Annotated in this window: 52 protein-coding genes and 2 rRNA genes (1 of these 54 cut by a window edge); 38 read left to right on the forward strand and 16 right to left on the reverse strand. The window is 74.6% G+C overall.

Annotated features, from left to right (window positions below; all coding sequences use genetic code 11):
* Both IE287_RS15045 and rrf read left to right on the forward strand, forming a co-directional pair.
* Positions 1-72, forward strand: a 23S ribosomal RNA gene (locus tag IE287_RS15045); the annotation flags it as partial.
* 106 nt (positions 73-178) lie between these two features.
* Positions 179-295, forward strand: a 5S ribosomal RNA gene (gene rrf / locus IE287_RS15050).
* A 6-nt stretch (positions 296-301) separates the two neighbouring features.
* Here rrf and IE287_RS38195 read toward each other — a convergent pair.
* Complete coding sequence (locus IE287_RS38195; protein ID WP_194690236.1) at positions 302-1,105, reverse strand: hypothetical protein; 804 nt, start codon at positions 1,103-1,105, stop codon at positions 302-304.
* Here IE287_RS38195 and IE287_RS38200 point away from each other — a divergent pair.
* Entirely contained in the window at positions 1,095-1,763 is a 669-nt protein-coding gene (locus IE287_RS38200; RefSeq protein ID WP_194690237.1) for a hypothetical protein, read from the forward strand. The two genes, IE287_RS38195 and IE287_RS38200, sit on opposite strands and share 11 nt — an antisense overlap.
* The gene (locus IE287_RS38205; RefSeq protein ID WP_194690235.1) at positions 1,700-2,494 is read left to right on the forward strand and encodes a tetratricopeptide repeat protein; all 795 of its coding nucleotides are present in this window, start codon (positions 1,700-1,702) and stop codon (positions 2,492-2,494) included. Before IE287_RS38200 ends, IE287_RS38205 begins: the two co-directional genes overlap by 64 nt.
* Positions 2,495-2,556: 62 nt before the next feature.
* Here the strand turns inward: IE287_RS38205 and IE287_RS15060 are convergent, their stop codons facing one another.
* Positions 2,557-3,849, reverse strand: coding sequence for a DUF1015 family protein (locus IE287_RS15060; protein WP_189849554.1), 1,293 nt, complete (start codon positions 3,847-3,849; stop codon positions 2,557-2,559).
* Between the two features lie 84 nt (positions 3,850-3,933).
* Here IE287_RS15060 and IE287_RS15065 point away from each other — a divergent pair, with 84 nt between their 5' ends.
* The 4 genes from IE287_RS15065 (at position 3,934) to IE287_RS15080 (ending at position 8,112) form a co-directional block, all read left to right on the forward strand.
* A complete protein-coding gene (locus tag IE287_RS15065; RefSeq protein ID WP_189849555.1) occupies positions 3,934-5,004 on the forward strand; it encodes an HAD hydrolase-like protein in 1,071 nt (356 codons plus the stop codon).
* A gap of 83 nt (positions 5,005-5,087) precedes the next feature.
* Complete coding sequence (locus tag IE287_RS15070; RefSeq protein ID WP_189849556.1) at positions 5,088-6,143, forward strand: FecCD family ABC transporter permease; 1,056 nt, start codon at positions 5,088-5,090, stop codon at positions 6,141-6,143.
* Positions 6,140-7,174 (forward strand): FecCD family ABC transporter permease, encoded by a 1,035-nt coding sequence (locus tag IE287_RS15075; protein WP_189849557.1) that lies wholly within the window; start codon positions 6,140-6,142, stop codon positions 7,172-7,174. The genes IE287_RS15070 and IE287_RS15075 overlap by 4 nt, the downstream gene beginning before the upstream one ends.
* A gap of 80 nt (positions 7,175-7,254) precedes the next feature.
* On the forward strand, positions 7,255-8,112 hold the full coding sequence (locus IE287_RS15080) for an ABC transporter ATP-binding protein (protein WP_189849558.1): 858 nt from the start codon (positions 7,255-7,257) through the stop codon (positions 8,110-8,112).
* A 48-nt stretch (positions 8,113-8,160) separates the two neighbouring features.
* Here IE287_RS15080 and IE287_RS15085 read toward each other — a convergent pair whose 3' ends face one another.
* Positions 8,161-8,508, reverse strand: a complete 348-nt coding sequence (locus tag IE287_RS15085; protein WP_189849559.1) for an SCP2 sterol-binding domain-containing protein — start codon at positions 8,506-8,508, stop codon at positions 8,161-8,163.
* 42 nt (positions 8,509-8,550) lie between these two features.
* Here IE287_RS15085 and IE287_RS15090 point away from each other — a divergent pair, with 42 nt between their 5' ends.
* The 5 genes from IE287_RS15090 (at position 8,551) to IE287_RS15110 (ending at position 13,800) form a co-directional block, all read left to right on the forward strand.
* Positions 8,551-8,850: a hypothetical protein gene (locus IE287_RS15090; protein ID WP_189849560.1), complete on the forward strand. Its 300-nt coding sequence runs from the start codon at positions 8,551-8,553 to the stop codon at positions 8,848-8,850.
* Between the two features lie 7 nt (positions 8,851-8,857).
* Positions 8,858-9,673: a TlyA family RNA methyltransferase gene (locus IE287_RS15095; RefSeq protein WP_189849561.1), complete on the forward strand. Its 816-nt coding sequence runs from the start codon at positions 8,858-8,860 to the stop codon at positions 9,671-9,673.
* Positions 9,670-10,578, forward strand: a complete 909-nt coding sequence (locus IE287_RS15100) for an NAD kinase (protein ID WP_189849562.1) — start codon at positions 9,670-9,672, stop codon at positions 10,576-10,578. The genes IE287_RS15095 and IE287_RS15100 overlap by 4 nt, the downstream gene beginning before the upstream one ends.
* A gap of 47 nt (positions 10,579-10,625) precedes the next feature.
* Positions 10,626-12,368 carry a DNA repair protein RecN gene (recN, locus tag IE287_RS15105; RefSeq protein WP_189849563.1) on the forward strand — a complete coding sequence of 581 codons (1,743 nt, stop codon included), beginning with the start codon at positions 10,626-10,628 and terminating at the stop codon, positions 12,366-12,368.
* Between the two features lie 343 nt (positions 12,369-12,711).
* Positions 12,712-13,800 (forward strand): glycosyltransferase family 4 protein, encoded by a 1,089-nt coding sequence (locus IE287_RS15110; protein WP_189849564.1) that lies wholly within the window; start codon positions 12,712-12,714, stop codon positions 13,798-13,800.
* A gap of 12 nt (positions 13,801-13,812) precedes the next feature.
* Here the strand turns inward: IE287_RS15110 and IE287_RS15115 are convergent, their stop codons facing one another.
* Positions 13,813-15,435 (reverse strand): PucR family transcriptional regulator, encoded by a 1,623-nt coding sequence (locus tag IE287_RS15115; RefSeq protein ID WP_189849565.1) that lies wholly within the window; start codon positions 15,433-15,435, stop codon positions 13,813-13,815.
* A gap of 159 nt (positions 15,436-15,594) precedes the next feature.
* Here IE287_RS15115 and IE287_RS15120 point away from each other — a divergent pair, with 159 nt between their 5' ends.
* Complete coding sequence (locus IE287_RS15120) at positions 15,595-17,124, forward strand: APC family permease (RefSeq protein WP_189849566.1); 1,530 nt, start codon at positions 15,595-15,597, stop codon at positions 17,122-17,124.
* A gap of 41 nt (positions 17,125-17,165) precedes the next feature.
* Complete coding sequence (locus IE287_RS15125; RefSeq protein WP_189849567.1) at positions 17,166-18,797, forward strand: flavin monoamine oxidase family protein; 1,632 nt, start codon at positions 17,166-17,168, stop codon at positions 18,795-18,797.
* A 3-nt stretch (positions 18,798-18,800) separates the two neighbouring features.
* Here the strand turns inward: IE287_RS15125 and IE287_RS15130 are convergent, their stop codons facing one another.
* On the reverse strand, positions 18,801-20,189 hold the full coding sequence (locus tag IE287_RS15130; RefSeq protein WP_189849568.1) for an FAD-binding oxidoreductase: 1,389 nt from the start codon (positions 20,187-20,189) through the stop codon (positions 18,801-18,803).
* 69 nt (positions 20,190-20,258) lie between these two features.
* Positions 20,259-22,061, reverse strand: coding sequence for a glycoside hydrolase family 15 protein (locus IE287_RS15135; RefSeq protein WP_189849569.1), 1,803 nt, complete (start codon positions 22,059-22,061; stop codon positions 20,259-20,261).
* Positions 22,062-22,693: 632 nt separating this feature from the next.
* On the opposite strand from IE287_RS15135, the gene pyrG reads away from it, so the two are divergent.
* From pyrG to IE287_RS15200, 13 genes are all read left to right on the forward strand, one after another.
* Positions 22,694-24,343 (forward strand): CTP synthase, encoded by a 1,650-nt coding sequence (gene pyrG / locus IE287_RS15140; protein WP_189849570.1) that lies wholly within the window; start codon positions 22,694-22,696, stop codon positions 24,341-24,343.
* A gap of 81 nt (positions 24,344-24,424) precedes the next feature.
* The gene (locus IE287_RS15145; RefSeq protein ID WP_189849571.1) at positions 24,425-25,051 is read left to right on the forward strand and encodes an NUDIX domain-containing protein; all 627 of its coding nucleotides are present in this window, start codon (positions 24,425-24,427) and stop codon (positions 25,049-25,051) included.
* A gap of 288 nt (positions 25,052-25,339) precedes the next feature.
* Positions 25,340-27,325 (forward strand): tetratricopeptide repeat protein, encoded by a 1,986-nt coding sequence (locus tag IE287_RS15150; RefSeq protein WP_229883506.1) that lies wholly within the window; start codon positions 25,340-25,342, stop codon positions 27,323-27,325.
* A gap of 146 nt (positions 27,326-27,471) precedes the next feature.
* On the forward strand, positions 27,472-28,587 hold the full coding sequence (gene ald, locus IE287_RS15155; protein WP_189849573.1) for an alanine dehydrogenase: 1,116 nt from the start codon (positions 27,472-27,474) through the stop codon (positions 28,585-28,587).
* A gap of 452 nt (positions 28,588-29,039) precedes the next feature.
* Positions 29,040-30,083, forward strand: coding sequence for a ParA family protein (locus IE287_RS15160; RefSeq protein ID WP_226651714.1), 1,044 nt, complete (start codon positions 29,040-29,042; stop codon positions 30,081-30,083).
* Positions 30,068-30,574, forward strand: coding sequence for a hypothetical protein (locus tag IE287_RS15165; RefSeq protein ID WP_189849574.1), 507 nt, complete (start codon positions 30,068-30,070; stop codon positions 30,572-30,574). Before IE287_RS15160 ends, IE287_RS15165 begins: the two co-directional genes overlap by 16 nt.
* A gap of 417 nt (positions 30,575-30,991) precedes the next feature.
* Positions 30,992-31,765, forward strand: a complete 774-nt coding sequence (locus IE287_RS15170; protein ID WP_373307851.1) for a segregation and condensation protein A — start codon at positions 30,992-30,994, stop codon at positions 31,763-31,765.
* Positions 31,762-32,364: an SMC-Scp complex subunit ScpB gene (gene scpB / locus IE287_RS15175; RefSeq protein WP_189849576.1), complete on the forward strand. Its 603-nt coding sequence runs from the start codon at positions 31,762-31,764 to the stop codon at positions 32,362-32,364. The genes IE287_RS15170 and scpB overlap by 4 nt, the downstream gene beginning before the upstream one ends.
* On the forward strand, positions 32,364-33,491 hold the full coding sequence (locus IE287_RS15180; RefSeq protein WP_189849577.1) for a pseudouridine synthase: 1,128 nt from the start codon (positions 32,364-32,366) through the stop codon (positions 33,489-33,491). Before scpB ends, IE287_RS15180 begins: the two co-directional genes overlap by 1 nt.
* A 371-nt stretch (positions 33,492-33,862) precedes the next feature.
* Positions 33,863-34,939 (forward strand): AAA family ATPase, encoded by a 1,077-nt coding sequence (locus tag IE287_RS15185; protein WP_189849578.1) that lies wholly within the window; start codon positions 33,863-33,865, stop codon positions 34,937-34,939.
* Positions 34,936-35,664 (forward strand): NUDIX hydrolase, encoded by a 729-nt coding sequence (locus IE287_RS15190; protein WP_189849579.1) that lies wholly within the window; start codon positions 34,936-34,938, stop codon positions 35,662-35,664. Before IE287_RS15185 ends, IE287_RS15190 begins: the two co-directional genes overlap by 4 nt.
* Positions 35,661-36,662 (forward strand): ADP-ribosylglycohydrolase family protein, encoded by a 1,002-nt coding sequence (locus IE287_RS15195; RefSeq protein ID WP_189849580.1) that lies wholly within the window; start codon positions 35,661-35,663, stop codon positions 36,660-36,662. Before IE287_RS15190 ends, IE287_RS15195 begins: the two co-directional genes overlap by 4 nt.
* Positions 36,663-36,687: 25 nt before the next feature.
* Complete coding sequence (locus tag IE287_RS15200; protein ID WP_189849581.1) at positions 36,688-37,458, forward strand: nucleotidyltransferase domain-containing protein; 771 nt, start codon at positions 36,688-36,690, stop codon at positions 37,456-37,458.
* On the opposite strand, the gene IE287_RS15205 is transcribed toward IE287_RS15200, so the two are convergent.
* Genes IE287_RS15205 through IE287_RS15215 form a run of 3 tightly spaced genes read right to left on the reverse strand, consistent with a single transcriptional unit; the run spans position 37,375 to position 39,029 of the window.
* Complete coding sequence (locus tag IE287_RS15205; protein ID WP_189849838.1) at positions 37,375-38,127, reverse strand: nucleotidyltransferase domain-containing protein; 753 nt, start codon at positions 38,125-38,127, stop codon at positions 37,375-37,377. The two genes, IE287_RS15200 and IE287_RS15205, sit on opposite strands and share 84 nt — an antisense overlap.
* Positions 38,128-38,143: 16 nt before the next feature.
* Positions 38,144-38,629, reverse strand: coding sequence for a Rieske (2Fe-2S) protein (locus IE287_RS15210; RefSeq protein ID WP_189849582.1), 486 nt, complete (start codon positions 38,627-38,629; stop codon positions 38,144-38,146).
* A gap of 55 nt (positions 38,630-38,684) precedes the next feature.
* A complete protein-coding gene (locus IE287_RS15215; RefSeq protein ID WP_189849583.1) occupies positions 38,685-39,029 on the reverse strand; it encodes a DUF952 domain-containing protein in 345 nt (114 codons plus the stop codon).
* Between the two features lie 113 nt (positions 39,030-39,142).
* On the opposite strand from IE287_RS15215, the gene IE287_RS15220 reads away from it, so the two are divergent.
* The 5 genes from IE287_RS15220 to der all read left to right on the forward strand — a co-directional run bounded on the left by IE287_RS15220 (position 39,143) and on the right by der (position 43,981).
* Complete coding sequence (locus IE287_RS15220) at positions 39,143-39,595, forward strand: YidB family protein (protein WP_189849584.1); 453 nt, start codon at positions 39,143-39,145, stop codon at positions 39,593-39,595.
* A gap of 153 nt (positions 39,596-39,748) precedes the next feature.
* Positions 39,749-40,837: a prephenate dehydrogenase gene (locus tag IE287_RS15225; protein ID WP_189849585.1), complete on the forward strand. Its 1,089-nt coding sequence runs from the start codon at positions 39,749-39,751 to the stop codon at positions 40,835-40,837.
* Positions 40,838-41,139: 302 nt separating this feature from the next.
* Positions 41,140-41,814 carry a (d)CMP kinase gene (cmk, locus tag IE287_RS15230; RefSeq protein WP_189849586.1) on the forward strand — a complete coding sequence of 225 codons (675 nt, stop codon included), beginning with the start codon at positions 41,140-41,142 and terminating at the stop codon, positions 41,812-41,814.
* A 53-nt stretch (positions 41,815-41,867) separates the two neighbouring features.
* Entirely contained in the window at positions 41,868-42,455 is a 588-nt protein-coding gene (locus IE287_RS15235; protein WP_189849839.1) for a lysophospholipid acyltransferase family protein, read from the forward strand.
* A gap of 77 nt (positions 42,456-42,532) precedes the next feature.
* Entirely contained in the window at positions 42,533-43,981 is a 1,449-nt protein-coding gene (der, locus tag IE287_RS15240; RefSeq protein WP_189849587.1) for a ribosome biogenesis GTPase Der, read from the forward strand.
* A gap of 79 nt (positions 43,982-44,060) precedes the next feature.
* Here the strand turns inward: der and IE287_RS15245 are convergent, their stop codons facing one another.
* Both IE287_RS15245 and IE287_RS15250 read right to left on the reverse strand, forming a co-directional pair.
* Positions 44,061-44,339, reverse strand: a complete 279-nt coding sequence (locus tag IE287_RS15245) for a hypothetical protein (protein WP_308436868.1) — start codon at positions 44,337-44,339, stop codon at positions 44,061-44,063.
* A gap of 179 nt (positions 44,340-44,518) precedes the next feature.
* Positions 44,519-45,301: a DUF8842 C-terminal domain-containing protein gene (locus tag IE287_RS15250; RefSeq protein ID WP_189849589.1), complete on the reverse strand. Its 783-nt coding sequence runs from the start codon at positions 45,299-45,301 to the stop codon at positions 44,519-44,521.
* A gap of 238 nt (positions 45,302-45,539) precedes the next feature.
* Between IE287_RS15250 and IE287_RS15255 the strand changes: the two genes are divergently transcribed.
* Positions 45,540-46,280 carry a LysM peptidoglycan-binding domain-containing protein gene (locus IE287_RS15255; protein WP_189849590.1) on the forward strand — a complete coding sequence of 247 codons (741 nt, stop codon included), beginning with the start codon at positions 45,540-45,542 and terminating at the stop codon, positions 46,278-46,280.
* 4 nt (positions 46,281-46,284) lie between these two features.
* Here the strand turns inward: IE287_RS15255 and IE287_RS15260 are convergent, their stop codons facing one another.
* From IE287_RS15260 to IE287_RS15270, 3 genes are read right to left on the reverse strand one after another with little or no spacing between them, the layout of a single operon-like run.
* The gene (locus tag IE287_RS15260) at positions 46,285-46,932 is read right to left on the reverse strand and encodes an ATP-binding cassette domain-containing protein (protein WP_189849591.1); all 648 of its coding nucleotides are present in this window, start codon (positions 46,930-46,932) and stop codon (positions 46,285-46,287) included.
* Positions 46,929-49,520 carry an ABC transporter permease subunit gene (locus tag IE287_RS15265; protein WP_189849592.1) on the reverse strand — a complete coding sequence of 864 codons (2,592 nt, stop codon included), beginning with the start codon at positions 49,518-49,520 and terminating at the stop codon, positions 46,929-46,931. The genes IE287_RS15260 and IE287_RS15265 overlap by 4 nt, the downstream gene beginning before the upstream one ends.
* Positions 49,508-49,975: a hypothetical protein gene (locus tag IE287_RS15270; RefSeq protein WP_189849593.1), complete on the reverse strand. Its 468-nt coding sequence runs from the start codon at positions 49,973-49,975 to the stop codon at positions 49,508-49,510. Before IE287_RS15270 ends, IE287_RS15265 begins: the two co-directional genes overlap by 13 nt.
* Positions 49,976-50,112: 137 nt before the next feature.
* On the opposite strand from IE287_RS15270, the gene IE287_RS15275 reads away from it, so the two are divergent.
* The 3 genes from IE287_RS15275 to IE287_RS15285 all read left to right on the forward strand — a co-directional run bounded on the left by IE287_RS15275 (position 50,113) and on the right by IE287_RS15285 (position 53,267).
* Positions 50,113-50,622, forward strand: a complete 510-nt coding sequence (locus IE287_RS15275) for an MTB12 C-terminal domain-containing protein (RefSeq protein ID WP_229883507.1) — start codon at positions 50,113-50,115, stop codon at positions 50,620-50,622.
* Positions 50,600-51,919: an ABC transporter substrate-binding protein gene (locus IE287_RS15280; protein ID WP_189849594.1), complete on the forward strand. Its 1,320-nt coding sequence runs from the start codon at positions 50,600-50,602 to the stop codon at positions 51,917-51,919. Before IE287_RS15275 ends, IE287_RS15280 begins: the two co-directional genes overlap by 23 nt.
* Before the next feature lie 64 nt (positions 51,920-51,983).
* Positions 51,984-53,267 carry a glycosyltransferase gene (locus tag IE287_RS15285; RefSeq protein WP_189849595.1) on the forward strand — a complete coding sequence of 428 codons (1,284 nt, stop codon included), beginning with the start codon at positions 51,984-51,986 and terminating at the stop codon, positions 53,265-53,267.
* A 61-nt stretch (positions 53,268-53,328) separates the two neighbouring features.
* On the opposite strand, the gene ctaD is transcribed toward IE287_RS15285, so the two are convergent.
* On the reverse strand, positions 53,329-55,035 hold the full coding sequence (gene ctaD, locus IE287_RS15290; protein WP_189849596.1) for an aa3-type cytochrome oxidase subunit I: 1,707 nt from the start codon (positions 55,033-55,035) through the stop codon (positions 53,329-53,331).
* 294 nt (positions 55,036-55,329) lie between these two features.
* Between ctaD and IE287_RS15295 the strand changes: the two genes are divergently transcribed.
* The gene (locus tag IE287_RS15295; RefSeq protein ID WP_189849597.1) at positions 55,330-55,545 is read left to right on the forward strand and encodes an I78 family peptidase inhibitor; all 216 of its coding nucleotides are present in this window, start codon (positions 55,330-55,332) and stop codon (positions 55,543-55,545) included.
* Positions 55,546-55,611: 66 nt separating this feature from the next.
* On the opposite strand, the gene IE287_RS15300 is transcribed toward IE287_RS15295, so the two are convergent.
* On the reverse strand, positions 55,612-56,431 hold the 3' portion of the coding sequence (locus tag IE287_RS15300) for a phosphatase PAP2 family protein (RefSeq protein ID WP_189849598.1). 80 nt of this gene lie beyond the right edge of the window; 820 of the gene's 900 nt are visible here — the last part of the coding sequence; its start codon lies off the right edge, out of view; the stop codon is at positions 55,612-55,614.

Consider the following 56,431-nt stretch of genomic DNA (forward strand, 5'->3'; position numbering starts at 1 on the left):
TTGATAGGCCGGATGTGGAAGCCCAGTAATGGGTGGAGCTGACCGGTACTAATAGGCCGAGGGCTTGTCCTCAGTTGCTCGCGTCCACTGTGTTAGTTCTGAAGCAACGAACAGTTGCTGGTTTCTTGAGCTAGAACACAACTACAGAGTGTGCTTGTTCGCTCGAAACCGATAGGGTTTCGGTGGTCATAGCGTTAGGGAAACGCCCGGTTACATTCCGAACCCGGAAGCTAAGCCTTTCAGCGCCGATGGTACTGCAGGGGGGACCCTGTGGGAGAGTAGGACACCGCCGAACAATTCTTCAGGACCCCTGGTCCCAGCGTTCACGCTGGGACCAGGGGTCCTTTTGTTTTTTGCTCGACTTTTTCCGAGGCGCGGCCGGGTGCCGGCTGCGCGAGAATGACTGCAGTACCCGAAGACAGGAGTCACACCGATGTCCACCAACTCTCCCGACGACCGTCCGGAGCGCGAGCCGCGTCGCAGGGACGGTGCCGGTGGCGACCGGGGCGGCTTCCGTGGGCCGCGCCGTGACGACAACCGGGGTGGCGGTGGCTACCGTCGCGACGACAACCGCGGAGGCGGCGGCTACCGCCGTGACGACCGCGGAGGCGACAGCCGTGGTGGCGACCAGCGGGGCGGCGGCGGTGGCTTCCGCCGTGACGACCGTGGTGGCGACAACCGCGGTGGCGGCTTCCGTCGGGACGACAACCGTGGTGGCGGCGGTGGCTTCCGCCGCGACGACCGTGGTGGCGACCAGCGGGGCGGTGGCTTCCGCCGTGACGACCGTGGTGGCGACCAGCGTGGTGGCGGTTTCCGTCGGGACGACCGGCGTGACGAGCGTCCGTCGTCGTTCCGTCGTGACGACCGTCCCTCCTTCCCGCGCGACGACCGCGGCGGCGACAACCGCGGCGGTGGCTTCCGCCGCGACGACCGCGGCGGCGACCGCCGTGACGACCAGCGCGGTGGCGGCTTCCGTCGTGATGACAACCGTGGTGGCGGCGGTGGCTTCCGCCGTGACGACCGCGGTGGCGACCAGCGTGGTGGCGGTTTCCGTCGGGACGACCGGCGTGACGAGCGTCCGTCGTCGTTCCGCCGTGACGACCATCCCTCCTTCCCGCGCGACGACCGCCGCGACGACCGCCGCGACGACCGCCGTGACGACCAGCGCGGTGGCGGCTTCCGTCGGGACGACAACCGTGGTGGCGGCGGTGGCTTCCGCCGTGACGACCGGGGCGGCGACAACCGCGGTGGCGGTTTCCGCCGCGACGACCGTGGTGGCGACCAGCGTGGCGGCGGTTTCCGTCGTGACGATCGCGGTGGCGACCAGCGTGGCGGCGGTTTCCGTCGGGACGACCGGCGTGACGAGCGTCCCTCGTCGTTCCGTCGTGACGACCGTCCCTCCTTCCCGCGCGACGACCGCCGCGACGACCGCGGCGGCGACCGCCGTGACGACCAGCGTGGTGGCGGTTTCCGTCGGGACGACCGGCGTGACGAGCGTCCGTCGTCGTTCCGCCGCGACGACAACCGGGGCGGCGGCGGTGGCTTCCGCCGCGACGACAGCCGCGGCGGAGGCTACCGGGGTCGTGACGACCGGGGTGGCGACCGCGGTGGGTACCGGGGCCGTGACGACCGGGGCGGCTACGGGCGCCGTGACGACCGCGGGGACCGCGAGCGGAGCGACCGCGCGCCCATCAAGCGCCTGCCGATCCCGCCGGAGGTCACCGGTGAGGAGATCGACCCCGATGTGCGCCAGGAGCTGCTGAGCCTGCCCAAGGGCCTGGCCGACGACGTGGCCCGCAACCTGGTCATGGTCGCGCAGCTGATCGACGAGGACCCGGAGAAGGCCTACGGCTACTCCCGGGTCGCGCTGCGGCTCGCCTCGCGCGTCGCCGCCGTCCGCGAGGCCGCCGGCTTCGCCGCGTACGCCAACCAGAAGTACTCCGAGGCGCTGGCCGAGTTCCGTGCCGCCCGCCGGATGAGCGGTGGCGTCGACCTGTGGCCCGTCATGGCCGACTGCGAGCGCGGCCTCGGCCGGCCCGAGCGGGCGCTGGCCATGGCCGGCGAGCCCGAGGTGCAGAAGCTCGACAAGGCCGGACAGGTCGAGATGCGGCTCGTCGCCGCCGGCGCCCGCCGGGACATGGGGCAGCTCGACGCCGCCATCGTGACCCTGCAGAGCCCCGAGCTGGCGTCCAGCGCCAACCACCCGTGGACCGCGCGCCTGCGGTACGCCTACGCCGACGCCCTCCTCGCCGCCGGGCGGGAGCAGGAGGCGCGCGAGTGGTTCGCCAAGGCCCTGGAGGCCGACAAGGACGGCGCCACCGACGCCTCCGACCGCCTCGCCGAGCTCGACGGGGTCGAGTTCGTCGACGCCTTCGACGAGTCGGACGAGGCCGCGGAGGCCGCGGAGGCCGCCGAGGCGAACGAGGCCGACCTCGACGACGATGACGAGGACGACATCGACGACGAAGAAGACGAGGACGACGACCGGGTCTGAGGTCGCGTGACGTGAGAAGAGGGCGGCACCCGGGAGGTGCCGCCCTCTTTCCGTCTCCGCCGTCAGTCGAGGGCGAGGCTGCGCAGGACCAGGCCCGTCGCCGGCTTGGGGCCGAACGAGGTGGACTTGCGGGGCATCGTGACGCCCTGGCGGGCCAGGTCGCGGACGACCTCCTCGCGCACCGGGTGCATCAGGACCGCCGTGCCGCCGCGGCGCTCCGCCTGGGCCACGGCCGCCGGCGTGTCGTGGATGTAGGCGATGTCCTCGGGGGCGTCCGGGACGTGCCACACGTGCTCCAGGAGCGTGGAGTGGAGGACCGTCGCGTCCAGGGTCCGCCAGGCCTCCGGGCGGTCCGCGCGGACCGTGCGGGCCAGCAGGGCCGGGTCCGGGCGGTCCAGGAGGTGGAAGGCGCCGTCGCCGGCGAGGAGGAAGGCGTTGCCCTCGGCGGCGGCCTCGGCCAGGGCCTCCAGGGCCTCCTCCAGGGGGCGCTCGACGCGGCGCACCCGGAAGGCGTCGCCGACGGCGTCGAGGGCGTCCGCCACCGGCAGCCGGCTCAGCAGACGGTGGATCGCGCGGACCCGCAGCGGATAGCGGACGGTGTCGATGAGGAGGACCAGCCCCTGGTTCCAGGGGCCGGGGGAGGGATGCTCGTCGCGGAGGCGCAGATAGGTCGCCCAGCGGTGGTGCCCGTCGGCGATCAGCGCCTGGTGGCGGACGAGTTCCGCCGTGACCGCCGCCTGCTCGGCGGGGTCGGTGACCGCCCACAGGCGGTGGTGGAAACCGTCCTCGGTCGTCGTCGCCAGCAGCGGCTCGCGCAGCACCGCGCGCTCCACGACCGCGTCCGCGCCGTCGCCGGTCCCCGGGTAGGTGAGGAGCAGCGGCTCCAGATTGGCGGCCGTCGTGCGCATCAGGGCGGCCCGGTCCTCCACCACGTGCGGCATGACGTCCTCGTGCGGGAGGACCACGCCCTCGTCGGGCGTGGTCAGTTCGAGGGCGCCGATGATGCCGCGCTGGAGGATCCCGTCGCCCCGCTGCTCGTACACGTACAGCGCGGGGGCCGGGTCCGGGGCGAGGACGCCGTCGGCCAGCCAGCGGTCCAAGGTGACCGCCGCCTTGCGGTGGCGGGTGCCCGCCGTGACCGCCTGGGGGAGGATCAACCGGACGATGTTGTGCGGATCGGCGGATTCCAGATGGAGCAGTCCGTCAGGTCGTACGACGACGTCGTAGGGCGGGGAGGTGACGGCCGCGAGGCTGCCGACCCGCTCGGGGACGTACCGGATGCCGCGGAACGGATGCAGACGCAGCCCCGCGGTGTCGGCGCGGACGTCGCTGGCCGCGTGACCTGAGGAGTTCATCTCGTCATCGTAGGCGCGCGGCGGGGATGAGCGATGATCGGGGGAGCGGGGACGTACCGGTGGCGAGTTGAGGAGCGGGTGGTCATGGCGCGAGACGGCCAGGAGCGGCGGACGGAACGGAGCCGGCCCGGCGGCAGCGCGGTCGCGCTGAGCACGGCGTACGACACGGCGCTGCTCGACCTCGACGGGGTCGTGTACTTCGCGGGCGGGGCGGCGATCCCGTACGCCGTCGAGGCGCTCGTGGCGGCACGGGACGGCGGGATGCGGCTCGCGTACGTGACGAACAACGCGCTGCGGACGCCGGACGCGGTGGCCGCGCACCTCACCGAGCTGGGGGTGCCGGCGGCCCCCGGCGACGTCGTCACCTCGGCGCAGGCCGTGGCGCGGCTCGTCGCCGAGGACGTGCCCGCGGGATCCCCGGTGCTCGTCGTGGGCGGCGAGGGGCTGCGGGTGGCGCTGCGCGAGCGGGGGCTCGTGCCGGTGGAGTCGGCCGACGACGGGCCGGTGGCCGTCGTGCAGGGGTACGGCGGCCCGGACATGGGGTGGGGGCGGTTCGCGGAGGCGGCGTACGCGATCGGGCGGGGCGTGCCCTGGTACGCGTCCAACACCGACCTGACGATCCCGGGCGCGCGCGGGATCGGGCCCGGGAACGGGGCCGCCGTCGAGGTCGTGCGGATCGCCACCGGCGGACGGGCCGAGCCGAAGGTCGCCGGCAAGCCGCAGCCGCCGATGCACCGGGAGACCGTGCTGCGGACGGGGGCCGAGCGGCCCCTGGTCGTCGGGGACCGGCTGGACACCGACATCGAGGGCGCGTTCAACGGCGGGGTCGACTCGCTGCTGGTGCTGACCGGGGTCACCGACGCGGCGGCGCTGCTGGCGGCCGTGCCGGAGCACCGGCCGACGTACGTGGCGGCGGATCTGCGAGGGCTGCTGACCGGTCAGCCGGAGGTCGAGGCGGACGGTGCCGGCGGCTTCCGGTGCGGCGGGTGGCGGGCCTCGGCGAGCGGGGACGCGCTGGTGCTGGAGGGCGGGGAGCCCGGGGGGCCGGACGTGCTGGACGGGGTGCGGGCGCTCTGCGGGGCGGCGTGGACCCGTGCCGGGTCCGGGGCGTGCGGGCTGGACGCGGGGAAGGCGCTCGCGCGGCTCGGGCTGTAGGGCCCGGACGGGGTGCCGGTGGTCCGTGCGGGCCGGGGCCACCGACCCCGCCGAGGGATAATTGGGTAGGCTAACCTAACCGGGTGTTGGTCGAGAGTCCCTCCCGAACGAGCGCGGAGCCGGCGAAGTCCGAGCGGTCCCCGAGGCGCCGGAATTCCGTGCGCGCCCTCGGACTGCTGGCGGCCGTCGGCGTCCTGCTGCTTGTCTGTGTCCTCAGCATCATGATCGGTGCCAAGCCGGTGCCGATCGGCGACGTGTGGCACGGGCTGTTCCACGACAGCGGCGTCGGCAACGACGTCGTCATCCACGACGTGCGCCTGCCGCGCACCCTGCTCGGGCTGCTCGTCGGCCTGGCGCTCGGCCTGGCCGGCGCGGTGATGCAGGGGCTGACCCGCAACCCGCTGGCGGAGCCCGGACTGCTCGGGGTGAACGCGGGCGCGGCCGCCGCCGTGGTGTCGGCCATCGCCTTCCTCGGCGTCAGCGACGTCCGGGACTACGTGTGGTTCGCCTTCGCCGGCGCCGCCGTCGTCTCCGTCGTCGTGTACGTGCTCGGCGGCAGCCGCGGCGCCACCCCGGTGCGGCTCGCGCTCGCCGGCACGGCCGCCACCGCCGCCCTCTACGGCTTCGTCAACGCCGTCCAGCTGCTCAACTCGGCCGCCCTCGACCGGCTCCGCTTCTGGACCGTCGGCTCGCTGGCCTCGGCCGACATGGAGACCGTCGGCCGGGTCGCGCCGTTCATCCTGGTCGGCGCGGTGCTGGCGCTGACGATCGCCCGGCCGCTCAACGCCATGGAGATGGGCGACGACTCGGCCCGCGCGCTCGGCGTCGGCATCAACCGGACCCGGATCACCGCCATGCTGGCCGTCACGCTGCTGTGCGGGGCCGCGACCGCCGCCTGCGGTCCGATCGTCTTCCTCGGCCTGATGGTGCCGTACATGGTCCGCGCGATCACCGGTCCCGACATGCGGTGGATCCTGCCGTACGCGGCCGTGCTCGCGCCCGTGCTGCTGCTCGGCTCCGACGTCCTCGGCCGGGTCGTCGTCCGGCCCGCCGAACTCCAGGTCGGCATCGTGACGGCCCTCGTCGGCGGGCCCGTCTTCATCCGCCTCGTACGCCGCAAGAGGATGGCCCAGCTGTGACCACCAAGACCCTGCGGACCGGCACCGGGCTCTCCCTGCGGTTCGAGCCGCGGGCGGCGCTCTGCGGCCTCGGGCTGATCCTGCTCACCCTCGCCCTCGGCACCGTCCTGGTCGGCACCGGCGACTTCCCGATGACGCCGGGCGAGGTCGTCGACACGCTGCTCGGGCGGGGGACCGCCGTCCAGGAGTTCGCCGTGATGGAGCTGCGGCTCCCGCGGGTCCTCGTCGCGATCCTCGTCGGCGGCGCGCTCGCCCTGGGCGGGGCGGTCTTCCAGTCGGTCTCCCGCAACCCGCTCGGCAGCCCGGACGTCATCGGCTTCGGCCAGGGCGCCACCGTCGGCGCGCTCGTCGTCATCGTCCTCTTCCAGGGCAGCGCGGTCGCCACCGCCCTCGGCGCGGTCGCCGGCGGTGTCGTCACCGGCGCCGCGATCTACCTGCTCGCCTGGAAGCGGGGCGTGCACGGCTACCGGCTGGTGCTCGTCGGCATCGGCGCCGCCGCCATGCTGACCTCCGTCATCCACTACCTCATCACCAAGGCCAACCTGGTGGACGCCACCCGCGCCACCGTGTGGATGACCGGCTCCCTCGACGGACGCGACTGGACCCAGTTCTGGCCGCTGCTCGCCGTCTGCTGCGTGCTCGTGCCGCTGGTCCTCGGCCACGGGCGGGCGCTGCGGATGCTGGAGATGGGCGACGACGCCGCGTACGCGCTCGGCGTGAAGGTCGAGCGCACCCGGATCGTCCTCATGGCCTCCGCCGTGCTGCTCGTCGCCGTCGCCACCTCGGCGGCCGGGCCGATCGTCTTCGTCTCGCTGAGCGCCCCCCAGCTGGCCCGCCGGCTCACCCGCGCACCCGGCCCCAACCTGGCGGTCTCCGCCGTCATGGGCTCCGCGCTGCTGCTGGGCGCCGACTGGATCGCCGGGAACGCCTTCGGCGACCGCCACCTGCCCGTCGGCGTCATCACCGGCATCCTGGGCGGCTGCTACCTGCTCTGGCTGCTCGTCAGCGAGCGCAAGGCGGGCAGGCTGTGACCCCGGACCCCCGCCCGGACCGGGCCCCCGCCCCGCCCCCGCACCCGCACGCACCCGCCCAGGACAACAGGAGCACGCCCATGAGCGATCGGCAGCAGCAGCGCCTCGCGGCCGAGTCGGTCACCCTCGCCTACGAGCAGCGGGTCATCGCCCGCGACCTGTCGGTCGAGATCCCCGACCACTCCTTCACCGTCATCGTCGGCCCCAACGCCTGCGGCAAGTCCACGCTGCTGCGGGCGCTCTCCCGGATGCTGAAGCCGACCCAGGGCCGGGTCCTCCTCGACGGGCAGTCGATCCACTCGCTGCCGGCGAAGAAGGTCGCCCGGACCCTCGGACTGCTGCCGCAGTCGTCCCTCGCGCCCGACGGCATCACCGTCGCCGACCTCGTCGCCCGCGGCCGCTACCCGCACCAGGGACTGCTGCGCCAGTGGTCGCCCGAGGACGAGCGGATCGTCCGGGAGTCGATGGAGTCGACCGGTGTCGCCGAGCTCGCCGACCGCTTCGTCGACGAGCTCTCCGGCGGCCAGCGCCAGCGCGTGTGGATCGCCATGGCCCTCGCCCAGCAGACCCCGCTGCTGCTGCTCGACGAGCCGACCACGTACCTCGACATCCAGCACCAGATCGACGTCCTCGACCTCTGCGCCGAGCTGCACGAGACGCAGGGCCGGACGCTCGTCGCCGTCCTGCACGACCTCAACCACGCCGCCCGGTACGCCACCCACCTCATCGCGGTGCGCGGCGGCGAGGTGGTCGCCGAGGGCCCGCCGTCGGAGGTGGTGACCGCCGAGTTGGTCGAGCGGGTCTTCGGGGTGCGCTGCCAGGTCATCGACGACCCGGAGACGGGCACGCCGCTCGTCGTCCCGGCCGGGCGGCAGGCGCGGCCCCGGCGGAACGCCGCCGCGCAGGAACCCGCGCAGCAGCCCGCGCTGCGGAAGTGAGAGCGGGGCCGCGGCGGGGCCGGAGAGGCGACCGCGGCCGCCGCGGGCCTACAGGAGCGAGCGCAGCCGCAGCAGGTCGCGGAAGCCGGCCTCCAGCCTGACCCGGCCGGAGGCCCAGGCCTTCGCGAAGTTCAGCCCGCCGTCGACCATCGCGACCAGGTCGTCGCCGGTCATCGCGAGACGGATCTGCGCCTTCGACGGCGGCGGGCCCGTCACCGTCGACTCCACGACCATCCGGCCGCCCGCGAGCCTGCCCGTGAAGGTCGTGTCGAGGTCGGTGAGGTGGCAGCTCAGGGTGCGGTCGAGCCCGGCCGCGCCCCGCACGTCGCCGTCCGCCCCCGCGAGCCGGTCCGCCAGTCTGTCGAGTGCGCCGCGGCACTCCGTGATCGTCGCCATCGCCGTCGACCGTACCCCAGGGCTTCGCGATAGCGTCGGGGCATGAGCGAAGCGATGCCGGGGCCGGGAGCGGACCGGACGGCGGACGACGGGGCCGGTGCGGAACCCGGCGGCGGCGGTACGGCGGCGGTGGACGAGCCCGCCCCGCTGGGGGTCCCCCGGGAGCCCACCGGGCTGCCGGGCGTCGACGCGCTCCTGGAGCGGCTGGGCGAGGCCGACCACCTCCCGGCGGACGGACACCTCGCGGTGTACGAGGATGTACACCGGGGACTGCGCGCCGAGCTGACCTCGCTCGACGCGCACCCCGCCCCCGCACCCCGTCCGCACGACCCCAGGAGCTGATCCCGACGTGGCAGGAGTGGCACGCCGCCGACTCGACGCCGAGCTGGTCCGGCGCAAACTCGCCCGCTCGCGCGAGCACGCCAGCCAGCTGATCGCCGCGGGCCGGGTGACCGTCGGCAAGACCGTCGCCACCAAGCCCGCCACCCAGGTCGAGACGGCCGCGGCGATCGTCGTCACCCAGGACGACTCCGACCCGGACTACGTGTCGCGCGGCGGCCACAAGCTGGCCGGCGCCCTCGCCGCCTTCGTCCCGCTCGGGCTGACCGTCGAGGGGCGGCGCGCGCTGGACGCCGGGGCCTCCACCGGCGGCTTCACCGACGTGCTGCTGCGCTCCGGCGCCGGCCACGTCGTCGCCGTGGACGTCGGCTACGGGCAGCTCGCCTGGTCGCTCCAGAGCGACGGGCGGGTCACCGTCAAGGACCGCACCAACGTGCGCGAGCTGACCCTCGACGCCCTCGACGGCATCCCCGTCGACCTCGTCGTCGGCGACCTCTCCTTCATCCCGCTGGGCCTGGTGCTGCCCGCCCTGGCCGCCTGCACCGCGCCGGACGCGGACCTCGTCCTGATGGTCAAGCCGCAGTTCGAGGTGGGCAAGGAGCGGCTCGGCTCCGGCGGTGTCGTCCGCAGCGCGGAGCTGCGCGCCGACGCCGTGAAGAACGTGGCCCGGCAGGCGGCGGAGCTGGGGCTCGGCGTGCTCGGCGTCACCGCCAGCCCGCTGCCCGGGCCGTCCGGGAACGTCGAGTACTTTCTGTGGCTGCGGGCCGGCGCGCCCGCACTCGATCCGGCGGACGTCGACCGCGCCGTGGCGGAGGGACCTCGTTGACAGCATCAGCGGCACCACGCACCGTCTTCCTGCTCGCGCACACCGGCCGGCCGGCCGCGGTGCGCAGCGCCGAACTCGTCGTCCTGGGGCTGCTGCGCAGCGGCATCGGCGTCCGCGTCCTGGAGGCGGAGGCGGCGGACCTGCCGCTGCCCCCCTCCGTGGAGAAGATCCCCGACGACTGCCCCGAGGCGCTCGACGGCTGCGAACTGATCATCGTCCTCGGCGGTGACGGGACGCTGCTGCGCGGCGCCGAGTTCTCCCGTGCCTCCGGGGTGCCGATGCTCGGCGTCAACCTCGGCCGCGTCGGCTTCCTCGCCGAGGCAGAGCGCGACGACCTCGACAAGGTCGTCGACCGGGTGGTCACCAAGGCGTACGAGGTCGAGGAGCGGATGACCCTCGACGTCGCCGTCCACCAGAACGGCGACGCCCTGCACCGCGACTGGGCGCTCAACGAGGCCGCCGTGCAGAAGGTGTCCCCCGAGCGGATGCTGGAGGTCGTCCTCGCCATCGACGGGCGGCCCGTCACCGGCTTCGGCTGCGACGGCGTGATCTGCGCGACGCCGACCGGCTCGACCGCGTACGCCTTCTCGGCCGGCGGCCCGGTCATCTGGCCCGAGGTGGAGGCGCTGCTGATGGTGCCGATCGGGGCGCACGCGCTGTTCGCCAAGCCGCTCGTCACCACCCCGGACTCCGTCCTCACCGTCGAGGTCGAGCCGCACACCCCGCACGGGGTGCTGTGGTGCGACGGACGGCGGACCGTCGAACTGCCCGCCGGCGCCCGGGTCGAGGTCCGGCGCGGCGCCGTCCCGGTGCGCCTCGCCCGGCTCCACCACGCCTCCTTCACCGACCGGCTCGTCGCCAAGTTCGCGCTGCCGGTCTCGGGATGGCGGGGGGCGCCCCGCTGACCGCCTCCGGGCGGGGGCGATGTCGCGTCCCGGGTGGGAAACCTCGTATGGTCTGGGGCGTGCTGGAGGAGATGCGGATACGGTCGCTCGGGGTCATCGACGACGCGGTGGTCGAGCTGGCGCCCGGCTTCACCGCGGTGACCGGTGAGACCGGTGCGGGCAAGACCATGGTCGTCACGAGCCTGGGGCTGCTGCTCGGCGGGCGGGCCGACCCGGCCCTGGTGCGGATCGGGGCGGCCTCGGCGGTCGTCGAGGGGCGGATCAGCCTGCCGCCCGGAGCGCCCGCCGCGCTGCGGGCCGAGGAGGCCGGGGCGGAGCTGGACGAGGGCGCCCTGCTGGTGACGCGCACCGTCTCGGCGGAGGGGCGCTCGCGGGCGCACCTCGGCGGACGGTCGGTGCCGGTGGGGCTGCTCGCCGAGCTCGCCGACGAGCTCGTCGCCGTGCACGGCCAGACCGACCAGCAGGGCCTGCTGAAGCCCGCCCGGCAGCGCGGCGCGCTCGACCGGTACGCCGGTGAGGCCGTGTCCGGTCCGCTCGCCGCCTACGGCGAGGCGTACCGGCGGCTGCGGGCCGTCACCGCGGAACTGGACGAGATCACCACCCGGGCACGTGAGCGAGCCCAGGAGGCCGACCTGCTGCGGTTCGGGCTCGGTGAGATCGAGGCCGTCGCGCCGCTCGCCGGCGAGGACGTGGAGCTGGCCGCCGAGGCGGAGCGGCTCGGGCACGCCGAGGCGCTCGCCTCGGCCGCCGCGCTCGCGCGCGCCGCGCTCGCGGGGAACCCGGAGGACCCCGAGTCCGTCGACGCGACCACGCTGGTCGCCGGCGCGGGCCGGGCCCTGGAGGCCGTGCGGACGCACGACCCGGCGCTGGCCGCGCTCGCCGACCGGATGGGGGAGATCTCCATCCTGCTCTCCGACGTGGCCGGTGAACTCGCCGGGTACGCCGACGACCTGGACGCCGACCCGCTGCGGCTCGCGGCGGTCGAGGAGCGCCGCGCCGCGCTCACCCAGCTCACCCGGAAGTACGGGGACTCCGTCGACGGGGTCCTGGCCTGGGCGGAGGAGAGCGCGGAGCGGCTCGGGCGGCTCGACGGCGACGACGAGCGGATCGAGGAGCTGACCGCGGAGCGGGACCGGCTGCGCGACGAGCTGTCCGTCCTGGCGCAGCGGCTGACCGACGCCCGGACGGAGGCGGCGGACCGGTTCGCCGGGGCGGTCACCGCCGAGCTGGCCTCGCTGGCCATGCCGCACGCGCGCGTGTCCTTCGCCCTCGCCCAGACCGAGGACCCCGAGGGGGTCGAGGTCGGCGGCCGGCGCGTGGCGTACGGGCCGTCCGGCGCCGACGAGGTCGAGCTGCTGCTCGCCCCGCACCCCGGTGCTCCGCCGCGGCCCATCGCCAAGGGCGCGTCGGGCGGTGAGCTGTCGCGGGTGATGCTCGCCGTGGAGGTCGTCTTCGCCGGGGTCGACCCGGTGCCGACGTACCTCTTCGACGAGGTCGACGCGGGCGTCGGCGGCAAGGCGGCGGTGGAGATCGGCCGCCGGCTCGCCAAGCTGGCCCGCACCGCCCAGGTCGTCGTCGTCACCCACCTGCCCCAGGTGGCGGCCTTCGCCGACCGGCAGCTGCTCGTGGAGAAGACCCATGACGGCTCCGTCACCCGCTCCGGCGTCACCGTGCTGGAGGGCGAGGAGCGGGTCCGCGAGCTCTCCCGCATGCTCGCCGGCCAGGAGGACTCCGAGACCGCCCGCGCCCACGCCGAGGAGCTCCTGGCCACGGCCAGGGCGGACGGCTGAGGCACCGGGGGAGACCGCCGGGACCGGACGGGTTCCGGCCGGTCCGGGTTCCGGGTTCCGGTTCCGGGTGATCAGGTCCGGTCCCGGGCGCCGAGGGGCCGGGGTTCTGACGGATGCGGACCCCGGCGGGTCCGGGCCGCGGCCGGTCGCGGCCCGGACGGCGTGTGCGTCCGGTGCCGGTTCCGTCGCCGTGGGGGCGTGCGCCGGACGTGCGTGCGCTCACCCGAGTGGGTGAATCCGGAGGGTGGGGTTCGGCCTCCGGCGCCCGGCGGTCACGGGCACGATGCGATGTCGGTGCCGGAACGTGCGTACGGGTGGGCGCCGGGGCTGGCATCCTTGGCGCGTGACACAGCTCCGTACGGTCCAGGTGCTGGGCGGTGGCAGCGCGGGCAGCAGCGCCCACGTCAGATCACTCGCCTCGGGGCTGGTGGCGAGGGGCGTGCGGGTGACCGTGTGCGCTCCGGCCGAGCTCGACCGCCTCTACGACTACTCCGGCGTCGGCGCGCACGTCGTGCCGCTGCCCCGCCGCAACGACCCGGCGACCGTCGGCGTGCTCCGCAACGCCTGCATCGGCGCCGACGTCGTCCACGCGCACGGCCTGCACGCCTCCGTGCGGGCGGCGCTCGCCGTCTCCGGCGGCGTCGGGCTCGCCCGCACCCCGCTCGTCACCACCTGGCACGGCCGGCCCCACGCCGAAGGACCCCTGGCCGGGGTCGTACGGCTCCTGGAGCGCCGGACCGTGCGGGCGGCGGCCGTCGTCCTCGGGACCTCCTCCGAACTCGTCGACCGGGCCCGGCGGCGCGGTGCCCGCGACGCGCGGCTCGCCCCCGTCACCGTCCCCGTCGCCCGCGGCCCCGTCTGCCTCCACGACGGCAAGGCCCGGGCCGAACTCGGCGCCGTCGACCGGCCGCTGCTCATGGCCGTCGGCGCGCTGGAGGCCGGGCGCGGGTACGGGACGCTCCTCGACGCGGCGCGGGAGTGGCGGGAGCTCGACCCGCAGCCGCTGCTCGTCATCGCCGGCGAGGGCCGCGACCGGGCCGCCCTCCAGCGGCGGATCGCCGCCGAGGGCCTCGGCGTCCGGCTCGTCGGACGGCGCGACGACGTCGCCGAACTGCTGGCCGCCGCGGACGTCGCCGTGCTGCCGTCCCGCTGGGAGGCGCGCTCCCCGCTGGCGCAGGAGGCGCTCCGGCTCGGCGTCCCGCTGGTCGCCACGGCCGTCGGCGGCGTGCCGGAGCTCGTCGGCGACGCGGCGGAACTGGTCCCGTACGGGGACGCGGACGCGCTCGCGGCGGCGGTGCGGGGCCTCCTGGAGGACGAGGTGCGGCGGATGGACCTCGCGGCGGCCGGACGGGTCCAGGCGCGGACGTGGCCGACGGAGGACGACACGATCGCGCACGTCCTCAGCGTCTACGACGAGCTGTCGGGACGCTAGGTCCCGCCGGGGTTAGGCCGTGTGCCGTCGCGCCCGGAGCGCCAGGGACAGGGCCAGGACGGTCTGCGGGTCGTCCAGGTCCGTGCCGAGGAGCTCGGAGATGCGGGCCAGCCGGTTGTAGAGGGTCTGGCGGTTGAGGTGGAGCTCCCGCGCCGTCTCCGCCTTGCGGCCCGCGTGCGCCAGGTACGTCTCCAGAGTGGGGAGCAGCGGGGGGCGCGAGGCGCGGTCGTGGTCGCGGAGCGGCCCGATCGCACGGTCGACGAAGGCCGCCAGGTCCGGGTGGTCGCGCAGCCGCCACAGCAGCAGGTCGATGTCGAGGCGCCGGGCGTCGTACCAGGGGCGGTCCACGAGGCCCTGCGCCGCCGTGGCCGTCTCCGCCGCGTGCCGCAGCCCCGCCGACGCCGCCGCCCAGCCGCCGGCCATGCCGACCACCACCACCGGCGGGTGCGCCCCGGCGCCTTCGAGGCCGGCCCGCTCCACACCGGCCCGCAGCGCCGCCGCGACCCGGTCCGCGACGGCCGTCCGCTCCGACTCCGAGCGCAGGCCCAGGAGGAGGGGGACGCGGCCCTCGACGGGGCGGACGCCGAGCAGGGCGGGGACGCCGACCGAGGCGAGCTCCTCGTGGACGGCGCGGGCGAGCAGCGCCCAGCTGCCGGATGGGGAGAGCTCCGGGGCGAGGCGCATGACGACCGGCAGCAGCGGGCCCTCGCCCGGCTTGAAACCGAGGACGCGGGCCTGTGCCGGGGCGTCCTCCGCCGAGATCCGGCCCTCCGCCAGGTCCGTCAGGAAGTCGCCGCGGCCGCGCGCCGCGAGCTCCTCCTCCTGCCGGGCCTGCATGAGGACGACCGCGAGGAGGCCCGCCGCCCGTTCGGCCGCCATCCGGTGGACGGGGGAGAGGGCGCCGGAGACCGCGAGCAGCACCAGCCGGGCCCGCACCGACCCCGTACCGGGGCCGCCGCCGGGGACGTCGACCAGGACCGTGCCGGTCGGCGGGCCGGACTCGCGGGCCGCGCGCTGGCCGCGGAGCCCGTCCCAGACCTGGAGCGGGTCGGCCGGGCCGGACTCGGTGCCCGCCGCGTACAGCAGCTGCCCCTCGGCGGTCTCCAGGAAGACCGGGTTGGCGGCGAAGTCGGAGAGGATGCGGAGCACCTGGGGGACCCCGCCGCCGCCGAGCAGGGCCTCCGTGCACTGCCGGTGGACCTCCTCGGCCCGCCGCTGGAGCGCGTAGTGCCCGTTGACGATCTCGGTGTGGATCTCCTCCGTGACCGCCACGAACGGCACCTCGCGGTGGAGCTGGACCAGCGGGAGCCCGGCGGCGCGGGCGGTCTCCACTATCGTCGCCGGGAGGCGGGCGAAGCGCGGGCCGAGCTCGACGACGAGGGCCGCGATGCCCCGGTCGGCGAGGCGCCGCACGAAGGCCCGCTGCTCGGCCGGGCGGGTGCCGAGGCCCAGGCCGGTGGTCAGCAGCAGTTCTCCGCCCTTCAGCAGGGACGCGATGTTGGGCACCTCGCCGGCGTGCACCCACCGCACGGTCCGCTGGAGCCGGTCGGCGCCGGCGACGACCTCCGGGAGGCCGCTGCGGAGCCCCGGGAGCTCGAGTGCCCGTTGTACGGTGATGCCGCCCTGCGTGTCCATGGGCGGACGGTATCGCCCGCGGTGTTTCCCGGACATCACCCGATCGTCACGCGACCGGACAGTTCGTACAACAGGGCGACAACTCGTCGTGGCGTGGCGGGAATTGTGCGACCACCTGTCGCTTGTGGCCTACGTCACTGCCGAGGATGCTCTCGCGCCATGGCAGACACCTCCACTCCGCCGGGCGGCTCCGCGCCCCGCGTCGACCGGCTCAAGGCGAACTCCGTCGGACTCGTCGGCGTCGTCTTCATGGCCGTGGCCACCGCCGCGCCGATCACCGCGATGACCGGCAACCTCCCCATCGCCGTCGGCTTCGGCAACGGCACCGGCGCGCCCGCCGGCTACCTCTTCGCCACCCTCGTCCTCACCGTCTTCTCCGTCGGGTACGTGGCCATGGCGAAGCGGATCACCGCCGCCGGCGCCTTCTACGGCTACATCTCGCACGGTCTCGGCCGGATCGCCGGCATGGCCTCGGGCATGCTCGCCGTCCTCGCGTACGTCGTCTTCGAGGCGTCCATCGTCGGCGTCTTCGCCTACTTCACCAAGACCACCGTCGCCGACCAGCTCGGCGTCGACCTGCCGTGGATCCTGTACGCGGCCGCCATGCTGGCCGTCACCGCCGTGCTGTCCTACTTCGACATCAACCTCACGGCCAAGGCGCTCGGCGTCATGCTGATCGCGGAGATCGCCGTCCTCTTCGCGGTCGCCACCGCGGTCCTGATCCACGGCGGCGGCCCGGACGGCATCCCCGTCGAGCCGATCGACCCGAGGAACGCCTTCACCGGCGCCTCCGCCGGACTCGGCCTCTTCTTCGCCTTCTGGTCCTGGGTCGGCTTCGAGTCCACCGCCATGTACGGCGAGGAGTCCCGCGACCCCAAGCGCGTCATCCCCCGAGCCACCCTGATCTCGGTCATCGGCGTCGGCCTCTTCTACATCTACGTGTCGTGGATGACGATCGCCGGCAACGGCCTCGCCGGCTCGGTGGAGCTGTCCTCCTCCGCCACCCCGCTCGACCTCTTCTTCGCCCCCACCCGGAGCTTCATCGGCGCCTGGGCCGTCGACGCCTTCCAGTGGCTGCTGCTCACCGGCTCCTTCGCCTGCGGCATGGCCTTCCACCAGTGCGCCTCCCGCTACCTCTACGCCATCGGGCGCGAGGGCTTCCTGCACCCGGCACTCGGCCGCACCCACCCGAAGCACGGCTCGCCCTACCTCGCCTCCTTCGTGCAGAGCGCGATCGCCGTCGTCCTCGTCGGCGCCTTCTGGCTCACCGGCCAGGACCCCTACATCCACCTGTACACGCTGCTCGCGATCCTCGGCACGATGGCGATCCTCATCGTGCAGACCCTCTGCTCCTTCGCCGTCATCGGCTACTTCCGCAAGAACCACCCCGAGGACCGGCACTGGTTCAAGACCCTCACCGCGCCCCTCCTCGGCGGCATCGGCATGACCGCCGTCGTCGTCCTCCTCGTCGTCAACATGGAGACCGCGGCCGGGCTCGCCGCCGACTCCCTCTTCTTCGAGGCGATCCCGTGGATCGTCGGCACCGTCTTCTTCGGCGGACTCGGCCTCGGCCTCTACCTCAGGGCCAGGCGGCCCGAGCGGTACGAGATCATCGGCCGGATCGTCCTGGAGGACGCCGCCGAACGCGACGACGAGCAGGCGGAGCCCGTACCGGCCGCCGCGAGCTGACCCGCACCGCCGGACCCCTTCCCCTCCTCCAGGAGCGCCCCATGGCACGCACCAACCCGATGCACCTCCTGAACCGCCTCGCCGCCGACCACGCCGACGCGCGCCGGCTCGGCCTCCCCGTCGACGAGCTGCGCGGCCTGCGCGGTGACCCGCTCGGCCGCCGCACCCTCCTCAAGGCCGCCGCCGCGGCCGGGATCGGCGTCGCCGCCGCGGCCGCCCCCGCCGTCGCCGCCGTCCCCGACCCGCCGGTGCGGTCCGACGCCCGCGTCGCCGTCGTCGGCGCCGGCATCGCCGGACTCACCGCCGCCCTCACCCTCCAGGACGCGGGCCTCGCCCCCGTCCTCTACGAGGCCGACCCGGTCCGCGTCGGCGGCCGCATGTGGACCCAGCGCGGCCACTGGGCCCACGGGCAGACCTCCGAGATCGGCGGCGAGCTCATCGACACCAGCCACAAGAAGATGCTGGAGCTCTGCCGCCGCTTCGGCCTCCCCACCGAGGACTTCCTCGGCGGCGGCCCCAACGGCGCCGAGGAGGTCCTCTGGTTCGACGGCGCCTACTACCCGCGCCACCAGGCCGACGAGGACTTCAACGGCGTCTACCAGGCGCTGCGCCGCGACCTGTCCGAGGCGGGGGAGGTCCGCTGGAACCGGACGACGCCCACCGGCACCGCCCTGGACGAGATGTCGGTGTACGAGTGGATCGAGAGCCGCGTCCCCGGCGGGCACTCCTCGCCGCTCGGGAAGTTCATCGACGTCGCCTACAACGTCGAGTACGGCGCCGACACCACCGAGCAGTCCTCGCTCGCCCTCGTCCTGCTCATGGGCTACCAGACCAATCCCGGCAACTTCAACGTCTGGGGCCTGTCCAACGAGCGCTACCACATCACCGGGGGCAACGACCGGCTCCCGAACGCCATCGCCGGGGCGCTCGCCCCCGGCACCCTGCGGAGGGGCTGGACGCTCCAGGCGGTCCGGGCCGACGCCGACGGCACCCAGACCCTCACCTTCGCCGAGGGCGGCGCCACCCGGACCGTCACCGCCGACCACACCGTGCTGTGCGTGCCGCTGCCGGTCCTCCAGCGGCTGGACCTCACCCGGGCCGGCTTCGACCCGCTCATGACGAACCTGCTGCGGGACGCCCGGATGGGCCACTGCACCAAGCTCAACATGCAGTTCGGCACCCGCCCGTGGCGCGGCACGGGCGCCTGGCCCGGGGTCTCCGCCGGCGACTGCTTCACCGACCTGGACGTCCAGCAGACCTGGGACACCACCAAGCTCCAGGGCGGCACCGGCGGCATCCTCATCCAGTACAACGGCGGCAGCCTCGCCCGGAACCTGAGCCCCGCCGGCCCCTTCTCCACCGAGGCCGACCCCTACGTGCGGAACCTGGTGAACCGCTACCTCACCGGGATCGACGCCTTCTTCCCCGGCACCGCACGCGCCTGGAACGGCCGCGCCCAGCTCTCCGCCTGGCACAGGAACCCGCACGCGCTCGGCGCCTACTCCTGCTGGCCGGTGGGATACCTCCACCGGTACGCGGGGTACGAGGGCACGGCCCAGGGCAACGTCCACATCGGCGGCGAGCACTGCTCCTACGACTTCCAGGGCTTCATGGAGGGCGGCGCCACCGAGGGGGAGCGGGCCGCGAAGGAGGTGATCGACGCCCTGCGGTAGGGATCAGGCCGCCGGCCGGACGTTGTGGTTGAGGCGGAACACGTTGTCGGGGTCGAAGGCCGCCTTCACGGCGGCCAGCCGGGGGAGGTTCCCGGCGCCGAACCCGGCGACGACCCGCTGCTCGCCCTCCGCGCCGATGAAGTTGAGGTACACGGCGTCCGTCGTCCACGGCTTCACGTCCGAGCGGACGTCGTGCACCCACTGCACCACCCGCCCGTCGTCCGCCGGATCCTGCCACGTCGCGAACGGGTGCACCACCCACGGCGCGGTCCGCCACGGCAGCGGGTACCCGGACGGCCCGGCCGCCACCGCCCCGCCCATCATGAAGAGCACGTGCTGGGTCGCGGTCCCGGCCGGCACCCGGTCGCCCCGCGCGCAGAAGACGTCCACGGCCTCGTCCGGGAGGCCGCCGAGGTACTCCGCCGACCAGTAGTTCCGCAGCCCCGGCGGGTCGTCCAGCATGCACTGGAGGTCCGCGTACGGGATGTCGGTGACGACCTCCACCACCGGCCGCAGCGCCAGCAGCCGCTCGGCGACCTCGTGGAGCCGGGCCACCGGGCCGGCGCAGGTCACCAGCGCCCCGCAGACCAGCTGCCCGACCAGGTGCTCGGGCACGAACGGCTCCGGCGGGGCGGGGAAGTAGAGGACGCCGCCGCCGAGCTCGTCCGGCGCCCACGACGCCAGGTCGCGGTAGGCGCGCACGACCTCGGGGCCGTACCGGGGCGGGTAGAGGAGCAGCGCCACGCTCATGTGCGGCAGCTCGTGGAGCCGCAGCGTCAGCGAGGTGACCACCCCGAAGTTGCCCCCGCCGCCGTGCAGCGCCCAGAACAGCTCCGGGTTCTCGTCCGCGCTCGCCACGACGTGCTTCCCCTCCGCCGTGATCAGCTCGGCCGCCAGCAGGTTGTCGGAGGCCAGTCCGAACTTCCGCTCCAGCCAGCCGGAACCGCCGCCGAGCACGAAGCCGCCGACGCCGGTGGTGGAGACCCGTCCGCCCGTCGTCGCCAGGCCGAAGGGCTGGGTCGCCCGGTCGAGGTGGCCCATGGTCGCGCCGCCCTCGACCCGCACCGTCAGGTGCTCCGGGTCCGCGACCACCGCGTGCATCCGGCGCAGGTCGACGACGAGCCCTCCGTCGACGACCGAGGTGCCGGCGACGCTGTGCCCGCCGCCGCGCACCGCGATCTGCAGCCCGGTCTCCCGGCCGAAGAGGATCGCGTTGGCCACGTCGGCCGCGCCCGCGCACTGGGCGATCACCGCGGGCCGCCGGTCGATCATCCCGTTGTGGACGGCCCGGGCCTCGTCGTAGCCGGGATCGCCGGGCACGCGTACCTCGCCGGCCAGATCCTCGCGGAGTCCGGCCAGGGCGCTCTCCGGAACGGTGGTGTGGGGAGCCATGGCGCCCCCCTTTCGGTACGGGGGCCAGGGACACCTCTCATCGTAGGTCCCGGCCCCCGGGGGCGCCGCTCAGCCGCCGTAGGCGCCGCTCGCGGTCAGCCGCAGGGCGGTGTCGATCAGCGGGACGTGGCTGAACGCCTGCGGGAAGTTGCCCACCTGCCGCTGGAGCCGGGGGTCCCACTCCTCGGCGAGCAGCCCCAGGTCGTTGCGGAGCGAGAGCAGCTTCTCGAAGAGGGTGCGGGCCTCGTCGACCCGGCCGATCATCGCCAGGTCGTCGGCGAGCCAGAAGGAGCAGGCGAGGAACGCGCCCTCGTCGCCCTCCAGGCCGTCGACGCCCGCCTCCTCGCCGGCCGTCGGGTAGCGCAGCACGAAGCCGTCCTCGGTGGACAGCTCGCGCTGGATCGCCTCGATGGTGCCGATCACCCGCTTGTCGTCCGGCGGGAGGAAGCCCATCTGCGGGATCAGCAGGAGCGAGGCGTCCAGCTCCTTGGAGCCGTACGACTGGGTGAAGGTGTTCCGCTCCTTGTCGTAGCCCTTCTCGCAGACGTCCCGGTGGATCTCGTCGCGCAGCTCGCGCCAGCGCTCCAGCGGTCCCTCCGCGTCGCCGGACTCGATCAGCTTGATCGTCCGGTCGACCGCCACCCAGGCCATCACCTTGGAGTGGGTGAAGTGCCGGCGGGGGCCGCGGACCTCCCAGATGCCCTCGTCGGGCTGGTTCCAGTTCTTCTCCAGGTAGGCGATCAGCTTGATCTGGAGCAGCGAGGCGTAGTCGTTGCGGGACAGGCCCGTCATGTGGGCCAGGTGCAGGGCCTCGGTGACCTCGCCGTACACGTCGAGCTGGAGCTGGTTCGCGGCGCCGTTGCCGACCCGGACCGGGCCGGAGTTCTCGTACCCGGGCAGCCAGTCCAGCTCCGCCTCGCCGAGCTCCCGCTCGCCCGCGATGCCGTACATGATCTGGAGGTTCTCCGGGTCGCCGGCGACCGCGCGGAGCAGCCAGTCCCGCCAGGCGCGGGCCTCCTCGCGGTAGCCGGTGCGCAGCATCGAGGAGAGGGTGATGGCGGCGTCCCGCAGCCAGGTGTAGCGGTAGTCCCAGTTCCGCACGCCGCCGATCTCCTCCGGCAGCGAGGTGGTGGGGGCGGCGACGATGCCGCCGGTCGGCGCGTACGTCAGCGCCTTCAGGGTGATCAGGGAGCGGACCACGGCCTCCCGGTAGGGGCCGTGGTACGTGCAGTGCTCCACCCAGTCGCGCCAGAAGACGGTGGTCGCCTCCAGGGAGCCCTCGGGGTCCGGCAGCGCCGGCGGCTCCTTGTGCGAGGGCTGCCAGGAGAGGGTGAAGGCGATCCGTTCGCCGGGGGAGACGGTGAACTCGGAGTAGGTGGTGAGGTCCTCGCCGTGGGTCTCGGCGTCGGTGTCGAGCCAGACGGAGTCGGGTCCGGCGACGGCGACGGTGCGGTCGCCGACCTTGTGCACCCAGGGCACGATCCGGCCGTAGCTGAACCGCATCCGCAGCGCCGAGCGCATCGGGACCCGGCCGCTGATCCCCTCCACGATCCGGATCAGCTGCGGGGCGCCGTCGCGCGGGGGCATGAAGTCGGTCACCCGGACCGTGCCGCGCGGGGTGTCCCACTCGGACTCCAGGACCAGCGAGTCGCCCCGGTAGCGGCGGCGGTCGGCGGGGGCGGGGTCGGCGTCGGCGGGGCCGGCCGGGCCCACTCTCCAGAAGCCGTGTTCCTCGGTGCCCAGCAGCCCCGCGAAGATCGCGTGCGAGTCGAAGCGGGGCAGGCAGAGCCAGTCGACGCTGCCGTCCCGGCAGACCAGCGCCGCGGTCTGCATGTCCCCGATGAGTGCGTAATCCTCGATACGCCCGGCCACGTGCTTCACTCCAGTCGAACGGCCTGTCCGCCCCTCGGGGCGCGTGCAGCATGATCTTGCGAGTTGCGGGAGGTGCCCGCGGTGCCAGTGTGCGGGATGGCCGGCTCCGGCAGCGGGTCGAGGGGAGGCGACACGGCTCCCGGTCCGGATCCACGGGCGGGGTGGTGCCGTCGGCCGGCCGCCCGGAGACGTGGTCCGAGCGGGATGGTCCGCACCCTAGTGACCGCAGTGATCACCCGGGTAACGCGCATTGCTCCGAATGGGTGAACGGGGTCTTTTTCCGGGCTTCGCCGGAACGTTTCCCCCAGGCCTCCTCCCTGCCCAGCCCCTGGTCGAGGCCCGGTCCGGTGGCCGATTCCGTCCCGTCCGGGCCTCCGGCGGGAGCGGAACGAGGGCCTCCGTCCGGCCCCCCGGACGGCCCCACCACCCGCCTTCCCACCCGGTCGGCCGCTATGCCGACCGTGTGGCCTGGCGCGGTCTCCTGCGGTCACTGATACCCTGGTACCCCGTGGACCGGTGGGAAACGGCGCCAGCCGAAACCCCCGAAACCGCAGCGACGGCACCCCCGATTCTTCCGGAGGACCTGCCGCTTCGCACCTCCAGAACGCGACCACGGGAGCCCCCTCTTGGCGATGCCGCCCAACACCACGACGACCAAGCACATCTTCGTCACCGGGGGTGTCGCCTCCTCGCTCGGCAAGGGCCTCACCGCCTCCAGCCTGGGTGCGCTCCTCAAGGCCCGGGGCCTGCGGGTCACGATGCAGAAGCTCGACCCGTACCTCAACGTCGACCCGGGCACGATGAACCCCTTCCAGCACGGTGAGGTGTTCGTCACCAACGACGGCGCCGAGACCGACCTGGACATCGGCCACTACGAGCGCTTCCTCGACGTCGACCTCGACGGCTCGGCCAACGTCACCACCGGCCAGGTCTACTCGCAGGTCATCGCCAAGGAGCGGCGCGGCGAGTACCTCGGCGACACCGTGCAGGTCATCCCGCACATCACCAACGAGATCAAGTCGCGGATCCGGCGCATGGCCACCGACGACGTCGACGTGGTCATCACCGAGGTCGGCGGCACGGTCGGCGACATCGAGTCGCTGCCCTTCCTGGAGACCGTCCGCCAGGTCCGCCACGAGGTCGGCCGCGACAACGTCTTCGTCGTGCACATCTCGCTGCTGCCCTACATCGGCCCCTCCGGCGAGCTCAAGACCAAGCCGACCCAGCACTCCGTCGCCGCGCTGCGCAACATCGGCATCCAGCCCGACGCGATCGTGCTGCGCGCCGACCGCGAGGTCCCGACCGCCATCAAGCGCAAGATCTCGCTGATGTGCGACGTCGACGAGGCCGCCGTGGTCGCCGCCATCGACGCCAAGTCGATCTACGACATCCCGAAGGTGCTGCACACCGAGGGCCTCGACGCCTACGTCGTCCGCAAGCTCGATCTGCCCTTCCGCGACGTGGACTGGACCGTCTGGGAGGACCTCCTGGACCGCGTCCACAACCCGGAGCACGAGGTCACCGTCGCGCTCGTCGGCAAGTACATCGACCTGCCCGACGCCTACCTCTCCATCACCGAGGCCATGCGCGCCGGCGGCTTCGCCAACAAGGCCCGCGTCAAGGTCAAGTGGGTCACCTCCGACGACTGCAAGACCCCGGCGGGCGCGCAGAAGCAGCTCGGCGACGCCGACGCGATCCTCATCCCCGGCGGCTTCGGCGACCGCGGCGTGAACGGCAAGATCGGCGCGATCCAGTACGCCCGCGAGAACAAGGTGCCGCTGCTCGGCATCTGCCTGGGCCTCCAGTGCATCGTCATCGAGGCCGCGCGGAACCTGGCGGGCATCCCGGACGCCAACTCCACCGAGTTCGACCCGGCCACCGCGCACCCCGTCGTCTCCACCATGGAGGAGCAGCTCGCCTACGTGGAGGGCGCCGGCGACCTGGGCGGGACCATGCGCCTGGGCCTCTACCCGGCGAAGCTCGCCGAGGGCTCGGTGGTCCGCGAGGCCTACGGCGACGAGCCGTACGTCGAGGAGCGCCACCGCCACCGCTACGAGGTGAACAACGGCTACCGCGCCGAGCTGGAGAAGAAGGCCGGCCTGGTCTTCTCCGGCACCTCCCCGGACAACAAGCTCGTCGAGTTCGTCGAGTACCCGAAGGAGATCCACCCCTACCTGGTCGCCACCCAGGCGCACCCGGAGCTGAAGTCCCGCCCCACCCGCCCGCACCCGCTCTTCGCGGGCCTGGTCAAGGCGGCCGTCGCGCGCAAGACGGCCCAGTAGTACGGGGCGTTAACGTAGCCGGGGTACGGGTTCTCGCACGAGGACGCGCACCCCGGCTTTTCGTATGTGGGAGGACTACCGATGCAGGTGCAGGACACCCCGGAGGAGTGGCGGGTCGTCGCCACCACCACCCCCTTCAAGGGAAACAAGACGAGTGTCCGCACGGACGACGTGGTGATGCCGGACGGCTCGGTCGCCCGCCGTGACTACCAGGTCCACCCGGGTTCGGTGGCCGTGCTGGCGCTGGACGACCGCGACCGGGTGCTGGTGCTGCGCCAGTACCGCCACCCGGTGCGGCAGAAGCTGTGGGAGATCCCGGCCGGGCTCCTCGACGTGCCCGGCGAGAACCCTCTGCACGCCGCCCAGCGGGAGCTGTACGAGGAGGCGTACGCCAAGGCGGGGGAGTGGCGCGTCCTCGCGGACGTCTACACCACCCCGGGCGGCTGCGACGAGGCCGTACGGATCTTCCTGGCGCGCGACCTGGCCGAGGCGGAGGGGGAGCGGTACGAGGTCTCCGAGGAGGAGGCCGACATGGAGGTGGAGCGGGTCCCGCTGGACGAGCTGGTGCGCGGGGTCCTCGCGGGCGAGCTGCACAACAACTGCCTCGTGGTGGGCGTGCTGGCGCTGGTCGCCGCCCGGGCCGGCGAAGGAGTCGACGCCCTGCGCCCGGCCGACGCGCCCTGGCCGGCCCGTCCGTTCGAGGCGTAGCGCCCCGGGTCCCGCGTCTTCGGGGCGTGGCGCCCCGGCTGCCCGCGTCGCGGATGGCGCCCCCGCCCCGGGGCGGGGGGTCTCCCGCCCGGGGCGCGTGCCCGCCGCGGGGCGGGAGACCGCCACGGGGCGGGCGGGGCCACCGGTGTGACTGTCTGCTGATCCGATCGGGGGACGTGCCCGCCCTGCTCCGCCGGGTCGGTGGCGGGCGCTGAACTACGCTCGTACACGCCCGTGCGGAGCCCCCCGCGGGATCGGCTCGTGCGCAGGTGGACGGGAGTGTGGCCCGTGACGGATCAGGCGGTGGCAGCGGCCGGCAGCCGGCAGTTCTACGGCCGGCAGCGGGAGTTGAAGGCCCTCCGCGCCGACATCGAGCGGACCGGCCTGGACACCCTCACCGGCCGCAAGGAACCCCGCGCACGCGTCCTCCTCGTCGCCGGGCGGCCCGGCTCCGGCCGGACCGCGCTCGCCGAGGAACTGATCGCCTCGGTCGCCTCCCGCTACCCCGACGGCGTCTACCGCACCCGGCTCACCGAGCCCGGCGGCGAACCCGTCCCCACCGCCCGGGCCGCCCGCGAACTCCTCCGCGACCTCGGGGTCGCGGAACCGCCCGGCGCCGCCGAGGACGAGCTGACCGAACTGGTCCGCGCGGCACTCGGCGGGCGCCGCGCGGTGCTGCTGCTCGACGACGCCGTCGACGCCGAGCAGGCCGAGCCGCTCCTGCCGGACCATCCCGACGCCCTGGTCGTCGCGGTCGCCCGGGGGCCGCTCACCGGGATCCCCGACGTCCGGCCCTGCACCCTCGGCGGGCTCGACCCGAAGTCGGCCATCGAGCTGCTGACCTCCTCCACCGGATCGGTCCGCATCACCGTCGACCCGCAGGCCGCCGAGGCCCTGGTCGAGGAGTGCGGCGGCCTGCCCGGCGCGGTGGTCCTGGCCGGCGGCTGGCTGGCCGGCCGGCCCGAGACCTCCGTCGCCGACCTCGCCAAGCGGCTGCGCGGCCAGAACGGCGACCCCCTCACCCGCGCCTTCCTCCTCGCCCACCAGGCGCTGCCCCAGCCGGCCGCCCGGATACTGCGCTACCTGGCGCTCGCCCCGCTCGGCCGGGCCGACGCCCACACCGCCTCGGCCCTGGCCGGCTGCTCGGTCCAGGCCGCGGCGACCACCCTCGCGGACTTCGCCCGCCTGGGCCTGGTCACCGAGACCGGGGACGGCGAGTACGAGGCCCCCGGCCATCTCGTCCCCCTCCTCCGCGCCCAGCTGGAGGAGCGCGACCGGCCCGCCGAGGTGCAGCTCGCCCGGGCCCGGATGCTGGAGCGGACCGTACGGCTCCTCCAGTCCTGCCGTGCGGTCACCGAACCCGAGGGCTCCCCGGCCCGGCGCAAACTCGCCGGTCTGCCGCGCGCCCTGCGCTTCGCCACCCCCGAGGAGGCGGCCCGGTGGCTCGCCTCGCGCCGGCCGGCCCTCCTCGCCTGCGCCCGGATGGCCGTCGCCGACGGCGAGCTGGACACCCTCGCCCGCCGGCTCATCGCCTCCCTGGTGCGGGCGCTCACCGCGCACGGCGGCGCCGAGGCCGCCGCCCCCGACCTCTACGGGCTGCACCGGCTCGTCCTCGACGTGGCCGAGCGGCGCGGACTGCACCGCGAGCGGGCCGCGGCCCTGCTCAACCTCGGCGACCTCGACGCCCGGACCGGCCGCACGAAGGACGCTCTGCTGCGATATCGGTTGGCATGGGAGGCGGGAAGGCAAGCAAATGATCCGTACGCCACCGGTCGCGCAATGGAATCCGTAGGAGGCAGCTACCAGGAGCTCGGCGACTGGCAGCGGGCCGGCGACTGGTACGGCCGCGCCCTCGCCCAGCGCCTCGCCCACGACGAGCGGGCCGACCAGGCGCGCCTCTACACCCGGCTCGGTGCCGTGCAGACCTACGCCGGACGGTACGGCGAGGCCCTCCGGCACTGGCGGGCGGCCGCGGCCGGATACCGCAGGCTCGGCGATCTCCCGGGCCACGCGCGGGCGTTGAGCGAGGCGGCGCGGGTGCAGGAGTACGCGGGCCGCCCGGAGGAGTCGCTGCGGACCTGCGAGGAGGCGGTCGAGTGGGCGCGCCGTGCCCGGGACACCCGGCTCCAGGCGGCGCTCCAGCTCCGGCTCGCCGACACGCTCGACCGGCTCGGAGACCCGGCCGCGGCCCGGCTGCACCGGGCCGCGGCGGACCGTCTGCTGGAATCCGAACGCTCTGCCTACGAAATCCGCAGTGGGTCCGCTGAAGATTAGTACTTTGAAAGGCTAGACAGCGGGAACTCCTTCATTAGACTGGTTCTGCCGCGTTCGAGCGTGGTCTGCCCCGGTGCGCCGCAGTGCATCCGGGTATGTATCGCAGTGCACCAGTTATCCCCCTGATTCAAGGACCGTGATCGACGATGAAGGTCGGCATCCCCCGCGAGGTCAAGAACAACGAGTTCCGCGTGGCCATCACCCCCGCCGGTGTCCACGAGCTCGTCCGCAACGGCCACCAGGTCTTCATCGAGCAGAACGCCGGCGTCGGCTCCTCGATCACGGACGAGGAGTACGTCGCCGCGGGCGCCGAGATCCTCGCCACCGCCGACGAGGTCTGGGGCACGGCCGACCTGCTCCTCAAGGTCAAGGAGCCGATCGCGGAGGAGTACCACCGCCTCCGCAAGGACCAGACGCTCTTCACCTACCTGCACCTGGCCGCCTCCAAGGAGTGCACGGACGCCCTCCTGGAGTCCGGCACCACCGCCATCGCGTACGAGACGGTCGAGACCGCGAACCGCGCCCTCCCGCTGCTCGCCCCGATGTCCGAGGTCGCGGGCCGCCTGGCCCCGCAGGTCGGCGCCTACCACCTGATGCGCTCGGTCGGCGGCCGCGGCGTCCTCCCCGGAGGCGTCCCCGGCACCCACGCCGGCAAGGCCGTCGTCATCGGCGGCGGCGTCTCCGGCTGGAACGCCACCCAGATCGCCGTCGGCATGGGCTTCCACGTGACCCTGCTCGACCGCGACATCAACAAGCTCCGCGAGGCCGACAAGATCTTCGGCACCAAGGTCCAGACGGTCGTCTCCAACGCCTACGAGCTCGAGAAGGCCGTCGTCGAGGCCGACCTCGTCATCGGCGCCGTCCTCATCCCGGGCGCCAAGGCCCCGAAGCTGGTCACCAACGAGCTCGTCGCCAAGATGAAGCCCGGAAGTGTCCTTGTCGACATCGCGATCGACCAGGGCGGCTGCTTCGAGGACTCGCACCCGACCACCCACGCCGAGCCGACCTTCCAGGTCCACAACTCGGTCTTCTACTGCGTCGCCAACATGCCCGGCGCGGTCCCGAACACCTCCACCTACGCCCTCACCAACGCCACGCTGCCCTACATCGTGTCGCTGGCGAACAACGGCTGGGCCGAGGCGCTCCGCCGCGACGCCGCCCTCGCCCTGGGTCTCAACACCCATGACGGCAAGGTGGTTTACAAGGAGGTCGCCGAGGCGCACGGCTACGAGCACGTCGAGCTGAGCGCCCTCATCGGCTGACCCCGAAGGGACCGTCGACGGCCCGGGCGCCGACCCCGTCAACGCCCGCCGTCAATGTCACGCACCCGGCCGGACCTTGTTCGACAAGGTCCGGCCGGCTGTGTCTCCGGCCACGCCAAAACGTTCGGTCAACTCGCGTCGAACGTAACCCTTTAACCGTTTCGCACACCCCTGAAACGTGTGGATGCATCGTTGCGCGCCCTTGACAGAGGCGTGTTCGGTTGCCGACACAACGGGCCGGGTCCGGGCGATTGTGTTGCTGCGGACCGGTGACACGCCATAGAGTCGCCAACCGTCGGCATGGTGCCACGCTGACAGATCGATAAATGTTCCTGGTCACATCCAAGGAGGTAAGACGACTTGTGAATAAGTCGACATTTACTCCCGGGAGCGGTGCGCCAGGTGCCCCGGTCGGCTCCGTCGCGGTGCGGACCTTCGCGACGCACCAGCCCATGACGACAACCCACACGCTGAAGACGATGGACGGCCTACACGTGAACGCCACGGCCGGCAACGAGATGGGCCGAGAGTCCACCCACTTCGCCGCCTACGACGAGCTGCCCGAGGGGCACTTCTACGACCCCGACGCCGAGTACGAGCCCGACCCGGAGTACGCGGCCACCCTCGCGCCCGACGCTGCCCGCCAGCGCCGCGAGCGGATCGGCCCCACCGGACGGCCGCTGCCGTACTTCCCGATCCCGGGCCCGCTGACCGACCACGGCCCCGCCAAGATCATCGCGATGTGCAACCAGAAGGGCGGCGTCGGCAAGACCACGTCGACCATCAACCTGGGTGCCGCGCTCGCCGAGTACGGACGGCGGGTGCTGCTCGTCGACTTCGACCCGCAGGGCGCCCTGTCGGTCGGCCTCGGCGTGAACCCGATGGAGCTCGACCTCACCGTCTACAACCTGCTCATGGAGCGGGGCATGTCGGCGGACGAGGTGCTGCTCAAGACGGCGGTCCCCAACATGGACCTGCTGCCGAGCAACATCGACCTCTCCGCCGCCGAGGTGCAGCTGGTCTCCGAGGTCGCGCGCGAGTCCACGCTCCAGCGCGCCCTCAAGCCGCTGATGAACGACTACGACTACATCGTGATCGACTGCCAGCCCTCGCTCGGCCTGCTGACCGTGAACGCCCTGACGGCGGCCCACAAGGTCATCGTCCCGCTGGAGTGCGAGTTCTTCGCGCTGCGCGGTGTCGCCCTGCTGACCGAGACCATCGAGAAGGTCCAGGAGCGGCTCAACCCCGAGCTGGAGCTCGACGGCATCCTCGCCACCATGTACGACTCCCGGACCGTGCACTCCCGCGAGGTACTCGCGCGCGTCGTCGAGGCCTTCGACGACCACGTGTACCACACGGTGATCGGCCGGACGGTGCGCTTCCCGGAGACCACGGTCGCCGGCGAGCCCATCACCACGTACGCCTCCAACTCCGTGGGCGCCGCCGCCTACCGCCAGCTCGCCAGGGAGGTGCTCGCCCGGTGTCACGCCGAGTGAGTCTGCCCGGAGCCGACGAACTCTTCCGTACGACCGGGGGGATGGCGCTCCAGGCGTCCTCGCCCCGCCGAACCGTTCCCGCTCCGGCGGGAGAGAGCGACACGGCTGCCGGAGCGGACGGCGGTGCCTCCGCCGAGCACGCGGCGGCCGACTCGGAGGCGGCCGAGCCGCGCGCCCGGGAGACCGACCAGGTGCCCCCGCAGCCCGCCCCCGTGAAGGCGGCCGCCCAGGCGGCCGCTCCCGCGCGGCGCCGCGGCCGGACCACCAACCGGCGCCCCAGCGGGCGGGAGCGCCACGACGAGAAGATCACGGTCTACGTCTCCGCCGAGGAGCTGATGGACCTGGAGCACGCGCGCCTGGTGCTGCGCGGCGAGCACGGCCTCGCCGTCGACCGCGGCCGCATCGTCCGCGAGGCCGTCGCGGTGGTCCTGGCGGACCTGGAGTCCCGGGGCGACGCGAGCATCCTCGTCCGCCGTCTGCGCGGCCGCTGACGGTAGCCTGCGGGCGGCACCGCCCCCGCACCCCTGGAACCGCCCCCGATGCACCGCCACGCTGACGAAACGTCCCGCCCGCCGCGCCGCCGCGCGCTGGGGCGGGGCGGCGGGCTCCCGGACGGCGGTTCCGGAGCCGTACCGACGCCGGAGCCGGAGCCCGGGCCCCTTCTCCCGGCCGAGCCGGAGCCCGGGCCCTCCCTCCCCGCCGGGGCGGCCTCCGAGGCCCCCGCGGCCCCCGGGGGCGATTCCGGTCCTTCCGGTCCCGGTCCCGAGGCGGGCCCCGCGCCGGAGTCCGGGGGCGGCCCTGAGGATGGTCCCGAAGCCGAAGCCGAAGCCGGGTTCGAGGGCGGGTCCGGTCCCGAGGCCGAGACCGGGGCCGGCGCGGAGGCCGGGGCCGGCGACGGGCGGTTCACCGTGCGGCTCGCCAATTTCGAGGGGCCGTTCGACCTGCTGCTCCAGCTGATCACCAAGCACAAGCTCGACGTCACCGAGGTCGCCCTCTCCCGGGTCACCGACGAGTTCATGGCCCACATCAGGAACCTCGGGCCCGACGGTGACCTCGACCAGACCACCGAGTTCCTGGTCGTCGCCGCCACCCTGCTCGACCTCAAGGCCGCCCGGCTCCTTCCCGCCGCCGAGGTCGAGGACGAGGCCGACCTGGCCCTCCTGGAGGCCCGGGACCTGCTCTTCGCCCGCCTCCTCCAGTACCGCGCCTACAAGCGGATCGCCGAGATCCTCGCCGACCGCTGGGAGGCGGAGGGGCGGCGCCACCCCCGGACCGTCGGCCTGGAGCCGCACCACGCCGAGCTGCTGCCCGAGGTCGTCCTCTCGATCGGCGCCGAGGGCTTCGCGAAGCTCGCCGTGAAGGCCATGCAGCCCAAGGCCGTGCCGCAGGTCTACGTGGACCACATCCACGCCCCGCTGGTCAGCGTCCAGGAACAGGCGGGGATCGTCGCCTCCCTGCTGCGCGGGCGCGGCACCGCCACCTTCCGGGAGCTGGTCGAGGACGCCGGGGACACCCTCACCGTCGTCGCCCGCTTCCTCGCCCTCCTGGAGCTCTACCGGGAGAAGGCCGTCGCCCTCGACCAGGAGGACCCGCTCGGCGAGCTCACGGTCTCCTGGACCGGCGGCGACGGGGAGACCCTCGTCACGGCAGAATTCGACCAGGAAGCACCGGAGCCCGCATGAGCGACCTCAAGCCCGCCCTCGAAGCCGTCCTCATGGTCGTCGACGAGCCCGCCGCCGAGGCCCACCTCGCCAAGGTCCTCGACCGCACCCCGCGCGAGGTCGCCGACGCCCTCCACGAGCTGGCCGACGAGTACACCGCCGACGGGCGCGGCTTCGAGCTGCGCCGGGTCGCCGGCGGCTGGCGCTACTACACCCGGCCCGCCCACGCCGCCGCCGTCGAGGCCTTCGTCCTGGACGGCCAGCAGGCCCGGCTGACCCAGGCCGCACTGGAGACCCTGGCGGTGGTCGCGTACCGCCAGCCGGTCAGCCGGTCCCGGGTCTCCGCGGTCCGCGGCGTCAACTGCGACGGCGTGATGCGCACCCTCCTCCAGCGGGGTCTCGTGGAGGAGGCGGGCGCGGAACCCGAAACAGGTGCGATCCTGTACAGGACGACGAACTACTTCCTGGAGCGGATGGGCCTGCGCGGCCTGGACGAGCTCCCGGAGCTCGCGCCCTTCCTCCCCGAGGCGGACGCGGTCGAACCGGACTCCCTGGAAGGCGTTCCGTCGTTCGATCCCGACAGGGACGAACCAGCGGACGAAGAGACGACGGAAGCGTGATGCGAAGCAGCAGCGGCAGGAACAGCGGAAGCAACGGCGGGAGCCGTGGTGCCAAGAGCGGCGGCCGCGGCAACAACTACCGGGGAGCGGGCAACGGCCGCGACGAGCGCGGCCAGAGCGCCGGCCGCCCCCGCAAGGCCCGCCCCGAGGAGCGCACCTACGACGTGAGCATGCCCTCCGACGGCGCCAAGGGCGGCCAGGCCCCCCGCAAGGGCCGTGGCGAGGCCGCCCGCGGCGGCGCCAAGGGCGGCCCCCGGCAGTCCCCGAAGCAGCAGCCGCAGCGGGGCGGCCGCACGGCCCCGGCGCGCTCGCGCGAGTACGAGGCCAGGACCGAGGAGCGCAACCGCGAGCGGTACGCGAACAGGCCCGAGGTCAAGACCCCGAAGACCTTCCCGGGCGCCGAGCAGGAGGGCGAGCGCCTGCAGAAGGTGCTGGCCCGCGCCGGCTACGGCTCGCGCCGCGCCTGCGAGGAGCTGGTCGAGCAGGCCCGCGTCGAGGTCAACGGCGAGATCGTCCTCGAGCAGGGCCTCCGCGTGGACCCGGAGAAGGACGAGATCCGTGTCGACGGCCTGACCGTCGCCACCCAGTCGTACCAGTTCTTCGCGCTGAACAAGCCGGCCGGCGTCGTCTCCACCATGGAGGACCCGGACGGCCGCCAGTGCCTGGGCGACTACGTCACCAACCGCGAGACCCGGCTCTTCCACGTCGGCCGGCTCGACACGGAGACCGAGGGCATCATCCTGCTCACCAACCACGGCGAGCTGGCCCACCGCCTCACCCACCCCAAGTACGGCGTGAAGAAGACCTACCTGGCCGCCATCACCGGCCCGCTGCCCCGCGAGGTCGGCAAGCGGCTCAAGGACGGCATCGAGCTGGAGGACGGCTACGCCCGCGCCGACCACTTCCGCGTGGTCGAGCAGACCGGCAAGAACTACCTCGTCGAGGTCGTGCTGCACGAGGGCCGCAAGCACATCGTGCGCCGCATGCTCGCCGAGGCCGGCTTCCCGGTCGAGAAGCTGGTCCGCACCGCCTTCGGCCCGATCGGCCTGGGCGACCAGAAGTCGGGCTGGCTGCGCCGCCTGTCCAACACCGAGGTCGGCATGCTGATGAAGGAAGTCGGCCTGTAGGGCTTCCGGCACCGGAGGGGCCCGTGGCCCGCGCGATCCGCGCGGACCACGGGCCCCTCGGCTTTCCCGGGCCCCTCGGCTTTCCCGGGGGTGCCCGCTTTCCCGTGGTTCTCCGGGCTTCTCCGCGCGCCTCCGGGGGCTCCCGGATGTCCCCGGTCCTTCCCCGGGCTGCTTTCCGGCCTTGTGCGCAAGCCCTCCCCGGTTTTATAGTCATAGTGACTCTTAAAGGGGTGGGGGAGGAGTCCTCCGGCCTTCCCGCCGCCCGGGGGCGCGGACCTGGACCCACGGGGGTGGACCAGGCCGGCGACCGCGACGGCGGGGAGGACGGGTCCCGCCCCCGCCCGTACCTTCCGGCCCCTGGAGGCGACCGCATGAGCACGCGCCTCGGCCACGGCCTCGTCCCCGGCAGGTTCTGTCCGCCGCACGCCGGCCACCACCACCTCGTCCGCGCCGCCCACGACCGCTGCGCGCGCGTCACCGTCCTCGTCCTCGGCTCCGCCGCCGACCCGCTGCCGCCGGCCGAGCGGCTCGCCTGGATGCGCGAGCTCCACCCCGAGGCCCTGGTCCTCGGGGCGGACCTCGCCGGCCCGGGCACCCCCGCGTTCCTGGCCGCCGTCGAGGCCGCCGTCCGCGAACCCGTCGACGCCGTCGTCACCTCGGCGCCCTACGGCGACGAGCTCGCCCGCCGCCTCGGCGCCGTCTCCGTCCGCGTCGACCCCCGCCACCGCGTCCACCCCGTCTCCACCGCCGCCGTCCGCGCCGACCCGGCCGGCTGCTGGGACCGGCTGGCCGCCCCCGTCCGGGCCGCCCTCACCCGCCGGGTCGTCGTCCTCGGCGGCGGTTCCACCGGCACCACCACCCTCGCCCGCGCCCTCACCGACCACTACCGGCGGCGCGGCGGCGTCTGGGCGCGCACCCGGTGCGTGCCCGACCCCGGCCCCGGAGGCGGGCGCGGGCGGCGGTACGAAGACGGCGCCGGGTACGAGGAGAAGGCCGGGTACGGCTGCGGACCGGTGCCCGGGGCCGGCCCCGGACCGCGCTCCGCCGACTTCGCCGTCCTGGCCCAGGACCGGGCCGAGCGCGAGGAGGAAGCGGCCCGCGCCGGCTCGCCCGTCCTCGTCTGCGACACCGACGCCCTCACCGCCGCCGTCCGCCACGAGCGGTGCCTCGGCACCGCCGACCCCGGCACGAGCGCGGTCGCCGCCCGCGGCCGCCACCACCTCTGGCTGCTCACCGACCACCGGGGCGTCCCCGCCGGGGACGGCGACGCGGACGGCCTCAGGGCCTGGGCCACCGCCCGCCTCCTCGCCCGGCTCACCCGCACCGGCCGCCGCACCGCCGTCCTCACCGGCCCCCACGAGGAACGCCTCGCCACCGCCGTCGCCGCCGTCGACGCCCTCCTCGCCGAGGGCGCGCACCTCACCGAACCCCTCCCGGAGCGACGATGAACATCCCCGAGGGGTACGACCCCCGGGCCTTCGAGCCCTTCGCCGTCACCGTCGACCTCGCCGTCCTCACCGTCCGCGCCGACCGGCTGCACGCGCTCCTCGTCCAGCGCGGCCAGGAGCCGTACGCGGGCTCCTGGGCGCTCCCCGGCGGCTTCGTGCTGCCCCGCGAGTCCGCCGGGACCGCCGCCCGCCGCGAGCTCGCCGAGGAGACCGGACTGTCCGGCGCCACCGTCGCCGGCCTCCACCTCGAACAGCTCCGCACCTACACCGAACCGGACCGCGACCCGAGGATGCGGGTCGTCTCGGTCGCGTACACGGCGCTCGTCCCCGACCTGCCCGAGCCGCGCGGCGGCGGCGACGCCGCCGAGGCCCGCTGGCTGCCCTACGACGAGGTCCCGCCGCTCGCCTTCGACCACGGCCGGATCCTCGCCGACGCCCGCGAACGCGTCGGCGCCAAGCTGGAGTACACCTGCCTCGCCACCGCCTTCTGCCCGCCCGAGTTCACCCTCGGCGAGCTCCGGCAGGTGTACGAGACGGTCTGGGGCGTCCCGCTGGACCGCCCCAACTTCCGGCGCAAGGTCCTCACCACGCCCGGCTTCGTCGAGGCCGTGGAGGGACCGCCGCGCCGCACCGGCGGACGGGGGAAACCGGCCGCGCTCTACCGGGCGGGAGGGGCCACCGCCCTCCACCCGCCACTGCTCCGACCGGAAGGACGCACCGCATGACCAAGCAGGCCGCGACGGGGACGCTGATGGGGCTGGCGCTGGGGGACGCCCTCGGCCGGCGCACGGAGTTCTCCGACGTCCCCACGATCACCAGGTGGTACGGGCCCTGGCGAGAGCTCGCGCTGCCCGAGGACGGCAAGATCACCGACGACACCCAGATGACGCTCGCCGTGGCGCGGGCGCTCCGTGCCTGCCAGGAACGCGGGGTCGCCGGGCCGGACCGGTTCGCCGACGAGCTGCGCAAGGAGTTCGTCGACTGGTACCGCTCGCCCGAGAACAACCGGGCCCCCGGCCGCACCTGCCTGACGGCGTGCGGGCTCCTCATGACCGACCGCGTCTGGCAGGACGCCAGCCAGATCGACTCCAAGGGCTGCGGCGCCAACATGCGGGTCGCGCCCCTCGGGCTGCTGCGCGTGCACGGGGAGTTCGCGGCCGGCGCCGCCCAGCTCCAGGCCGCGCTCACCCACGGGCACCCCACCGGGCTCGCCGCCTCCGACCTCACCGCGCGGGCCGTGTGGCTGCTCGCCCAGGGCGTCGACCCGACCGGGCTCGTCGGGCAGCTGCGCTCGTACGCCTATGAGAACCGCGACCGGTACCACGAGCGGTGGCTCGGCGACCTGTGGACCCGCTCCCAGGACCCCGACGCCCTGCACTTCGTCCGGCGCGGCTGGGACGAGTGCCTCGCCGTCCTGGAGCGCCTCGACGCCGTGCAGCGCACCGCCGACCCGGAGCTCGACCCCTGTACGTACACGGGCGACGGCTGGATCGCGGAGGAGGCGCTCGCCACCGGGCTGCTCTGCTTCCTGCTCTTCCCCGGCGAACCGCTGACCGCGCTGCGCCGGGCCGCCTGCACCCGGGGCGACTCCGACTCGATCGCCGCCCTCGCCGGCGCCTTCGCCGGGGCCCACCTCGGCGCCGCCGCCTGGCCGGAGGAGTGGACCGCGCGGATCGAGCACCGGGACGAGCTGCTGGCCCTCGGCGCGCTCTGGGACGCGTGAGCGGACTCTGGGAGGCTTGGGCCCCATGACGCTCACCCTCGACGCCCACACGGCCGAACTGACCTCCGTGGTGGCCGGGGAACCGGACCCGCTCCTCTTCGCCACGGTCTCCGGATCCCACCTCTACGGCTTCCCGTCCCGCGACTCCGACGTGGACCTGCGGGGCGCCCACCTGCTGCCCGCGGAGGCGCTGGTCGGGCTCCGCGAGCCGGAGGAGACCCGGGGCCGGACGGGGGACGTGAACGGCGTCGAGACGGACCTCGTCACGCACGACCTGCGGAAGTTCGCCCGGCTGATGCTGCGCCGCAACGGCTACGTCCTGGAGCAGCTCACCTCGCCGCTGGTCGTGCACACCACCCCGGTCCACGCCGAGCTCACCGCCCTGGTGCCCGGGGTGCTCACCAGCCACCACGCCCACCACTACCGGGGCTTCGCCGCGACCCAGTGGCGGCTCTTCGAGCGGACCGGCGAGCTCAAGCCGCTGCTCTACACCTACCGGGCGCTGCTCACCGGCATCCACCTCATGCGCTCCGGCGAGGTCCAGGCCCACCTGCCGACCCTCGTGGGGGAGGTGCCGGAGGCCCCGGCCCGGATCCCCGACCTGGTCGCCGCGAAGACGGCCGCCGAGCACGGCGCCGCCGAGGTCCCGGCGGAGGACGTCCGGGCCGAGGTGGAGGCGCTGCACGGCACGCTCGACGCGGCGCGCGCGGCCTCAGGGCTGCCGGACTCCGTCCGGGCCGGTGACGCCCTCCACGACCTCGTCGTGCGCGCCCGGCCGGACGTCCTGCAGGGCTGAGGCGCGCCGGGCGCGGACCAGGAGGTCCTGCACGCGCGCGTGGTCGGGGGCCGGCGGGAGCGGGGACACGGCCAGCGCGTCGTCGGCCTCGTCCTGGAGGCGGTTCATCCAGGCCTCGACCTCCGCCCACCCGAGCTCGCCGCGCTTCACGGCGAGCAGCCGCTCCCGGTCCCCGCCCACCTCGATCCGCAGCTCGCCGGTGCGCAGCAGGTCCCGGCAGCTGGAGAGCAGCCGCAGCAGGTGCATGGCGTGCTTCCAGCGCGGATGCCCGTACTGGCGGACGTCCGCCTCCAGCTTGCGGCGCTGGCCCCCGGCGTAGCGCACGAAGGTGCCGTGGGCCTGGCGGGAGAGGAAGGCGCCGCGCAGGGCGAGCAGCTCGTCGCCCCACGCGGTGGTGTGGGTGACGAGCGGCGAGTGGAGGCACTCCAGGACGTTGGGGTTGTTGCGCAGCGCCAGCTCGCAGAAGCGCTCCAGCTCCCAGCTGAACTGCTCCGGGGCGGGACCCTCCACGTGCGCCGGGGGCTTGTCGAAGAGCCAGAAGAGCGGCGTCGGGGCGAGGTAGACGCCCCGCACGTCGGTGTCGCTGTCCTCGGTCGCCAGACCGAAGGCGCGCGAGCCCATCACACAGGCGTAGACGGTGTGCTCGCGCACCAGCGCCTCGGGGGACATGTCCATGGCGGCCAGGCTACGCGAGGGTGATCGTGCCCCCGGAGACGGTGATCTCCTCGGCGGGCAGCGGCCGCGGCGCGGGCCCGGCCTCCACCGCCCCGTCGGTGATGGCGAACCGCGAACCGTGGCAGGGGCAGTCGATCGTGCCGTCCGCCACCTTGCTCACCAGGCAGTTCTGATGGGTGCAGATCGCCGAGAACGCCTTGAACTCGCCCTCCACCGGCTGCGTCACCACCACCTTGCGGTCCTTGAAGACCGTGCCGCCGCCGACCGGGATCTCCGAGGTGCTCGCCAGCGGGGTGCCGGCCGGGCCCGTCGCGGAGGCGGAGGCGGTGTCCGAGGGGGCGGCGGCCCCGGGTGCCGTGGTCGCCGGGACGCCCGACCGCGTACCGCCGTCGCCGCCCTCCCCGCCGTCCGAGCCGCAGCCGGTGGCGGTCGCCGCGGTCGTCAGGGCCGCCGCGGCGAGCAGGACCGTCCGGCGGGGTGTCGTCCGTGAAGTCATGCGGTCCACCTTCCCGCCGGCCGCGCCGCCGGTCCCGCAACACGCCGGGCCCGGCCTACACCCAGGGCGCCAACTCCCTCGCACGGCCGTCCGGGTCCCGCAGCACCTCCAGGACGGCGGTCACCGCGGCCCGCTCGACCGGCCCGTACACGTGCGGGAAGAGCCGGTCCTCCGAACCCTCCCAGCGGACCTCCCCGGACAGCCGCGACTCGTCGATCACCAGCACCAGGAGCGGGCCCGGCACGTCCCGGTAGTGGGCGTCGGCGATCGCCAGCGCCGTCCGCTCGTCCGGCGAGCAGTGCGTGAAGCCCTCCGCGGCGAGCGACGGCGGGGCATAGGGGAGAGCGGGGTCCGCGGACCACGCGGACCACTCGTCGAAGGGGATCAGGTGGAGCAGCATCCGCCCTTTCTACCCGCTCGCCCGGCCCCGCCTACTCCGGGTGGCGGAACGTCACCGTCTGGGTGAGATTGAGGAGGCCCCCAGCGGGCCCTCACCGGACGAAAGGCAGAACCATGGCGGGTAACGATCTCGGCAGTCTCCTCGGCTCCCTGCTCGGCGGGGGCGGCGGCCAGGGCGGCGGAGGCGCCGGCGGCATCCTGGGCTCCCTCCTCGGCGCGCTCGCCGGCGGCGGCCAGAGCGGCGGCGCGGGCACCGCCGCGGGCGCCGCCGGGGGACAGAACCCGCTCGGCGGCCTCCTCGACCTGCTCGCCAGGTCCGGCCTCGCCGACCAGGCCCAGTCCTGGATCGGCACCGGCGAGAACAAGCCCGTCGACGGCGCCCAGATCGCCCAGGCGCTCCCCGACGACACCCTCCGGAAGGTCGCCCAGGAGGCGGGGGTCACCCCGGAGCAGGCCGCCGACCGGATCGCGCAGTCGCTGCCGCAGGCCGTCGACAAGCTGAGCCCCGGCGGAGCGCTGCCGCAGGGCGGATCGCTGGAGGACATCATCCGGGCACAGAAGCTCTGAGCGGTCGCCTGCCGCCCTTCCCGCGTGCGCCCGTCTCGTGAGGCGGGCGCACGCACGCGTGCCCGAAGGGGCTGACTAGGCTGGGCCCTTGCCCGTTGCGCGCAACGGGCAAGGGCCCAGCCCCACGAACCCCCGCGCCCCAAGGACACCCCCGTGAGAACAGCGCTCGTCATCGGAACCGGACTGATCGGCACCTCCGCCGCCCTCGCCCTCGCCGGCCGGGGCGTCACGGTCCACCTGCGCGACCACGACCCGGCGAGCGCCCGGACCGCCGCCGCGCTCGGCGCGGGAACCGACGCCGAACCCGAGGGGCGGGTCGACCTCGCCATCGTCGCCGTGCCGCCGGCGCACGTCGCCGCCGCGCTCGCCGAGGCCATGCGCGCGGGGGCCGCCCGCGGCTACCTCGACGTCGCCAGCGTCAAGGGCGGGCCGCAGCGGGAGCTGGAGGCGATGGGCCTCGACCTCACGCCGTACATCGGCAGCCACCCGATGTCCGGCAAGGAGCGCTCGGGCCCGCTCGCCGCCACCGCCGACCTCTTCGAGGGCCGGCCCTGGGTGCTCACCCCGACCCGGACCACCGACACCGAGGTCCTCAACCTGGCGCTGGAGCTCGTCGCGCTCTGCCGCGCCGTGCCCGTCGTGATGGACGCCGACGCGCACGACCGCGCCGTCGCGCTCGTCTCCCACACCCCCCAGCTGGTCTCCTCGATGGTCGCGGCCCGGCTGGAGGAGGCGGAGGAGTCGGCCGTACGGCTCTGCGGACAGGGCATCCGGGACGTCACCCGGATCGCCGCGTCCGACCCGCGCATGTGGATCGAGATCCTCTCCGCCAACCCCGGACCGGTCGCCGACGTCCTCTCCGGCGTCGCCGCCGACCTCGACGAGACCGTCCGCGCGCTCCGGTCGCTCCAGTCCGAGGACGAGGAGAAGCGGCGGGACGGCGCCGAGGGGGTCGAGGACGTGCTGCGGCGCGGGAACGCCGGGCGGGCGCGGGTTCCGGGCAAGCACGGCGCGGCGCCGGCCGCGTACGAGACCGTCGCGGTGCTCATCAGCGACCGGCCGGGGGAGCTCGCCCGGATCTTCGCGGACGCGGGGCGTGCGGGGGTCAACATCGAGGACGTGCGCATCGAGCACGCGACCGGGCAGCAGGCGGGGCTCGTGCAGCTCATGGTCGACCCGCAGGCCGCCCCCGCCCTCTCCCACTCCCTCCAGTCCCAGGGCTGGTCCCTCCGCACCCCCTGACCTCCGCACCCGTCGGCACGGGGCCCTGTGCCGCACCTTCCGTGCGCCCGCGCCCGGCGGGACGGGGCCCCGTTCCCCGCGGCGACGGCGTCCCGTGCCGCACCCCGTGTGGGCAGGCGTCCCGCAGGGGCCCCATCGCCCCGGCGGAACGCACGCCCGCAACGGAACGGCGGGCGCGGCGCCGCGGACCGGGCGGGGGCGGGGGAAGCGCGGGGGCCGGAGGGGGGTGGGGACTCGGTAACCTTGTAGGGGTTCCGGGCTGCCGCCGGGACCGCCACCCACCCAGGAAGGTCACCCTCACCGTGGAATCCGTGATCGTCGCCATCGACGGCCCCTCCGGCACGGGAAAGTCGAGCACCTCGAAGGCGGTCGCCGCCAAGCTGGGGCTGAGCTACCTGGACACGGGCGCCCAGTACCGGGCGATCACCTGGTGGATGATCGGCAACGGGGTGGACGTCCACGACGCCGACGCCGTGGCCGACGCCGCCGGCAAGCCCGTCATCGTCTCCGGCACGGACCCGTCCCGGCCGACCATCACGGTCGACGGCGTCGACGCCTCCGGCCCGATCCGGACGGAGGCCGTCACCTCCAAGGTCAGCGCGGTCAGCGCCGTCCCCGAGGTCCGCGCGCTCATCACCGAGCTCCAGCGGACGATCGCCCGCGAGGCCGAGCACGGCATCGTGGTGGAGGGCCGGGACATCGGCACGACGGTCCTCCCCGACGCCGACCTCAAGGTCTTCCTCACCGCCTCGCCCGAGGCCCGCGCCGCCCGCCGCTCCGGCGAGCTCAAGGGCGCCGACGTGCGGGCGACCCAGGAGGCCCTGGTCAAGCGGGACGCGGCGGACTCCAGCCGCAAGACCTCCCCGCTCGCCAAGGCCGGTGACGCCGTCGAGGTCGACACCACCGAGCTCACCCTCGACCAGGTCATCGAGTGCGTCGTCACCCTGGTGGAGGAGAAGCGGGCGGGCGGCAAGTGACCGGACCCTCCGCGCAGGGGGCCGCCGTCGGCCGCCGCATCGGCATCGGGCTGATGTACGGCTTCTGGAAGCCGCGCGTCCTCGGCGCCTGGCGGGTCCCGGCCTCCGGCCCCGTCATCCTCGCGGTCAACCACGCGCACAACATCGACGGCCCCATGCTCATGGGCACCGCCCCGCGCCCGATCCACTTCCTGATCAAGAAGGAGGCGTTCGTCGGGCCGCTGGGCGGCTTCCTGGAGGGCATCGGGCAGCTCAAGGTCGACCGGGACTCCACCGACCGGAAGGCGATCGGCGACGCGCTGGGCGTGCTGGAGCAGGGCGGCGTCCTCGGGATCTTCCCCGAGGGCACCCGGGGAGAGGGCGACTTCGCCTCGCTCCGCGCCGGCCTCGCCTACTTCGCGGTCCGCAGCGGCGCCCCGATCGTCCCGGTCGCGGTGCTGGGCAGCACCGACCGGCCCGGCCGGCTGGTGAAGGGGCTTCCGGCCCTCCGCAGCCGGGTGGACGTCGTCTTCGGAGACCCCTTCGAAGCCGGCGACGGCAGCGGCCGGCGCACCCGCAAGGCGCTGGACGAGGCCACGCTCCGGATCCAGGAGCACCTCACCGACCACCTGAAAAACGCCAGGCGTCTCACCGGGCGCTGAGCGACACTCTCAGTAGTGGCCCCCACGGCTCCGGCCGGACGGGACCACCGACCACGAATGATCAAGGAACGGACTTCATGAACGACCAGCACGACCACGGGGCACTTGGCGACGCCGAGTACGCGGAGTTCATGGAGCTCGCCGCGGAAGAGGGCTTCGACGCCGAGGACGTCGAGGAGGCGATCGAGGAGGCCGGTCACGGCCCGCTCCCCGTCCTCGCCGTCGTCGGCCGTCCGAACGTCGGCAAGTCGACCCTGGTGAACCGCATCATCGGGCGCCGCGAGGCGGTCGTCGAGGACAAGCCGGGCGTCACCCGCGACCGCGTCACCTACGAGGCCGAATGGGCCGGCCGCCGCTTCAAGGTCGTCGACACCGGCGGCTGGGAGCAGGACGTCCTCGGCATCGACGCCTCCGTCGCCACCCAGGCCGAGTACGCCATCGAGGCCGCCGACGCCTGCCTCTTCGTCGTGGACGCCACCGTCGGCGCCACCGACACCGACGAGGCCGTCGTCAAGCTGCTCCGCCGCGCGGGCAAGCCGGTGGTCCTCGCCGCCAACAAGGTCGACGGCCAGTCCGGCGAGGCCGACGCGGCCACGCTCTGGTCGCTGGGCCTCGGCGAGCCGTTCCCGGTCTCCTCGCTCCACGGCCGCGGCACCGGCGACCTCCTCGACGAGGTCCTGCGGAAGCTGCCCGAGGCCCCCGAGCAGACCTTCGGCAAGGCCGTCGGCGGTCCCCGCCGCATCGCCCTCATCGGCCGCCCCAACGTCGGCAAGTCCTCCCTGCTCAACAAGGTCGCCGGCGAGGACCGCGTGGTCGTCAACGAACTGGCCGGCACCACCCGTGACCCGGTCGACGAGCTCATCGAGCTCGGCGGCGTGACGTGGAAGTTCGTCGACACCGCGGGCATCCGCAAGAAGGTCCACCTCCAGGCCGGCGCCGACTACTACGCCTCCCTCCGCACGGCCGCCGCCGTCGAGAAGGCCGAGGTCGCGGTCATCCTCATCGACACCACCGACAACATCTCGGTCCAGGACCAGCGGATCATCACGATGGCCGTCGAGTCCGGCCGCGCCGTCGTCATCGCCTACAACAAGTGGGACGAGCTCGACGAGGAGCGCCGCTACTACCTGGAGCGCGAGATCGAGACCGAGATGCAGCAAGTCTCCTGGGCGCCCCGGGTCAACGTCTCCGCGAAGACCGGGCGCCACATGGAGAAGCTGGTCCCGGCGATCGAGACCGCCCTCGCCGGCTGGGAGACCCGCATCCCCACCGGCCGGCTCAACGCCTTCCTCGGCGAGCTGGTCGCCGCCCACCCGCACCCGATCCGCGGCGGCAAGCAGCCCCGCATCCTCTTCGGCACCCAGGCCGGCACCAAGCCGCCGCGGTTCGTGCTCTTCGCCTCCGGCTTCCTGGAGGCCGGCTACCGCCGCTTCATCGAGCGCCGGCTGCGCGAGGAGTTCGGCTTCGAGGGCACCCCGATCCACATCTCGGTCCGCGTCCGCGAGAAGCGCGGCAGGAAGAAGTGACCCGAGCCGGGTGACGGCCGAGGGCCGGAGTCGCACCGCGCGACTCCGGCCCTCGGCCGTTCTCCGTGGCCCCGCCCGCTCAGAGGCTCCTGCGCGGCCCCGGCGGCAGTGCCGCCTGCGGGGGGTGCTGCTGCGCCGGCCAGGCCGGCGGGGGGTACGTCCCCTGCGGGGGGTGCGGGCCCCCGGGGAAGCCCGAGAGGCCCGTGCCGCGGGCCGTGCCGAAGGCCCGGAACGCCAGCCCCTCCTCGCCGCTGCGGTCGCCCGGAAGCGTACGGAAGGACCGCAGGTACTCCGAGTACAGGGCGTCGAAGATCGGCGTCGCCGAGTGCCCGGCCGGAAGGTCCGGCGCGGGGCGCATGGCGGGGATCGGACTCGGATACGGCGGGGGGAAGGGCTCGTATGCGTGCACGTAGGTGCCAACGACCCCGCCGACCGTCGGATGCGGGCGGCTCTCCGAAAGAGGGGCCCGCCGGGGGCGCGGCACGGCCGGCACCCGTGACGGGCGCGCCGGCCCTATCCCCGGACGCCCGTCGTCCATCAGGTGCCGGCCAGCGGCATCGCGGCGGCGACCAGGCGCCCGTTGGCCGCGGCCTTCTCCAGGGCGTCGCGGAGCAGGTCCTCGCGGGGCTGCTGGCCGATGGAGCCGACGGGGGCGGCGAAGACGAGCACGGTGTGCGACTTGTTGGCCGCCGCGCGCCATCCCTCGGTGACCTGGAGCGGCTGGTGCGCCTGCCACCAGGCGGTCTGGCCTGCGCCGCCGGCGCCGGGCTGGAGCACCGAGTGGAGCTGGCCCATGGCGACCAGGACCGACCAGCCGGGCAGCGCGGCCGGCCGGGTGTTCAGGTCGGCGACCGGGTGGAAGCCCTGCTCCGCGAGGAGGGACAGGAACTCGTCGGTGAGCCCGCCCGAACCGGGCCGGGCCACCGGCGCGGTCGGCTCCACGACCAGCGCCGGGTGCAGTTCGCCGTCGATCAGGACGAGGCCGCTGGTGACGCCGAGCACGGCCTGCTCGGGGTGGGCGGCGGTGAACGCGTCGGCGGCGTCGGCGGCCGTGATGGAGGCGACGGCGCCCTGGAGCTGGTCCTCGGCGACCCGGACCACCTGCGACGGGATGCAGGTGGCGTGGGCGAACGCCAGGACCGCGGTCTCCTCGCCGACGAACAGGACCGTGCTGGTGCGCTCCTGCTCGGAGTCGCCCGGCGTGCGGCAGGAGGTGCAGTCGTAGCTGCCCGGGGCGTTGTCGCCGGTGAGCAGCCGGTCGGCTTCTTCGTCGCCGATCTCGGCGCGTACGTCCTCGCTGACGTCGAGCATGCGCGGCACGGAGGGCTCCCTGGATTCGGTACGGACGGACCCCGGGCCTTTCCCGGGCGTCTCATGCCGAGTTCAACGGGTCAGGCGCGGGCGGGGTCACGCGCGGAAGGGGGGCAAGTTGCCACCGGTCCGCGGGGAGGCGGGCCGGACGCGGGCGGGGCGCCGGGTGACTCCGACCGGGTGGGAAGTGAACAGCGTTCCGCGCGGCACGGACCGGGGGCCCGGGGGACCGACCTAGCCTGCGGCGATGTCGATGATCCGATTTTGGACAGCCGGCTCGCTCGCGGCGGCCTCCGCGGCGGCGCTGCTCGCCCTCCACCAGGCGCCCGTCGCCGCGGCCGCGCCCGGCGACGACGGTCCCGGGACCGCCGGGGCGCCCGGCGCCCCCGCGGTCCCGGCGTCGCCCGTGCTGCCGGAGGTGGTGGCCGGGGCCGGGGCCGGGGCGGCGGCCGACGCGCTCGCCGCCGCCGCGGCCGCCGTGGCGGCCGCGCAGGGCGCGGCCGGTGCCGGGGCCGGCGCCGTGCCCCCGCCGCCGTCGGCGGGACCGGCGGGCGTCCCCGCGTACGCCTGCGCGAAGGACCAGTGGCCGTGGGGCTGTGTCGCCGAGTGCGAGAGCAGCGGGCGCTGGAACGTGAACACCGGCAACGGCTACTACGGCGGGCTCCAGTTCTGGCAGCCGACCTGGATCGAGTACGGCGGCCTGAAGTACGCCCGCCGCGCCGACCTCGCCACCCGGCAGCAGCAGATCACCGTCGCCGAGGACGTCCTGCGGGTGCAGGGCTGGGGCGCCTGGCCGGTCTGCTCCAAGCGGTACGGGCTCAGCGGCCGCGTCCACACGGTCCAGCGCGGCGACACCCTCGGCTCCATCGCCCGCCGCTTCTCCGTGAAGGGCGGCTGGCAGCGCCTGTACGAGGCCAACAGGAGCGTCATCGGGCCCGACCCGAACCGCCTGTACGTCGGCACGATGCTGCGGATCGCCCCGCTCTGACCCGTCAGGCCTCCCGCCGCTCCGCCGCCTCGCCGCTGAACACGCGGCTCCCGCGCCGGAGCTCGTGCAGCAGGGTGCCGGGCGGCAGACCGGCCGGCACCCGCTGCTCGGCCAGCACCACCGCCGCGCCGTCCCGCACGGCGAGCGCGGCGAGCAGAGCGTAGGTCCGGGCCGCGACCGGCGGCGCCATGCCCAGCGACGGCTCGTCCACCAGCACCACCCGAGCGGGGCGCAGCAGGGCCCGGGAGACCGCCAGCATCCGCCGCTCCCCGCCGGACAGGGTCCCCGCCGTCCGGGACAGCAGCGGGACGAGCGCGGGGTACGGGGGCGGGGCGTCCGGTCCCGCGAGCGCCAGGTTCTCGGCGACGGTCAGGCCCTCGTACACCGCCCCCCGGTCCGGTACGAGGCAGAGCCCGCGAAGGGCCCGCTCGTGCGGCGGCAGCCCGGTCACGTCCTCGCCGCGCCACAGGACCCGGCCCCCGTCGAGCCGCACCGTCCCGGCCAGCGCGCGCAGCGCCGTGCTGCGGCCCGCGCCGTTCCGGCCGGTCAGGACGGTGACCGTGCCCGCGGGGACCGGCAGGTCCAGGCCGTGCAGGGCCTCCAGGGGGCCGTAGCGGACCCGGGCGCCGCGCAGCTCCATCTCCGGGCTCATGGCCGCAGCCGCCCGCCGTCCATCGTGCGGACGGTCCGGGCGGCGGCCGCGACCGGGTCCGGGTCGTGCTCCACCACCAGCACCGTCAGGCCGTCGGCGGCGAGCGCCGCCAGCAGCCGGGAGAGGGCCGCCGCCTCGGCCGCGTCGAGGCCGGCGGCCGGTTCGTCCAGGAGCAGGGTGTGCGGATCGCCCGCCAGCGCCCGGGCCAGCTCGACCCGGCGCAGGGTGCCGGTCGGCAGCCCCGCGGTGAGCCGCGACCGCACGGGTCCGGCGAGGCCCGTCAGGAGGAGGGCGCGTTCGGTCGCGGCGGCGGGGCGGTCGCGCCGGCGGCCCCGCTCGGCGCCGACGCGGACGTTCTCCTCCACGCTCAGGGAGGCGAAGAGGGCCGGCTGCTGGAAGGTGCGGGCGATCCCGAGCCGGGCCCGGACGTGCGCGGGGCGGCCCGTGACGTCGCCGCCGTCGAGCAGGACCCGGCCGCGGCGTGGCCGTGCCGCGCCGGCCAGGCAGTCGAAGAGGGTGCTCTTCCCGGCGCCGTTCGGCCCGACCACCGCGGTGACCCGGCCGGCCGGGAGCGCGAGCGTGACGTCCCGGAGGGCGGTGACCCCGCCGCGGTGGGTGAACCACAGGCCCTCGGCGACGAGCCGGGCGGCCGGGCGGCCGCGCGCGTCGGCCCTGCCGGATCCCTCGGCTCCGCAGGCTCCACCGGATCCGTCCGCCCCGTCAGCCCCGTCCCCGCGGGCGGGCGGGGCGAGGGCCGGGACGCGGGCGGGCGGGGCGGTCCCCGCGCCCGCCGGCGCGCCGGCGGGGCCGGGCGGCCCGGGGCGGTCGCCGGGCACGAGGAGCGGGGTCAGGGGCGGGATCCTGCCCACCCGGGCGGCGAGGAGGCCGATCACCACCGCCGCCGCGCCGGCCGGGCCGGCCGCGTCCAGGGCCGTCAGGAGGGGGGCGGCCAGGAGGGGGGTGAGGAGGTGGTCGGCGCCGAGGACCACCACCGCGGCGAACCACAGCAGGCCCCGCAGCGGGTCGAAGGCGGTCGGGTCGAAGGCCTGGACGCCCGTCGTGAGCAGGCCGCCGCCCAGCCCCGCCAGAGCCGCGGCCAGGGCGAAGGCCAGCAGTTTGTGGGCGGTCGCCGCGACGCCGGCGGCCTCCGCGGCGGGCTCGTGGTCGCGCAGCGCCGCCAGCGCGCGGCCCGTGCGGCCCCGGCGCAGGGCCGCCACCAGGAGCAGGGCGGCCGCGAGGAGGAGCAGCTCCAGGAGGTAGTAGGCCCGGTCGGTGGTGAAGCCCGCCGGGCGGGCCGGGGCGGCCAGGCCCGCCGTCGCGTAGGGCTGGGTCAGGACGAGGCGGCTCACCGCCACGCCCACCGCGAGGGTCGCGAGGGCCAGGGCGAGACCGTGGCGGCGGATCGCCGGCCAGGCGGTCAGCAGGCCCGCCGCGCCGGTCAGCGGCACCGCGAGCGCCAGCGCCGCGAGGACCGGCAGGCCGGCCGCCGCGAGCAGGGCGGTGAAGAGGGCGCCGAGGCCCGCGTAGGCGGCCTGCCCCAGGGCGATCTGGCCCGCGCGGCCGGTGACCACCACCAGCGAGAGGAGGACGATCGCCAGGGCCGGGACCCGCACCGCCGTGCGCAGGTCGGGTCCGGCGACGGCCGGGGGCAGCAGGAGGCATCCGGCGGCGAGCGCCCACACGCCCGGCGGGACGCGGCCCGCGCGGGGCGCCGGCGGCAGCACGTCGCCGCCCTTGCCGCCGATGCCCGGCAGGACCAGGGCGGCGACCAGCAGCGCGATCACGAACAGGTTCGCCCCCACCGCCCGGACCAGCGGCTCCGCCCAGCCCTCCGGATGGAGGCGGGTCAGCTGGGCCTGGGTCACCCCGACGGCCAGCGCGGCGCCGATCGCGACCGGCAGCGACCGCATCCGGGCGATGACGGCGACCGCCATCACCTCCACCACGAGCAGCGGCAGCCCGTACGGGTCGAGCCGGACGTACGGCGCGAGGAGCACGCCCGTCAGCCCGGCGGTGAAGGCGCCGAAGGCCCAGCCGGCCGCGGCGATCCGGTCCGCGTCCACCCCGGAGAGGACCGCGAGCGGACGGTTGTCGACCACGGCCCGCAGCTCCCGGCCGAAGCGGGTCCACCGGGTCACCGCCGTCACCAGGCAGGCCACCGCCGGCACCGCGGCGAGCTGGAGCCACGGGTCGTCGCCGAGCAGCACCGGCGCGTCGTCCCGGGCCCCGCCGCCCCAGAGCAGCACCGCCGCCCCGACGAGCAGCACGAAGACGCCGGTCGAGGCGACCAGGGTGCGGGCCGGGTCGGCGCCGGACCGGGCCAGCGGGCGGAAGACGCCCCGGTCGAGGAGGAGGCCGAGGGCGGGCGCGAGGACGAGGAGCGTGACCAGGGCGGCCGGCCACAGCGGCCATCCCCACACGACCACGAGCTGGCGGAGCGCGTACGCGCAGACCATGGCGACGGCGCCGTGCGCCAGGTTCAGCACCCCGGTCGCCCGGTGGGTGACGATCAGGCCGATGCCGGTGAGCGCCGCCGCGCCGCCGACCGCGAGGCCGGCGAGCGTCAGCTCGTACGTCAGGGAGGCCACGGTTCACACACCGGGCAGGGCGCGAGCCCCGGGTCCCCGGCGGCCGGCTCCGCCTCCGTCCGCCCCGCGACCAGCGGGCAGTCGGGGCGGTGCGCCAGGGTGCCGCCGGGGACGCGGAGCGGCGGGCCGCCGGAGGAGGGCGGGGGAGGCCCGGCCGGGTCCGCCTCCGTGCCGGGGGCACCCGGTTCCGTACCGGAGCCGGAGCCGGAGCCGGGGCCGGGGGCGGGGGCGGGGGCGGAGCCGGGGGCCGGGGAGCCGGTGCGGGCCGCCGCCGCGAGCAGCACCGCGCCCGCCACCACCAGCGCCGCCCCCGGCACGGTGCACGAGGCCAGATAGGGCAGCTGGCGCTCGGCGAAACGCTCGCCGGAGATCCCGTACCAGCCGAGGACGCAGAGCACCGCGCCCCCGGCGGCCGCCACCAGGCCGCCCCACAGCAGGAACCGCGCCGTCGGCACGAAGCGCCTCCGCTCGCCGCTCTCCCGGTCTTCTCCTCCTGTTCCTCCCTTTCTCGACTATCCTCCGAATCCTTGCGCTTCGCCCCGTATCGTCCGACCCTGGAACCATCAGGCCGTACGGCCCGCACGCATCTCCGGTGGTGAGCCAGATGGCGATGGTCCTCAGGCGACGAGCGGCCGCCCTCGCGGCCACGGCGGTCCTGCTGTGCGGTCCCGCCCTCGCGGCCTGCTCGGACGACGCCTCCTCCGGCGGCCGGACCGCCACCCCCTCGCCGTCCGCCCCGGCGCGGCCCGCGGACCCCGCCGCGGCACGGACGGAGATCACCCGGAACTGGGAGGCCTTCTTCGCCGCGGACACCCCGCCCGCCGAGCGGGTGAAGCTTCTGGAGAACGGCGAGCAGATGGAGGACGTGCTCGCCGCCTTCGCCGGCAACCCACAGGCGGCGGCGACCACCGCGAAGGTCACCGGTGTCGCCTTCACCTCCGCCACCGGGGCCGACGTCACCTACGACCTGCTGGCCGGCGGCAACCCGCTGCTGCCCGACTCCCGGGGCACCTCGGTGCTCCAGGACGACACCTGGAAGGTCTCCGTGAAGACCCTGTGCGGTCTGGTGAAACTCAGCGGTGTCACCGTCCCGGGCTGCTGAGGCGGTCGCGGCGCGGCTCCCGGCCCTGCTGTGCGCCCTCCTCCTCGTCCTCCTCGCGGGGTGCGGCAGCCGGCTCCCGGAGAGCGCCTTCGAGACGCGGCCCACCGCCCACCCCTCCGGCGGTGAGCCGCTCCGCGTCGGCATCATCACCAGCGCCACCAGCCCCGTCGGCGGCGAGGCCCTCACCGGGCCCCGCGACGGCGCCCTGGCCTGGTTCGACGCCCTGAACGCCGCCGGCGGGCTCGACGGGCGCCGGGTCGAGGTCGAGACCTGCGACGACGGCGGCAGCGGCGCCGGCAACACCGCCTGCGTCCACGAACTCCTCGACGAGCGGAAGGTCTTCGCCCTCGTCGCCACCACCGCCCTCGACTACGCGGGCGCCCCGCTCGTCTCCCGCGCCGGCGTGCCGGACATCGGCGGCCAGCCCCTCACCCCGGCCTACGAGACCCACCCCCACCTCTACTCCCTCTACGGCAGCTCCGCCCCGCGCACCGGGGAGTCGCCCGGCTGGGGCGGCACCCTGTACGGCGGGACCGAGGTGTACCGCTGGTTCGCGCGCGAGCGCGGGGCGCGGACCGCCGCCGTCGTCGCCTACGACCAGCCGGCCTCCGCGGCCTACGCCCGGCTCGTCGTCCAGGGGCTGCGCGCGGAGGGGTACGAGGTGGTGACCGAGCGGGTCGCCTTCGTGCTGCCGGACTTCCGGGCCGTCGCCGCCGACCTGCGCGAGCGCCGGGTCGACCTCGTCCTCGACGCGCTGGACGCGCACGGCAACACCCGGCTCTGCGAGGCGATGGAGGCGCTCGGCGTCCGGGTCGACGCCAAGGTGACGAACGTGCAGAACTGGTCCTCCACCGTGGCCCGCGACCACGCCCGCGCGCCGGGCTGCCGCGCCTCCCTCTGGGTGACCGGGTCGAGCCGCAACTTCGAGGACACCGGACACCCGGAGGTCCGCGCCTTCCGGGCCGCGACGGAGGCAGCGGGCCGGGAGCCGTCCCAGTGGCAGCTGGAGGGGTGGGCGGCGGCCATGTGGTTCACCGACGCGGCCCGCTCCTGCCTCGCCCGCCCCGACGGGGGCGGACTCACCCGGACGTGCGTGGAGGAGTACATGAACCGTCAGGAGCCCTACACCGCGCGGGGGCTGCTGCTCCCCGTCCGCTTCGAGCACCTGGAGCGCCCGCCCGCCACCCGGGAGACCTGCCTCTCGGTCGCCCGCTGGCGGGACGGGCGGGGCTGGGTGAGCCAGGGGGAGATGACCCGGAACTGCGCGACCGTGCCCCAGCTCGGTTACCGGCCGTGACGACCGGCGCCCGCGGAGCAGTACAGTCGCTCCGACCGACCGACTGACCGGGGAGAACCGGCGGATGCGCATCTCCTTCCTGCTCCACAACGGATATCACTACGGCGGCACGATCCGGACCACCTTCACCCTCGCCGGGCAGCTGGCGGAGAGGCACGAGGTGGAGATCGTCTCGGTCTTCCGGCACCGCGACCGGCCCCGCCTCGGACTGCCCTCGGGGGTGACCCTCCGTCACCTCGTCGACCTGAGGGAGGACGGGCCCGGGTACGACGGGGACCACCCCGACTTCCACCGGCCCGCCCGGGTCTTCCCGCGCGGGGACGGGCGGTGGAAGCAGTACAGCGCGCTGACCGACGCGCGGATCGGCGCCCATCTGCGCGGGGTGCGGGCCGACGTCCTCGTCGGCACCCGGCCGGGGCTGAACGTGCACCTCGCCCGGCAGGCCGGGCCCGGACCGCTGCTGGTCGCCCAGGAGCACCTGATCCTCGACGGGCACAGCCGCCGGCTGCGCCGGGACATCGCCCACGAGTACGCCCTGCTCGACCTCGTCACCACCGTCACCGAGGCCGACGCCCGCGCCTACCGGCGGCTCGGCCTGCCGGACGCCGTCCGCATCCGGTCCGTGCCCAACGGCGTGCCCGCGGCCGCCGTCCCGCCCGCCGACCCGGCCGCCCGGGTGGTCGTCGCGGCCGGCCGGCTCACCCGGGTCAAGCGGTACGACGTCCTCGTCGACGCCTTCGCCGAGCTGGCCGGCGACCACCCGGACTGGACCCTGCGGATCTACGGCAGCGGCGACGCCGCCCAGGACCTGCGGGGAGCGCTGGCCCGCCGGATCGAGGAGCACGGGCTCACCGGACGGGTCCTGCTGATGGGCCAGGTCCACCCCATGGAGCCGGAGTGGGCGAAGGGCTCCGTCGCGGCCGTGACCTCCGAGCGGGAGGCCTTCGGGATGACGATCGTGGAGGCGATGCGGTGCGGACTGCCGGTCGTCGCCGCGGACTGTCCCCACGGACCGCGCGAGATCGTCGAGGACGGGGTGGACGGCCGGCTCGTCCCCGTCGGCGACCCCGGAGCGCTCGCCCGGGCGCTCGGCGAGCTGATGGGCGACGAGGAACTGCGGGCGAGGGCGGGGCGGGCGGCCCTCGCGGCGTCCGCGCGCTTCGACCCGGCGCTGATCGCCGCCCGCCACGAGGAGCTGTGGACCGGGCTGCTCGCCGGCGGCGGGACCCGCCGGACCCACGCGCCGGCCGCCGCCGCCCGGTACGCCTGGACCGGCCGGGCCGTCGACGCCGCGTACACGGTCAAGGCCGGCGCGGGCCGCGCGCTGCGCCGCCTCGGAGTGCGCTGACGGACCCGACGGGGCTCCCCGGCCCGGCCGGCGCCCCGGTGCCCCGCCCCGGGGCCCCGGCCTACCCCTCGCCGGTCCGCCGGCCCCGCGCGGGCCGGGTCGGCGGCGGGCTCGTGATCCGCATCCGCTCGTAGCCGGCGAACTCCGGGTGGTGCAGGTCGAAGGCGGGGGACTCGGAGCGGATCCGGGGCACCGCGGTGAAGTTGTGCCGGGGCGGCGGGCAGGAGGTGGCCCACTCCAGGGAGCGCCCGAAGCCCCAGGGGTCGTCGACCTCGACCTCAGGGGCGTACCGCCAGGTCCGCCAGACGTTGTAGAGGAAGGGCAGGGTGGAGATCCCGAGCAGGAAGGCGCCGATCGTCGAGAGGGTGTTGAGCGCGGTGAAGCCGTCCGCGGCCAGGTAGTCGGCGTACCGCCGCGGCATGCCCTCCGCGCCCAGCCAGTGCTGGACGAGGAAGGTCAGGTGGAAGCCGGCGAAGAGGGTCCAGAAGTGGACCTTGCCGAGCCGCTCGTCGAGCATCCGGCCGGTGAACTTGGGCCACCAGAAGTGGAAGCCGGCGAAGGTCGCGAAGACGACCGTGCCGAAGACCGTGTAGTGGAAGTGGGCGACGACGAAGTACGAGTCGGTGACGGGGAAGTCCATCGGCGGCGAGGCCAGGATCACCCCGGTCAGGCCGCCGAAGAGGAAGGACACCAGGAAGCCGGTCGCCCACAGCATCGGGGTCTCGAAGGAGAGCGAGCCCCGCAGCATGGTCCCCGTCCAGTTGAAGAACTTCACCCCGGTCGGCACCGCGATGAGGAAGGAGAGGAAGGAGAAGAACGGCAGCAGCACCGCCCCGGTCGCGAACATGTGGTGCGCCCAGACCACCACCGACAGGCCGGTGATCGTCATGGTGGCGGCGATCAGGCTCAGGTACCCGAAGATCGGCTTGCGGGCGAAGACCGGGAGGATCTCGCTGACGATGCCGAAGAACGGCAGGGCGATGATGTAGACCTCGGGGTGGCCGAAGAACCAGAACAGGTGCTGCCAGAGCAGCGCCCCGCCGTTGCCCGGGGCGAAGACCAGCGCCCCGAACCGCCGGTCGGCCTCCAGCGCGAGCAGCGCCGCCGCGAGCACGGGGAAGGCGACGAGCACCAGGACCGCGGTGAAGAGCACGTTCCAGGTGAAGACCGGCATCCGGAACATGGTCATGCCGGGGGCCCGCATCCCGATGATGGTGGCGAGGAAGTTCACCGAGGTGAGGATCGTCCCGAAGCCGGAGAGGGCGAGCCCCATGATCCACAGGTCGGCGCCGATCCCCGGGGAGCGCTCGGCGCCGTTCAGCGGCGCGTAGGCGGTCCAGCCGAAGTCGGGCGGTCCGCTCGGGGTGAGGAAGGAGCCGACCACCATCAGCCCGCCGAACAGGAACAGCCAGTACGAGAACATGTTGAGGCGCGGGAAGGCGACGTCGGGCGCGCCGATCTGGAGCGGCACCAGCTCGTTGGCGAAGCCCGCGAAGGTCGGGGTGGCGAAGAGCAGCAGCATGACCGTGCCGTGCTGGGTGAAGGCCTGGTTGAACTGCTCGTTGGAGAGGAACTGGAGCCCCGGCCGGGCCAGCTCGGCCCGCATCGCCATCGCCAGCAGACCGGCGAGGAGGAAGAAGGCGAACGAGGTCGCCAGGTAGAGGTGACCGATCTTCTTGTGGTCGGTGGTGGTCAGCCAGTCGACCAGGATCCGGCCGTGCCGCTTCCGCGTCGAATCCGCCGTGGTGGCCGCCGCTTCGGTGCTCATCGGTGCCTCCGCCCCGTGTTCCTTACTCCGGCGTCCGGTCAGCGTAAGCATTGTGTAAGGGAAGGGTGGGGGAGCCGCGCTCGGGCCCGCGCACATTTCGCCGATCGGCCCCCGGAACGGGAATTCCGGCGGGCCGGGAAAAGCGTACGAACGCTTCGTGCGAACCTCCGGGCGCATTTTCGAATGTCCGGAGAAACGGCCGATAAGTGACCCTCCGTCCGCTGTGCGGCGAGCGGGCCGGCCGTCGAGAAGTTGTGACGCAAGCGTGACCGCGGGGGTACTAACGTGAACCCCATGGCACCCATACCGCGCATCCCCGAACCGCCCCGAGACGCGCCCGAGTCCTATGTGGGCCTCGACGCGGACGCCGCCGCCCGGCTCGCCAGGACCCGCGGCTGGCGGGTCGTCCGGGCCCTCCCGCCCGGCGCGATCGTGACCATGGAGTACCTCGCCGGGCGGCTCAACTTCGAGGTCGAGGACGACACCGTCACCCGCTGCTGGATCGGCTGAGCCGGAACACCGCGAAGGGCCCCGGCCGGTGCGGCCGGGGCCCTTCGCGTACGGAGGGGGCGGAGGTCAGGCGGTGAGCCGGTCCGAGGAGGGACGGCTCCGGGGGGCCCGGGCGTGGCTCGCGGCGGTGCCCACGCTCTCGCGCACCGGCTCCTCCTGTCCCACCGGGGCGGGGAAGAGGCGGGGTCCGCCGGAGGCCACGGGCAGCGACGGCACCAGGCGGCGCCGGGACCGCAGCCGCTCCCGGATCCGGTCGCGCCGGTCCAGGATCCAGGCCTCGACCACCGCGATGACCGGCTCGCACCAGGGCAGCGCCAGCAGGATCAGCAGTCCGGCGGCCCAGCCGAGCAGCACGTCGCTCAGCCAGTGGGTCCCGAGGTAGACCGTGGTGAGGCCGACGCCGAGCGCGACCACGGCGGAGAGCGCCGACAGGTAGCGCCGGGCCCGCGGGGTGGTGGCGAGGTAGGCCAGGATGCCCCAGGTCACCACCGCGTTCGCGGTGTGACCGGAGGGGAATATGTCCCCGCCCGCGAACAGTTCGGCCGAGCCGACCTGTGTCGCGTAGTGGGGGCCGAGCCGGCCGAGTCCGAGCTTCACCGCGCCGACGGTGACGTTGAGGAGCAGCAGGGCCGCGCCGAGGGAGAGGAGCGGCCGCAGGGTGTGCTGGCGCCAGGAGCGCCAGCCCAGCCAGGCCGCCACCATCACCGCCGTCGGACCGCGCTGGCCGAGGACGACGTAGTAGTCCAGGAAGGCGTGCAGCTCCGGCCACTGCTGGTAGGGACGGAAGAGCATGATCTTCCAGTCGAGGGTCACCAGCCAGGTGGACAGCAGCACCGCCACCACGACGATGAGATAGAACGCCGACGTCCCGCCGAAGAGGGCGAGA

The sequence above is a fragment of the Streptomyces omiyaensis genome (assembly GCF_014650895.1).
GTDB classification, from domain to species: domain Bacteria; phylum Actinomycetota; class Actinomycetes; order Streptomycetales; family Streptomycetaceae; genus Streptomyces; species Streptomyces omiyaensis.

Excerpts from the sequence above, each read along its gene's own strand:
- IE287_RS15125 (WP_189849567.1), top strand. The coding sequence starts at position 17,166 with ATGGCACGCACCAACCCGATGCACCTCCTGAACCGCCTCGCCGCCGAC.
- IE287_RS15130 (WP_189849568.1), bottom strand. The coding sequence starts at position 20,189 with ATGGCTCCCCACACCACCGTTCCGGAGAGCGCCCTGGCCGGACTCCGC.
- IE287_RS15200 (WP_189849581.1), top strand. The coding sequence starts at position 36,688 with ATGACGCTCACCCTCGACGCCCACACGGCCGAACTGACCTCCGTGGTG.
- IE287_RS15080 (WP_189849558.1), top strand. The coding sequence starts at position 7,255 with ATGAGCGATCGGCAGCAGCAGCGCCTCGCGGCCGAGTCGGTCACCCTC.
- IE287_RS15065 (WP_189849555.1), top strand. The coding sequence starts at position 3,934 with ATGGCGCGAGACGGCCAGGAGCGGCGGACGGAACGGAGCCGGCCCGGC.
- ctaD (WP_189849596.1), bottom strand. The coding sequence starts at position 55,035 with ATGAGCACCGAAGCGGCGGCCACCACGGCGGATTCGACGCGGAAGCGG.
- IE287_RS38195 (WP_194690236.1), bottom strand. The coding sequence starts at position 1,105 with ATGGTCGTCACGGCGGAACGACGACGGACGCTCGTCACGCCGGTCGTC.
- ald (WP_189849573.1), top strand. The coding sequence starts at position 27,472 with ATGAAGGTCGGCATCCCCCGCGAGGTCAAGAACAACGAGTTCCGCGTG.
- scpB (WP_189849576.1), top strand. The coding sequence starts at position 31,762 with ATGAGCGACCTCAAGCCCGCCCTCGAAGCCGTCCTCATGGTCGTCGAC.
- IE287_RS15205 (WP_189849838.1), bottom strand. The coding sequence starts at position 38,127 with ATGTCCCCCGAGGCGCTGGTGCGCGAGCACACCGTCTACGCCTGTGTG.
- IE287_RS15085 (WP_189849559.1), bottom strand. The coding sequence starts at position 8,508 with ATGGCGACGATCACGGAGTGCCGCGGCGCACTCGACAGACTGGCGGAC.
- IE287_RS15210 (WP_189849582.1), bottom strand. The coding sequence starts at position 38,629 with ATGACTTCACGGACGACACCCCGCCGGACGGTCCTGCTCGCCGCGGCG.
- IE287_RS15285 (WP_189849595.1), top strand. The coding sequence starts at position 51,984 with ATGCGCATCTCCTTCCTGCTCCACAACGGATATCACTACGGCGGCACG.
- IE287_RS15145 (WP_189849571.1), top strand. The coding sequence starts at position 24,425 with ATGCAGGTGCAGGACACCCCGGAGGAGTGGCGGGTCGTCGCCACCACC.
- IE287_RS15160 (WP_226651714.1), top strand. The coding sequence starts at position 29,040 with ATGACGACAACCCACACGCTGAAGACGATGGACGGCCTACACGTGAAC.
- IE287_RS15260 (WP_189849591.1), bottom strand. The coding sequence starts at position 46,932 with ATGAGCCCGGAGATGGAGCTGCGCGGCGCCCGGGTCCGCTACGGCCCC.
- IE287_RS15235 (WP_189849839.1), top strand. The coding sequence starts at position 41,868 with ATGTACGGCTTCTGGAAGCCGCGCGTCCTCGGCGCCTGGCGGGTCCCG.
- IE287_RS15115 (WP_189849565.1), bottom strand. The coding sequence starts at position 15,435 with ATGGACACGCAGGGCGGCATCACCGTACAACGGGCACTCGAGCTCCCG.
- IE287_RS15090 (WP_189849560.1), top strand. The coding sequence starts at position 8,551 with ATGAGCGAAGCGATGCCGGGGCCGGGAGCGGACCGGACGGCGGACGAC.
- IE287_RS15245 (WP_308436868.1), bottom strand. The coding sequence starts at position 44,339 with ATGCGCCCCGCGCCGGACCTTCCGGCCGGGCACTCGGCGACGCCGATC.
- IE287_RS15255 (WP_189849590.1), top strand. The coding sequence starts at position 45,540 with ATGTCGATGATCCGATTTTGGACAGCCGGCTCGCTCGCGGCGGCCTCC.
- IE287_RS15120 (WP_189849566.1), top strand. The coding sequence starts at position 15,595 with ATGGCAGACACCTCCACTCCGCCGGGCGGCTCCGCGCCCCGCGTCGAC.
- IE287_RS15215 (WP_189849583.1), bottom strand. The coding sequence starts at position 39,029 with ATGCTGCTCCACCTGATCCCCTTCGACGAGTGGTCCGCGTGGTCCGCG.
- IE287_RS15220 (WP_189849584.1), top strand. The coding sequence starts at position 39,143 with ATGGCGGGTAACGATCTCGGCAGTCTCCTCGGCTCCCTGCTCGGCGGG.
- IE287_RS15185 (WP_189849578.1), top strand. The coding sequence starts at position 33,863 with ATGAGCACGCGCCTCGGCCACGGCCTCGTCCCCGGCAGGTTCTGTCCG.
- IE287_RS15180 (WP_189849577.1), top strand. The coding sequence starts at position 32,364 with ATGCGAAGCAGCAGCGGCAGGAACAGCGGAAGCAACGGCGGGAGCCGT.
- IE287_RS15195 (WP_189849580.1), top strand. The coding sequence starts at position 35,661 with ATGACCAAGCAGGCCGCGACGGGGACGCTGATGGGGCTGGCGCTGGGG.
- IE287_RS15295 (WP_189849597.1), top strand. The coding sequence starts at position 55,330 with ATGGCACCCATACCGCGCATCCCCGAACCGCCCCGAGACGCGCCCGAG.
- der (WP_189849587.1), top strand. The coding sequence starts at position 42,533 with ATGAACGACCAGCACGACCACGGGGCACTTGGCGACGCCGAGTACGCG.
- recN (WP_189849563.1), top strand. The coding sequence starts at position 10,626 with ATGGTCTGGGGCGTGCTGGAGGAGATGCGGATACGGTCGCTCGGGGTC.
- pyrG (WP_189849570.1), top strand. The coding sequence starts at position 22,694 with ATGCCGCCCAACACCACGACGACCAAGCACATCTTCGTCACCGGGGGT.
- IE287_RS15190 (WP_189849579.1), top strand. The coding sequence starts at position 34,936 with ATGAACATCCCCGAGGGGTACGACCCCCGGGCCTTCGAGCCCTTCGCC.
- IE287_RS15060 (WP_189849554.1), bottom strand. The coding sequence starts at position 3,849 with ATGAACTCCTCAGGTCACGCGGCCAGCGACGTCCGCGCCGACACCGCG.